This window comes from Undibacterium sp. TJN25 (assembly GCF_049339885.1).
Lineage (GTDB): Bacteria > Pseudomonadota > Gammaproteobacteria > Burkholderiales > Burkholderiaceae_D > Undibacterium.
This window is the reverse complement of record NZ_JBMPPM010000005.1, coordinates 284468-341336: the sequence shown is the minus strand read 5'-3', so window position 1 is coordinate 341336 and position 56869 is coordinate 284468. Positions and strand designations below refer to the sequence as shown.

The 56869-nt window shown below is 58.5% G+C and carries 53 protein-coding genes (2 of these 53 cut by a window edge); 17 read left to right on the top strand and 36 right to left on the bottom strand.

Annotated features, from left to right (window positions below; all coding sequences use genetic code 11):
• Positions 1 to 202, top strand: the 3' end of a protein-coding gene (gene cynS / locus ACO0LO_RS14915) for a cyanase (protein ID WP_422965019.1). The gene continues 242 nt to the left of window position 1, outside the view; the window shows 202 of its 444 coding nt (coding positions 243-444); the start codon falls outside the window, past its left edge; it ends in the stop codon at positions 200 to 202.
• A 73-nt stretch (positions 203 to 275) separates the two neighbouring features.
• Here cynS and ACO0LO_RS14910 read toward each other — a convergent pair whose 3' ends face one another.
• Both ACO0LO_RS14910 and ACO0LO_RS14905 read right to left on the bottom strand, forming a co-directional pair.
• On the bottom strand, positions 276 to 956 hold the full coding sequence (locus tag ACO0LO_RS14910) for a Fe2+-dependent dioxygenase (RefSeq protein ID WP_422965018.1): 681 nt from the start codon (positions 954 to 956) through the stop codon (positions 276 to 278).
• Positions 957 to 1292: 336 nt separating this feature from the next.
• Complete coding sequence (locus tag ACO0LO_RS14905; protein ID WP_422965017.1) at positions 1293 to 3623, bottom strand: catecholate siderophore receptor Fiu; 2331 nt, start codon at positions 3621 to 3623, stop codon at positions 1293 to 1295.
• A 298-nt stretch (positions 3624 to 3921) separates the two neighbouring features.
• Between ACO0LO_RS14905 and ACO0LO_RS14900 the strand changes: the two genes are divergently transcribed.
• Positions 3922 to 4143, top strand: coding sequence for a hypothetical protein (locus ACO0LO_RS14900; protein ID WP_422965016.1), 222 nt, complete (start codon positions 3922 to 3924; stop codon positions 4141 to 4143).
• Positions 4144 to 4164: 21 nt separating this feature from the next.
• Here the strand turns inward: ACO0LO_RS14900 and ACO0LO_RS14895 are convergent, their stop codons facing one another.
• The 9 genes from ACO0LO_RS14895 to ACO0LO_RS14855 all read right to left on the bottom strand — a co-directional run bounded on the left by ACO0LO_RS14895 (position 4165) and on the right by ACO0LO_RS14855 (position 13184).
• Positions 4165 to 4791 carry a PqiC family protein gene (locus tag ACO0LO_RS14895; RefSeq protein WP_422965015.1) on the bottom strand — a complete coding sequence of 209 codons (627 nt, stop codon included), beginning with the start codon at positions 4789 to 4791 and terminating at the stop codon, positions 4165 to 4167.
• Positions 4788 to 6476 (bottom strand): intermembrane transport protein PqiB, encoded by a 1689-nt coding sequence (locus ACO0LO_RS14890; protein WP_422965014.1) that lies wholly within the window; start codon positions 6474 to 6476, stop codon positions 4788 to 4790. Before ACO0LO_RS14890 ends, ACO0LO_RS14895 begins: the two co-directional genes overlap by 4 nt.
• Positions 6469 to 7092, bottom strand: a complete 624-nt coding sequence (locus ACO0LO_RS14885; protein ID WP_422965165.1) for a paraquat-inducible protein A — start codon at positions 7090 to 7092, stop codon at positions 6469 to 6471. The genes ACO0LO_RS14890 and ACO0LO_RS14885 overlap by 8 nt, the downstream gene beginning before the upstream one ends.
• A gap of 28 nt (positions 7093 to 7120) precedes the next feature.
• On the bottom strand, positions 7121 to 7777 hold the full coding sequence (locus tag ACO0LO_RS14880; protein WP_422965013.1) for a paraquat-inducible protein A: 657 nt from the start codon (positions 7775 to 7777) through the stop codon (positions 7121 to 7123).
• A 411-nt stretch (positions 7778 to 8188) separates the two neighbouring features.
• Entirely contained in the window at positions 8189 to 8608 is a 420-nt protein-coding gene (locus ACO0LO_RS14875) for a DUF883 family protein (protein ID WP_422965012.1), read from the bottom strand.
• 255 nt (positions 8609 to 8863) lie between these two features.
• On the bottom strand, positions 8864 to 9928 hold the full coding sequence (locus ACO0LO_RS14870) for a porin (RefSeq protein WP_422965011.1): 1065 nt from the start codon (positions 9926 to 9928) through the stop codon (positions 8864 to 8866).
• Positions 9929 to 10078: 150 nt separating this feature from the next.
• Complete coding sequence (locus ACO0LO_RS14865; protein ID WP_422965010.1) at positions 10079 to 11338, bottom strand: MFS transporter; 1260 nt, start codon at positions 11336 to 11338, stop codon at positions 10079 to 10081.
• Between the two features lie 90 nt (positions 11339 to 11428).
• Positions 11429 to 12265 carry a polysaccharide deacetylase family protein gene (locus tag ACO0LO_RS14860; protein ID WP_422965009.1) on the bottom strand — a complete coding sequence of 279 codons (837 nt, stop codon included), beginning with the start codon at positions 12263 to 12265 and terminating at the stop codon, positions 11429 to 11431.
• Positions 12258 to 13184 (bottom strand): fumarylacetoacetate hydrolase family protein, encoded by a 927-nt coding sequence (locus ACO0LO_RS14855; protein ID WP_422965008.1) that lies wholly within the window; start codon positions 13182 to 13184, stop codon positions 12258 to 12260. Before ACO0LO_RS14855 ends, ACO0LO_RS14860 begins: the two co-directional genes overlap by 8 nt.
• Before the next feature lie 96 nt (positions 13185 to 13280).
• Here ACO0LO_RS14855 and ACO0LO_RS14850 point away from each other — a divergent pair, with 96 nt between their 5' ends.
• A complete protein-coding gene (locus ACO0LO_RS14850) occupies positions 13281 to 14003 on the top strand; it encodes a GntR family transcriptional regulator (protein WP_422965007.1) in 723 nt (240 codons plus the stop codon).
• Positions 14004 to 14145: 142 nt separating this feature from the next.
• Here ACO0LO_RS14850 and ACO0LO_RS14845 read toward each other — a convergent pair whose 3' ends face one another.
• Positions 14146 to 15057 (bottom strand): LysR substrate-binding domain-containing protein, encoded by a 912-nt coding sequence (locus ACO0LO_RS14845; protein ID WP_422965006.1) that lies wholly within the window; start codon positions 15055 to 15057, stop codon positions 14146 to 14148.
• A gap of 126 nt (positions 15058 to 15183) precedes the next feature.
• On the opposite strand from ACO0LO_RS14845, the gene ACO0LO_RS14840 reads away from it, so the two are divergent.
• Entirely contained in the window at positions 15184 to 16404 is a 1221-nt protein-coding gene (locus ACO0LO_RS14840; protein ID WP_422965005.1) for an MFS transporter, read from the top strand.
• A gap of 314 nt (positions 16405 to 16718) precedes the next feature.
• A complete protein-coding gene (locus ACO0LO_RS14835; RefSeq protein WP_422965004.1) occupies positions 16719 to 17234 on the top strand; it encodes a disulfide bond formation protein B in 516 nt (171 codons plus the stop codon).
• 73 nt (positions 17235 to 17307) lie between these two features.
• On the opposite strand, the gene ACO0LO_RS14830 is transcribed toward ACO0LO_RS14835, so the two are convergent.
• From ACO0LO_RS14830 to ACO0LO_RS14790, 9 genes are all read right to left on the bottom strand, one after another.
• Entirely contained in the window at positions 17308 to 18342 is a 1035-nt protein-coding gene (locus ACO0LO_RS14830; protein ID WP_422965003.1) for a porin, read from the bottom strand.
• Positions 18343 to 18761: 419 nt separating this feature from the next.
• Complete coding sequence (locus tag ACO0LO_RS14825; RefSeq protein WP_422965002.1) at positions 18762 to 19706, bottom strand: sugar kinase; 945 nt, start codon at positions 19704 to 19706, stop codon at positions 18762 to 18764.
• A complete protein-coding gene (locus tag ACO0LO_RS14820; RefSeq protein ID WP_422965001.1) occupies positions 19696 to 21195 on the bottom strand; it encodes a mannitol dehydrogenase family protein in 1500 nt (499 codons plus the stop codon). The genes ACO0LO_RS14825 and ACO0LO_RS14820 overlap by 11 nt, the downstream gene beginning before the upstream one ends.
• A 29-nt stretch (positions 21196 to 21224) precedes the next feature.
• Positions 21225 to 22013, bottom strand: coding sequence for an ABC transporter permease (locus tag ACO0LO_RS14815; protein ID WP_422965164.1), 789 nt, complete (start codon positions 22011 to 22013; stop codon positions 21225 to 21227).
• Between the two features lie 137 nt (positions 22014 to 22150).
• Entirely contained in the window at positions 22151 to 23035 is an 885-nt protein-coding gene (locus ACO0LO_RS14810; RefSeq protein WP_422965000.1) for an ABC transporter permease, read from the bottom strand.
• A complete protein-coding gene (locus ACO0LO_RS14805; RefSeq protein ID WP_422964999.1) occupies positions 23032 to 24132 on the bottom strand; it encodes an ABC transporter ATP-binding protein in 1101 nt (366 codons plus the stop codon). The genes ACO0LO_RS14810 and ACO0LO_RS14805 overlap by 4 nt, the downstream gene beginning before the upstream one ends.
• A 106-nt stretch (positions 24133 to 24238) precedes the next feature.
• Positions 24239 to 25411: an extracellular solute-binding protein gene (locus ACO0LO_RS14800; RefSeq protein WP_422964998.1), complete on the bottom strand. Its 1173-nt coding sequence runs from the start codon at positions 25409 to 25411 to the stop codon at positions 24239 to 24241.
• A 228-nt stretch (positions 25412 to 25639) separates the two neighbouring features.
• Positions 25640 to 27061: a glucuronate isomerase gene (uxaC, locus tag ACO0LO_RS14795; RefSeq protein WP_422964997.1), complete on the bottom strand. Its 1422-nt coding sequence runs from the start codon at positions 27059 to 27061 to the stop codon at positions 25640 to 25642.
• A 73-nt stretch (positions 27062 to 27134) separates the two neighbouring features.
• Complete coding sequence (locus ACO0LO_RS14790) at positions 27135 to 27896, bottom strand: FadR/GntR family transcriptional regulator (RefSeq protein ID WP_422964996.1); 762 nt, start codon at positions 27894 to 27896, stop codon at positions 27135 to 27137.
• Between the two features lie 231 nt (positions 27897 to 28127).
• Between ACO0LO_RS14790 and manD the strand changes: the two genes are divergently transcribed.
• Together manD and ACO0LO_RS14780 are read left to right on the top strand one after the other, a co-directional pair.
• Positions 28128 to 29339 carry a D-mannonate dehydratase ManD gene (manD, locus tag ACO0LO_RS14785; RefSeq protein ID WP_422964995.1) on the top strand — a complete coding sequence of 404 codons (1212 nt, stop codon included), beginning with the start codon at positions 28128 to 28130 and terminating at the stop codon, positions 29337 to 29339.
• A 49-nt stretch (positions 29340 to 29388) separates the two neighbouring features.
• Positions 29389 to 30945: a UxaA family hydrolase gene (locus tag ACO0LO_RS14780; RefSeq protein WP_422964994.1), complete on the top strand. Its 1557-nt coding sequence runs from the start codon at positions 29389 to 29391 to the stop codon at positions 30943 to 30945.
• 51 nt (positions 30946 to 30996) lie between these two features.
• Here ACO0LO_RS14780 and wrbA read toward each other — a convergent pair whose 3' ends face one another.
• The 3 genes from wrbA to ACO0LO_RS14765 form a co-directional block, all read right to left on the bottom strand.
• Entirely contained in the window at positions 30997 to 31596 is a 600-nt protein-coding gene (gene wrbA, locus ACO0LO_RS14775) for an NAD(P)H:quinone oxidoreductase (RefSeq protein WP_422964993.1), read from the bottom strand.
• Between the two features lie 203 nt (positions 31597 to 31799).
• Positions 31800 to 32651, bottom strand: a complete 852-nt coding sequence (locus ACO0LO_RS14770; RefSeq protein WP_422964992.1) for an anti-sigma factor family protein — start codon at positions 32649 to 32651, stop codon at positions 31800 to 31802.
• Positions 32648 to 33214 (bottom strand): sigma-70 family RNA polymerase sigma factor, encoded by a 567-nt coding sequence (locus ACO0LO_RS14765; RefSeq protein WP_422964991.1) that lies wholly within the window; start codon positions 33212 to 33214, stop codon positions 32648 to 32650. Before ACO0LO_RS14765 ends, ACO0LO_RS14770 begins: the two co-directional genes overlap by 4 nt.
• Before the next feature lie 203 nt (positions 33215 to 33417).
• Between ACO0LO_RS14765 and ACO0LO_RS14760 the strand changes: the two genes are divergently transcribed.
• Both ACO0LO_RS14760 and ACO0LO_RS14755 read left to right on the top strand, forming a co-directional pair.
• Positions 33418 to 34308 carry a metallophosphoesterase family protein gene (locus ACO0LO_RS14760; protein WP_422964990.1) on the top strand — a complete coding sequence of 297 codons (891 nt, stop codon included), beginning with the start codon at positions 33418 to 33420 and terminating at the stop codon, positions 34306 to 34308.
• Positions 34309 to 34321: 13 nt separating this feature from the next.
• Positions 34322 to 34702, top strand: a complete 381-nt coding sequence (locus ACO0LO_RS14755; protein ID WP_422964989.1) for a cupredoxin domain-containing protein — start codon at positions 34322 to 34324, stop codon at positions 34700 to 34702.
• Between the two features lie 39 nt (positions 34703 to 34741).
• On the opposite strand, the gene ACO0LO_RS14750 is transcribed toward ACO0LO_RS14755, so the two are convergent.
• Both ACO0LO_RS14750 and ACO0LO_RS14745 read right to left on the bottom strand, forming a co-directional pair.
• On the bottom strand, positions 34742 to 35755 hold the full coding sequence (locus ACO0LO_RS14750; RefSeq protein WP_422964988.1) for a DUF2804 domain-containing protein: 1014 nt from the start codon (positions 35753 to 35755) through the stop codon (positions 34742 to 34744).
• Positions 35756 to 36053: 298 nt separating this feature from the next.
• Entirely contained in the window at positions 36054 to 36854 is an 801-nt protein-coding gene (locus ACO0LO_RS14745) for an SDR family NAD(P)-dependent oxidoreductase (RefSeq protein ID WP_422964987.1), read from the bottom strand.
• Between the two features lie 157 nt (positions 36855 to 37011).
• Here ACO0LO_RS14745 and ACO0LO_RS14740 point away from each other — a divergent pair, with 157 nt between their 5' ends.
• Positions 37012 to 37956 carry a GlxA family transcriptional regulator gene (locus ACO0LO_RS14740; protein ID WP_422964986.1) on the top strand — a complete coding sequence of 315 codons (945 nt, stop codon included), beginning with the start codon at positions 37012 to 37014 and terminating at the stop codon, positions 37954 to 37956.
• 35 nt (positions 37957 to 37991) lie between these two features.
• On the opposite strand, the gene ACO0LO_RS14735 is transcribed toward ACO0LO_RS14740, so the two are convergent.
• Both ACO0LO_RS14735 and ACO0LO_RS14730 read right to left on the bottom strand, forming a co-directional pair.
• Positions 37992 to 39212 carry an aminotransferase class I/II-fold pyridoxal phosphate-dependent enzyme gene (locus ACO0LO_RS14735; RefSeq protein ID WP_422964985.1) on the bottom strand — a complete coding sequence of 407 codons (1221 nt, stop codon included), beginning with the start codon at positions 39210 to 39212 and terminating at the stop codon, positions 37992 to 37994.
• 92 nt (positions 39213 to 39304) lie between these two features.
• Complete coding sequence (locus ACO0LO_RS14730) at positions 39305 to 40210, bottom strand: LysR family transcriptional regulator (RefSeq protein WP_422964984.1); 906 nt, start codon at positions 40208 to 40210, stop codon at positions 39305 to 39307.
• A gap of 225 nt (positions 40211 to 40435) precedes the next feature.
• Here ACO0LO_RS14730 and ACO0LO_RS14725 point away from each other — a divergent pair, with 225 nt between their 5' ends.
• The 4 genes from ACO0LO_RS14725 (at position 40436) to ACO0LO_RS14710 (ending at position 44796) form a co-directional block, all read left to right on the top strand.
• The gene (locus ACO0LO_RS14725) at positions 40436 to 41434 is read left to right on the top strand and encodes a zinc-dependent alcohol dehydrogenase family protein (RefSeq protein ID WP_422964983.1); all 999 of its coding nucleotides are present in this window, start codon (positions 40436 to 40438) and stop codon (positions 41432 to 41434) included.
• Between the two features lie 166 nt (positions 41435 to 41600).
• On the top strand, positions 41601 to 41987 hold the full coding sequence (locus ACO0LO_RS14720) for a BlaI/MecI/CopY family transcriptional regulator (RefSeq protein WP_422964982.1): 387 nt from the start codon (positions 41601 to 41603) through the stop codon (positions 41985 to 41987).
• A gap of 39 nt (positions 41988 to 42026) precedes the next feature.
• Positions 42027 to 43628 (top strand): M56 family metallopeptidase, encoded by a 1602-nt coding sequence (locus tag ACO0LO_RS14715; RefSeq protein WP_422964981.1) that lies wholly within the window; start codon positions 42027 to 42029, stop codon positions 43626 to 43628.
• A gap of 76 nt (positions 43629 to 43704) precedes the next feature.
• The gene (locus ACO0LO_RS14710; RefSeq protein ID WP_422964980.1) at positions 43705 to 44796 is read left to right on the top strand and encodes a S41 family peptidase; all 1092 of its coding nucleotides are present in this window, start codon (positions 43705 to 43707) and stop codon (positions 44794 to 44796) included.
• 60 nt (positions 44797 to 44856) lie between these two features.
• On the opposite strand, the gene ACO0LO_RS14705 is transcribed toward ACO0LO_RS14710, so the two are convergent.
• Positions 44857 to 45294 (bottom strand): MarR family winged helix-turn-helix transcriptional regulator, encoded by a 438-nt coding sequence (locus tag ACO0LO_RS14705; protein ID WP_422964979.1) that lies wholly within the window; start codon positions 45292 to 45294, stop codon positions 44857 to 44859.
• Between the two features lie 47 nt (positions 45295 to 45341).
• The gene (locus ACO0LO_RS14700; RefSeq protein ID WP_422964978.1) at positions 45342 to 45995 is read right to left on the bottom strand and encodes a cysteine hydrolase family protein; all 654 of its coding nucleotides are present in this window, start codon (positions 45993 to 45995) and stop codon (positions 45342 to 45344) included.
• Between the two features lie 97 nt (positions 45996 to 46092).
• On the opposite strand from ACO0LO_RS14700, the gene ACO0LO_RS14695 reads away from it, so the two are divergent.
• Positions 46093 to 47112, top strand: a complete 1020-nt coding sequence (locus tag ACO0LO_RS14695; RefSeq protein WP_422964977.1) for a GlxA family transcriptional regulator — start codon at positions 46093 to 46095, stop codon at positions 47110 to 47112.
• Positions 47113 to 47120: 8 nt separating this feature from the next.
• On the opposite strand, the gene ACO0LO_RS14690 is transcribed toward ACO0LO_RS14695, so the two are convergent.
• From ACO0LO_RS14690 to ACO0LO_RS14675, 4 genes are all read right to left on the bottom strand, one after another.
• A complete protein-coding gene (locus tag ACO0LO_RS14690; RefSeq protein WP_422964976.1) occupies positions 47121 to 50132 on the bottom strand; it encodes an FAD-binding and (Fe-S)-binding domain-containing protein in 3012 nt (1003 codons plus the stop codon).
• A gap of 54 nt (positions 50133 to 50186) precedes the next feature.
• Positions 50187 to 50963, bottom strand: a complete 777-nt coding sequence (locus tag ACO0LO_RS14685) for a 2-keto-4-pentenoate hydratase (protein WP_422964975.1) — start codon at positions 50961 to 50963, stop codon at positions 50187 to 50189.
• 75 nt (positions 50964 to 51038) lie between these two features.
• Positions 51039 to 52328: an MFS transporter gene (locus ACO0LO_RS14680; RefSeq protein WP_422964974.1), complete on the bottom strand. Its 1290-nt coding sequence runs from the start codon at positions 52326 to 52328 to the stop codon at positions 51039 to 51041.
• A gap of 118 nt (positions 52329 to 52446) precedes the next feature.
• Positions 52447 to 53652 (bottom strand): pyridoxal-phosphate-dependent aminotransferase family protein, encoded by a 1206-nt coding sequence (locus ACO0LO_RS14675; RefSeq protein ID WP_422964973.1) that lies wholly within the window; start codon positions 53650 to 53652, stop codon positions 52447 to 52449.
• Between the two features lie 292 nt (positions 53653 to 53944).
• Here ACO0LO_RS14675 and ACO0LO_RS14670 point away from each other — a divergent pair, with 292 nt between their 5' ends.
• On the top strand, positions 53945 to 54661 hold the full coding sequence (locus ACO0LO_RS14670; RefSeq protein ID WP_422964972.1) for a GntR family transcriptional regulator: 717 nt from the start codon (positions 53945 to 53947) through the stop codon (positions 54659 to 54661).
• Between the two features lie 177 nt (positions 54662 to 54838).
• Here the strand turns inward: ACO0LO_RS14670 and ACO0LO_RS14665 are convergent, their stop codons facing one another.
• Complete coding sequence (locus ACO0LO_RS14665) at positions 54839 to 55609, bottom strand: alpha/beta fold hydrolase (protein ID WP_422964971.1); 771 nt, start codon at positions 55607 to 55609, stop codon at positions 54839 to 54841.
• 247 nt (positions 55610 to 55856) lie between these two features.
• A complete protein-coding gene (locus ACO0LO_RS14660; protein WP_422964970.1) occupies positions 55857 to 56294 on the bottom strand; it encodes a MarR family winged helix-turn-helix transcriptional regulator in 438 nt (145 codons plus the stop codon).
• Between the two features lie 244 nt (positions 56295 to 56538).
• Here ACO0LO_RS14660 and ACO0LO_RS14655 point away from each other — a divergent pair, with 244 nt between their 5' ends.
• Positions 56539 to 56869, top strand: partial view of a MarR family winged helix-turn-helix transcriptional regulator gene (locus ACO0LO_RS14655; RefSeq protein ID WP_422964969.1) — the 5' portion only. Its footprint extends 131 nt past the window's final position; the window shows 331 of its 462 coding nt (coding positions 1-331); its start codon is at positions 56539 to 56541; the stop codon falls past the right edge of the window.

Sequence of the window (56869 nt, the reverse complement as noted above, 5' to 3'; positions counted from 1 at the left end):
TACCGATCCGCTGATCTACCGCTGGTATGAGATGGTCAACGTCTACGGCACAACAATCAAGGAACTGATCCACGAAGAATTCGGCGACGGCATCATGAGCGCCATCGATTTTTCTATGGACATCCAGCGCCAGGCTGATCCTAAGGGCGACCGCGTCAATGTGGTATTGAGCGGCAAGTTCCTGCCGTACAAACAGTACTAGGCAAGGCGAGTATTGCCGCTATCGTGCATATTGCGCATATTGCGCATATTGCGCAGGGTACGCTCGCCCAGGCTTAAACGTCGGCCCATTGCCGCAGCAGATTGTGATAATGCCCGGTCAGGCCGACCACTTCTTCACAGTCGCCGACGCGCGCGCGCAGCTTCTGGATGTTCTGGTCCAGTTCAAACAGCATGCTGCGGCGCCAGTCGTCGCGCACCATGCTCTGGGTCCAGAAGAAGGAACAAACGCGCACGCCGCGCGTCACCGGCTCCACCCGGTGCAGGCTGGTGGATGGGTACAGGATCAGGTCGCCGGCCGGCAGTTTGACCTCATGCGTACCGTAGGTATCCACCACGACCAGCTCGCCGCCGTCATAGTCTTCCGGATCGCATAAAAACAGCGTGGACGATATGTCGGTACGCAGGCTCAGCGCGCTGCCCGGCACGCTGCGCACGGAACCGTCCACATGCAAACCGTAGTGCTCGCCGCCGGCATAGCTGTTGAACAGGGGCGGCATGGTCCGCGCCGGCAAGGCGGCAGCAAAGAACAAAGGGGTTGCGGCCAGTCTGGCAAGGATGATCCTGCCCAGCTCCAGGCCAACATCGGAAGTCTCCGGCAACTGCCGGTTCTGTTTGACCTGCGCGCCCTGCGCACCGACGGTGGCCCGCCCGTCCACCCAGCCGGTCTGCTCCAGCCTGCGGCGGAAATCCGCCACCTGTTCGCGGCTTAATACTTCGGGTATGTGCAGCATCATGATGCCTTCCTTCTTTTCTTCCTGATATTGTCCGGCATGCCAATATTATTTCACAAAGTGCCGGCCTTTAACGACATTGCCCCATCACTACGACTCCCCCAAGTATCAAGGCAGGCCGCAGTGACAGGGCATGAGACAAAAAATATTCACCAGGCTATTGCGCCGCGGGTTAAATCCTTGAATGGAAGAACATTACTGAGTTGCATCCACTGTTTTTTCTATGCCCATCTGTAAAGCTTCTACATTGATGCAACGCCTCTCACCCTGCCCTCTCCCGCACGCGGGAGAGGGTGGCCTCTTTGCAGCGATCAGCTGCAGGTCTGCGACGACCTGTCCTCAGAACTTGATATTCGCAGTCAAGGAACCATAACGCGGCGTTCCCGGCGTGTAGCGATAACCGCTCTTGTTGATCGCGGATACATACCGTTTGTCTGCCAGGTTATACAGATTCAGCTGCAAGTCCACGTTCTTCGTAATGGAGTACGCCGCCATTGCATCATAGACCCAGTAAGAGTTGGTGTAGGCAGGCGTACCAACCGCGCCATCCGTGCCACGCAGCAGCGAATCGACAAAACGCGCGCCGCCGCCCAGTTTCAGGCCGAACGGCAGCGTGTAGGAAGTCCACGCGGTGAATGCCTGTTTCGGCGTGTAGCTCAGGTTGTTGATGCCACTGGCGGTCTGTACCTTACCGGCGGTGACGCTGGTGTTCATGCGGGTGTAGCCCGCACTGACCAGCCAGTTGCGCATTACTTCGCCAGTCAGGCCGATTTCCACGCCCTGTACGCGTTTCTTGCCGGTCTGGTAGTACAGCAGATCTACCGGGTCCTGTTCAACTTCATTCTTCACTTCAGTACGGTATACAGCGGCGGTGAACGACAATTTCTGTTTCAGGAAATCCCATTTGGTGCCGACTTCGGTCGTCGTGGTTTCCTGCGGATCAAACTTCGGATTGGCGGCGCTGCTGGCCGAGGTGCTCAGCGCGAAGTTGGAGCCTCCTGGCGGCTGCTTGGACGTGGCGTACAAGGCATAGATGCTGCTGTCCTCGGTAGGCTTGAACAAGGCGGCGATCTTGCCGTTGAACAGCGTGTCGGACAGGTCCAGGTTGGTCGGCACCAGCGTGCCTACAGGCAGCGTTGGGTTGGCCGTAGCGGTAGACAGTGCGGTGGCATTGTAAGTAGTACTGTAACGGTCAAAGCGCACGCCACCATTGATCTGCCATTGTTCATTCAGTTTCAGGGTATCGAACAGGTAGGCACTTTGCGTATTGGTGCTGCCATCAGAACGCACGCCGTTGCGTACCAGCTTCAGGCCTGTAACCGGATCATGCGGGTTAGGGTTATATAGGTTGGCTGCGGGCAAAGTGCCGGTGCCGCCATAGCCGTAGGTAGTCTGCTTTTCGTTGGTCAGTTCCAGGCCTGCCACTACAGTGTGCTTGATGGCGCCGGTTTCAAATTCGGCGGTCACCGTGCTCTGGTTGGTCAGGATGTCATTTTCCTGATCCTTGATGGTGCGGGTGTTGCGGGCCAGCGTCCATGTTGCCGGGTTCGAGATAACCGGCGTCAGCAGGTTGGCAGTCGTGCCCATGAAGGCTGTCAGCAGGTAATTCTGCTTGGTCTTGCCGTAGCGCGTGGTATTGAGCAGTTTTACCTTGGAATTGAAGTCGTGCTCGATGCGGGCCGTGAACATGTCGGCGGTCACGTTGTCGAAGTCCGATGTCGAACCGTAGAAATTCTTGGGGTTCACGGGCGCTACGCCAGCCAGGAAAGGGCGGCCGTTATTCAGGTCTGGGCTGGTATAGCCGGGCAGTCCAACGGTCGGCACGCCGCCGTCAGGCACATTTTCTTGCCGCACATGCAGGTAGTCCAGGTAGAAACGGGTCGGTGTTTTCAGGCCAAAGGCAAAGGTCGGCGCGACGCCCCAGCGCTTGTTCTTCACTTCGTTGCGGCCTGGATTGCCGGAATCCTGGTCAACCACGTTCAGCCTGAACGCGGTGCCGTTGTCGGCGCTGATGACCTTGTTCCAGTCTGCGGTGACACGCTTTTGCTCGCCGCCGCCGACGGTGATGGACGAATACAGCGCATCTTCCAGCGTGGGCTGCTTGGATGTCAGGTTGATGGAGCCGGTAGGCGATGCACGGCCGTTGTCGGTGCCGGCAGGCCCTTTCAGCACGTCGATCTGTTCAATATTGAATACGTCGCGCGAGATGGAGCCCAGGTCGCGCACGCCGTCCACATAGATGCTGCTGGAAGAATCGAAGCCGCGCATATAGATCGCATCGCCGGTACTGGTGCTGCCGTTTTCACCGAGGAAGAAGGTGCCGACACCCGGCGTATTGCGCAATGCTTCCGTCAGCGTGACGGCGCCCTGCTGCTCTATCAATTCTTTCTTGATGACGGTGATGCTTTGCGGCGTGTTGACCAGGGCCTCAGTATATTTTGGCGATGCGGCCTTGTCGGCCTTGAAGTCGTTTTCCTTGCTGCCGACGACTTTCACTTCCTGCAGGGTCTGGCCGCCGGCGGCAGCCGTTGCCGTAGCAGACATGGTTGCTGTAGCGGCTGCCTGGTCGGCTGCGTGTGCGGCGACCGGCAGCAGCATCACCGCAAGAGCGGTGCTGACGTGTTGATTGAATCGGGAATGCGTGTGTTTGCGGCTTTTAATCAGCGCCATGAGCGTCTCTCAGTTAAAGTCAATTGGAGTGGCTGGCTGCTGGAAACCGCGCTCAAGGCGCGACGTGCGAGTGGCTGGCTGATAGGAAATTAGTGTCAGGGATTGTAACGAACTATAACAACACTGTAAATGATAATGATTATCATTATTGGAAATTGTTGCTTTTTTACCCCTACTGTTTTTGACTTTTACTCTCAAGAAAAGATATTTTAGGCATTGCGGCCACGATAGAATGCATCAACAGATATCGACACGTCGTCTGAAAATGTAAAAAACGGCGAACTAGGGAATTATTATTGTGACAAAACTGGATGACATTGTAGGCAGGCAAAAACCGGGTGCGCAATTTGTATTGTCCGCACCTATGCTGGGAATGAAGATTGACGAATTTGATCAGGCCGCTACCCAATGGGCGCAGCACGGAGGGCCTGGCTTCAAGGCAGTGGGCGTGCCCTTCCGCAAGGTGATAGACGGGGTCTTCCTGATCCAGAGAATTACCGTCGTCAGACTGCCGGACTAAGCTCCGCCAACTCGGCCGCAACTACAAGGCGCCGGCCGCCTGCACGCTTTTTGCCAGCGCAGCAGACAACTGCTGTACCGCTTCCGACACAGCGGGAGCAATCGGGTCGTAGCCGGGACCACGCAACGGAACAACAATGACCGTGCGTTCGCGTTTCAGCATCTTGTGGCTGCCGTCCTGCACGATCCAGCCGGCTTCCAGCGTCACCCTCTCCCCGCTTTGTATCAGCAATTGCTCCACCTGTACTTTCAGATGGTAGCGTGGCAAACCAGGCGCCGGTACTGCACTCACAGTGGCGCTGCTCGCCAGCCAGGCGCCGGGCAAACGGCTGCGCAAGCCGGCAAGCACGGCGAGTGCGATCTGCTCATCCAGCGGCGCCACCCAGCGCTGGTCATCCGAGACCAGCGCTTCGGTGTCGGATTTTTGCACCACCAGCTGCGCTCTGTTGATGGCCTCGGGAATCTGCACGCTGCCGACGATCAGTTCATACCGGATGGCCGGAGATGTTGTCTCGGTGCCTGCGCCGCCCACCATGCCACCCAGCGGGTAAGCCAAACGGTAATAGCGCTCCGATGCGGGCGTGGCGCAGCCCGCCAGCAGCAGCGCCGCCAACACCGGCAATCCAATGAAAATTGCGGCTCTTGTCATGGTTGTACCTTTTGTTTTCCGAAGACCAGCGCTTCGGGATGGCGTTCCAGCATATCGGCCAGGTTGGCCAGCGCGCGGGCGGACTTTGCAACCTGCTTCAGCGATTCCCGCACATCCTGCTGAAGCGGCGCGTCTTCTGCCAGCACCGCATTGGCATTGGCCAGCGTGCTGCGCGCCTCTTTCAGCGTGGATGCCAGCTCTGGCGTGACATCGGTATCCACGCGGCGCACCAGCTTCTCGGTAGTATCCAGCGTGGTATTGAGTTTATGGAGCGCCTGCAGCAGTTCCTGAGATATCTGGTCAAACGGCAGCTTGTCTATTTTTTTGGCGATCCTGCCTACCGTATCCTGGATTTCACCCAGCCCGCCGCCCACCGTGGGCAAGACCGGGAAATCGCTGCTCCAGTCCATCTTGGCCTTGGGCGCATCCGGGAAGAAATCCAGCGCAATGTAAAGCTGCCCGGTAATCAGGCTGCCGCTGCGCAGCTGGGCCCGCAAGCCGCGCCCCAGCAAGTGATCCAGCAGCAAATGTTCCTTGGCTTCGGTATCGTCGTCCGGCAAACGGGTGCCGGAGCGGACGCGGGACCTCAGCCGGTCCGGATAAAGGCTGACTTCGACCGGGAAGCGCGGCACGCGGCCATTCTCGGTAAATTCAACGCCCAGCGACTTCACTTCGCCGATGACAATACCGCGCAAATCCACCGGCGCACCCTTGGAAAGGCCGCGCAGCGATTCCGGGAAGTACATCAGGAAGCTGCGCACCTTGGTGTCCGGTGCGCGCATTGCATGCTCGCGGTCGTCAAACAGCGGAAATACCGTGCCTTCAAATGCCGGTTTACCGCCGGGCAGCGCATCGTCATGGTCCTGGAAAGCCAGGCCGCCTTCGATCAGCGAGGTCAGCGATTCGGTCGTCACGCGCAGGCCGTTGGCGTCCAGCTGCATGTCCACACCGCTGGCATGCCAGAAACGCGTATCGGGCGTCACGTACTGGTCGTAAGGTGCATCGATGAACACGCGGATCGTGACGCCCTTGCCGTCCTGGTCCAGCGCGAACTTGGTGACGTGGCCGGCATTGATATGCCGGAAAAAAATAGGTGAACCGTAGTTGACCGAACCGGTCTGCGCGCCGTGCAGTACAAACTCCCGCCCCGGAGAATCGCGGGTGACCAGCGGCGGCTCTTCCAGGCCGACAAATTCATCCGTCGTGGTCTCCGCGGTACCGATATCCACACTGATGAAATTGCCGGACAACAGGGTATTCAGTCCCGACACCGAGCCGCCGGAAATGCGCGGCTTGACGACAAAGAAACGGGTATCGGTCGCCAGAATGTCGGAGGCGCTCTTGATCAGCTGCGCGGTTACCAGCACCCGCTTGCGGTCCGGAGACAGGGTAATGGCCTTGACGTGGCCGACATCCACATCCTTGTAGCGGATGCGGGTCTTGCCGGCCTCCAGCCCCTCGGCCGACTTGAAACTGATCGTGATCACCGGTCCCTGGCTGGTAATGCTGTGAACTACCAGCCATATTCCTATCAGCGCGGCAATGATGGGCACGGCCCATACAAACGAAGGCAGGCGCCGGCGCTTGCGCACCGCGACGGACGGCACCGCGCCGGCGCTTTCCGGCACAGGTAGCACAGGCACTGAAGAGCCGGCGCCGGCATTTTCTGAAGTGGGGTCATTCATGAGGAGTTTCTATCGCAGCCCAGATTAAACGGGAATCAAAATTTTGCGCAGACAGCATCGTCAGCACCACCACCGCGCCGAAAGCAAGCGCGCCGCCGCCGGGATGCACCGACGCCAGCGACTGGAATTGCACCAGCGCCACCAGCACCGTCACCACATAGACATCCAGCATGGACCAGCGCCCTACTGCCTCCACAATACGGAACAACTGCGTACGCGGCAGCGGATTGCGCGTGGATTTGCGCCAGCAGGTGACCAGCAGCATGGTGATCGACAGCAGTTTCAGCAAGGGCACCACGATACTGGCAAAGAACACCAGCAGCGCCAGCGGCCACGAGCCGGTTTCCAGCAGCACCAGCACGCCGCTCATGATGGTATCGTCTTGCGCACCGAAAATGGTGTCGGTATGCATGACCGGCAACAGGTTGGCCGGGATATACAGGATGGCGGCAGCAATCAGGAAGGCGGCAGACCTGGCCAGGCTGTCGCTGCGCCTCACATGCAGTGAAGCGTTGCAGCATGGGCAATGCGTTGCAGACTCATCCCTCGTTGAACACAGGGTTTCGCAGATATCGCAGGTGACAAGATCCGCATCTGCGCCGTTTGCACCGACGATGCCGATATTGCTAGCCGGTACCCGACGCTCAGACACGCGTCGCCCCCGCCGTATCGATCAGTGTCTGTTGCTGATGCGCCCATACCCAGACATTGCGCGGCGTCAGGATGGACGCCAGCGCGGCGGATACGCAGATCATGCCGGCGCAAGACCACAATGCAGGTCCAATAACGATATCGGCCAGGTTTTGCAGCTTGACCAGGGATACCAGCAAGCCCAGCATGAAGACCTCCACCATGCTCCAAGGCCTTATTTTTTGCAGGAAGCGCATGGGTGCGCCGAGCGCCCTCGCAGTTTCGCCGAACTTCAGCGCGCACAGCACATAGAGCGCGATACCGATCTGCAGCGCAGGCGCCAGCATCGTTGTCAGGATCACCAGCAGCGAAATGGCATGCATGCCGTCGTCCCACATGGAGAGCGCCGCATGAAACAGCGTGGTATCGCGGCTGACCTGCTGCACCTTTAGTGCCAGCAAGGGAAAAGCGTTCAGTATCACCAGCAGGATGGCGGCAGTGGCCGCGACTGCCAGCGCCTGGTCAAGCGTCGCGCGGCTGTTACGATAAAGCGTGGCATTGCAGCGCGGGCAACTGGCTGTTTCACCAGCAGCCACATCTGCAGCATGGCAGACCAGGTCGCATTCGTGGCAGACGATCAATTTGTTGGCGGACACGGTGGAATTGCTCATTTTCCTCGATATTAATCCGCATGCAATGCGGTATTTTCCTCAGCAGAGGAGTTTACCATTCGTCAAGATAGCAAATACTATACCGGATGATATTCAAAGTTTGGCATTTTTATGCTGAAAGAATTCGGGCTGGCGATACCCGCGGCAAAAATTGAACCCGGACACTGTCAGCAAAATATTGACCGAGCAATCGTGCGATCGAAGGACTTAAACGCTTGGTAAGCATTTAGCACCGTGTATCAGCGTTCATGCTTGACTAAAAAAAACAGCAGCCGATTGCACACACCCCGTCGCTGACGGAAATGCACAATCGGCCGCAATAAGGACGGTCTTGCTGGATTTATCTGATACGGATTGCAGGTGGCTGCCGCAGGAAAATTCCTGCGCCGCCCTCTCTGATGCTATTCGAGCTTAATGCCGGCCAATCAGCATGCCGATCAGGATGCCCACGCCCGCAGTAATCGCAACTGTTTTAAGCGGGCTTTCCTTCACATAATCACTCGCGGCACCGACACCCTGCTTGAGACTGGCCGTCACTCCCGAAGCCGCTTCATCGACCGACTGCCTTGCCAGGCTCATTTTCTGCAATAGCTGCTCTTTCGCGGCAGCCAATTCTTCGCCGGCCATGGAAGATGAGCGCGCAACGAGCTTGTCCAGGTCGGCCTTCAAATCGCTCATGGTGTCCGAAGCAATCGTGCCGAGTTGCGAGCCGGTATTCTTGATCGAGTCGACGAATTGAGTCACCGATTCCTTTGCATCGTTGGCGGAATCGCCAGCCACTGCGCCTTTATCCTCGGGCAACTTTGTGATGCCGGGTGATGTTATATCCATGTTGTACTCCTCATTAAGATTGGCCTTCCAATATAGGGGTAAGACACCCCGTCAGACTCCAACCCAGAGTACGGCGGCTGTTTTCGCTGATCTGTGCGGTAGGCCACGTCTATCGCCGTTGGCTTCAAGGTTTGCGTGAATTCCCTTGTGCAATATCGCGTACAGCAGCATGCAAACGGGTTGCGCTGTACCTGCGCCAGAGGTGGCAAAAACGCCGCCGTCATGCGGCGGCGCTGCTTGACAAGGAACCCAGTGTCAGAAGAAATGCACTATGCCTACCTGCACGCCGTTGACCGTGCCGCCCGGCGTGGAGGTGATTTTCGCAGCGGGCTCCACCACAGCGGCGCCTATCAGGCTGAAGCTGTTCCGATTGCCCTGCTGTGCCAGATGGGAATAACCGGTATAGACGGATGTTCTCCGGGAGAACGTGTAGCGATAGAGAATGCCCGGATTGGTGGCGCTGCCATGTCCCTTGCCGGTGGCATGGTCGCGTGTTGTCGCATAGCCGAAAGCAAGCGACGAACTCGCGTCAAAATTATACAGGGCGGACACAGAATACAAATTCGTGTCTATGCTGTAGTTCGAAGCGGCTTCCCGGTCGGCGGCAACAAACACCTTCCATTGGTCGCTGAACCGATAGGAGACAGCGCCAGCGGTGCGCCTCATTTTATAGGCCAGCGCGGTATTGTGGATATCCTCATAGTTGATGCCGACATAGAGGCGTTCTTTTTCATACTCGGCTGCCAGATGTATATTGTCGTTTCCGCCTTCTTCCGGCAATAGCGCTGCCCCGTTGACAGCACCCCTGGCGAACAAGGCCTGCAACTTGAGGCCATTCATATCCGGTGAAAAAATGCCGATCGCATTGTCCACGCGAAAGGTGGCGCCGAACATATTGTTCCAGCCCGAAGCCTGCGTTGCCCCGCTGAAGGCATCAAACTTGCCGAGCATGGTAAATTGCGGCGTGTTTTGCCTTCCCAGACGAAACTCCCCCCAGCTATTCGACAAACCAACCCAGGATTGCCGATTGAAAAAGCGGTTTGCATCGGCCTGTGTGCCATCTTCGACATTGATGCCGCTTTCCAGCACGAAGTTGCTCTTCAGGCCGTCGCCCATGTCTTCCGTTCCCCTGAAGCCGATACGGCTGGCATAGAACCCGCTGGAATCCATTCGCGTTACCGATGGCGTGCCCGTCGCACGGATGTTGGTGACGAAGGTATCCGCCACGCCGTAGATGGTGATATTGCTTTGCGCTACTGCGGCATTTGCCATGCCAAAACCGATTAATGATGCAATGAGTCCGAGTTTCCTGTTTTTCATAATGATCTCCTCCGTTAAAAATCTGTTCTTTTATTTACTGCTGCACTCTTCTCCCGGCAAGACGGCCCCCTGGCAGGCGCCTGAAAGCGCCGCCATATAAGCTGCTGATGTGTGTGGGATGCCGGGGCCGGGTTGGCTGGGCCTGCCGCTTTAGTCTGCCGGACTGGCCGGTATCTCGACGGTCAGCGCCCTACCCTTGGTCTCCGGCAATAGCAGGAGCGCCAACAGGGGCAGGCAGTAACCGCCCAGGGAAAATATGCCGATGGCTTTTTCCAAAGGCATGAAGTCGCTGAGCCAGCCGACGAGCAGAACGAACAGGGATCCAAAACAGCGCCCGAAGCTATAGGCAAAGGCTTGTCCGGTCGCGCGTACATGGGTCGGAAAAAGCTCAGAGAAATAGGGGCCTAGCGCAGCGTATATGCCCTGGCTGAAAAACCCTAAAAAGTAGCCCAGTATCAGAACACTGGCATTGCTGTCCGCCAGCATCATGTAGGAGAAGTCGATTACCCAGCAGCCGACCGCAAAGATCTGAAAGTTTCGCCGGCGTCCCACCTTGTCGCTCAGATGCGCGCTGGCGATATAACCGCAGAAGGCGCCGAGGGTGACAACGCCGACATAGGCGCCGATGCCGCCGACGGACAGATGGCGCACAGTTTTGAGATAGGTCGGCAGCCAGGTGATGATAGCGTAGCTGCTGCCTTGTATTCCCAGCGCAAGAAGCGAGGTCAGGATGGTAATGCGCAGCATCCCCGGCTGGAAGATCGTCAGGATGGAAATGCGGGCTCCGGTTTGCTTGCGGATCCGGAGCGATTCCTTGAACACCTCGGAGTCGTCAAGATAGCGCCGGATGAAGATGACGATGAGCGCGGGAAGCAGGCCCGACCAGAACACGGCGCGCCAGGCCCAGTCGGGCGGAAGGAAGGCCAGGAAGACACTGGATACGGTTGCCGCCAGGGCCCAGCCGAGGGCGTAGGCACTCTGCACATAGCCGCCCGCCTTGCCGCGGAATTCCGGACGGATCACTTCCGCCATCAATACCGCGCCGGCGGCCCACTCTCCGCCGAAACCCAGACCCTGAAGCGCGCGAACGATCATCAACTGATCAAAAGAGGTGGTAAACCCGCTCATGAAATTAAACACGGAGAACCACAGCACCGAAATCTGCAGCATCCGCACCCGTCCGTAACGGTCGGCCAGGAAACCTGTGGCCCAGCCGCCGATTGCCGAGGCGATCAGGGCGATGGTGCCGAGCAGGCCGGCCTGGCCTTTGCTGATGCTCCAGGTCGCAATCAGCGCCGGTATCAGGAAGCTGTATATTTGCACGTCAAAGGCGTCAAGACACCAGCCGCTGAAACACGCCCCAAGGGTGCGCTTCTCTTTTTTATTTAATTGAGTAATCCAGATTGCCACTTTAAAAGTCTCCTGCCTCGTTATTTTGTTTTTTGGGATGTCGTTCTGACTATCGTTCCGATGCCTGGCCGTTTTTATCGCTGGCTATCGTCACGCACCCTCCAGACTGTCGCGCGCCAGTTGGGCATGGTCCGTCAGCCAGGCCCAGTCGCTGCAGCGGCGGACAATTTCCAGGGACTTGGCCAACTCGATCGCGCCGGCCGGACGCCCGAAAATATGGGCATGGACCGTGATATCCATGCAGGCCGTGCTCGCCGGCAAGGTCGGCCATTGCGTGACGGTGCGTTCCAGGATTTGCATAAATGCTTCCGGCGCGTTGCCGTAGCGAATAGTCAAAGGCAGATCGTTGACCTCCATGGAAAACGGCATGGCGACGATCCGGCCTTTTGCGGTCTCAATCACGCGCGGAAGATCGGCATCAAAAAAATCGCCGTGCCAGGTAAAGCCTGAATCGGCCAGCAGTTCCGTGGTGCTGGCGCTGGGCGTGCAGCGCGGACTGATCCATCCGAGCAGGGGTTTGCCTGTTGCCTGGGTCGTTGCGGAGATGCAGCGCTGCAAATCGGCTGCCTCGTCTTCCCTGGATTGTGTTGCAGGCACGATGTCCTGCGACCAGGAGTGTCCCGCCACTTCGTGGCCGGCTTCTACAATCGCCTTCAGCAAGGCAGGTTCACGCTCTGCGATAATGCCGCTGACATAGAAAACCGCCCTTACCTTGGCCGCTGCAAGCACGTCCAGCAAACGCCATGTGCCGGTACGCGGTCCATATGCGGCCCATGAACGTGCTTGCAGATCCAGCACGCCGGCTTTCAGCGGATTGCCCATCGGTCCGATGCCCGGGGCAACGCCGTCTCCCCAGGCTTCCAGCATGACGCTGACGGTGACGGCAAGCGATCGGCCTTCCGGCCAGTTGCGAGGTAGCTTATGCATTTGTGCCTCCTGCCGTTACGATAGGCGTTACCAGTTGTCCGATTTGTGTGATGTTGCAGGCCACCACGTCGCCGGCAGCAAGCAGGCGCGGCGGGTCCATCGCATAGCCGACGCCGGACGGCGTGCCTGTGGCGATGATGTCGCCCGGTTCCAGCGCCATGCCCAGGGACAGCGATGCAATGATTTCGGGGATGTGGAAAATCATCTGGCTGACCTTGGCGCGCTGCCGCATCTCGCCGTTGACAGTCAGCGACAGCTCCAGCTCGCCGGGTTCAGTAATTTCGTCGGCAGTGACGATGACCGGCCCCATAGGGCAGGAACGGTCCAGCGATTTGCCCTTGAACCATTGTTCGTGGCTACGTTGCAGATCCCTTGCCGTCAGATCGTTGATGATGGTGTAGCCGAATACGTGCTGCATGGCGTTTTCGGGCTTGATGTCGCTGCCGCGCTTGCCGATGATGATGCCGAGCTCTACCTCATAGTCGAAACGCTGCGTGACCCGGGTATCCAGGTAGAACGCTGCATCCGGGCCGATCACGGTTGCCGGCGATTTGGTGAAGAATTGCGGCACCAGCGGCAGCTTTATTTCCTCTCCCCGCGACTTATATCCCTCCGCAACATGCTCCTTGTAGTTACGGCCCACACAGAAAACATTGCGGGAAGGATGCGGGATAGGCGCTATGTAACGTACCGCGGCATCCGATAAATGCGCCGCGTCGTATTTGCCTGCTTCACAAGCGGCGGCAAGACCGCGAGCAATCTGCAGCCCGGACTCGCCGGCGGCAATCAGGGAAAGCAGGTCGGATGGCAGGCCGGAGACGCCCGCCTCTTGCGCTGCGAGCAACAGATCAAAAACGCCGGTTGGCGTCTTGAGGCCGTAGCAGACTTTGTCATCGTGGACGTATGTTGCAAATTTCATCAAAATCTCCTGGATAATATGAGGGTGCTAAAATGAACAAAATCAATAATTTCCAGAAGATTAGCATAAAATCGATTTTATAAAAGGAAATATAAAATGATCGATATAAATGATCAAAATGACAAACCGAACGAAACACTGGCTTCAACGGCCTTTTTAAAGCTCAGAAATGAAATCATTGCCGGGGCCGTCGACCCCGATTCCAAGCTGCTGATCCGCCCACTGGCGGAGCGCTATGGCATGGGGCTGAGCCCGATCCGGGAGGCATTGAGCCGGCTGGCGGTAGAAGGATGGTTGCGTCAAACGGACCAGCGCGGCTTTACCGTCACGCCGTTATCGCTGGAAGATCTACGGGACCTGACTGCGACCAGGTGCCTGCTGAATGAAAGCGCCTTGGCAGCATCGATCGCACAGGGCGATACGCTTTGGGAAGAGTCAGTAGTATTGGCCCGCCACCGCCTGCTGCGCACGCCGCGCCAGACGAATGAAGCTGCCGGCATCCGCAGCCCCCAGTGGGAAAATGCGCATAAGGCTTTCCATGCCTCGCTGATCAGCGCCTGCGGATCGCAGCGGATTTGCGCGCAAGACGCTCAGCTATTCGATGCTTTCGAACGCTACCGTATCATCGCGCGCGTGGCAGTTGCGCACGGACGCTCCGACACGGACGAGCACGACGCCATTGCCGACGCCGTTCTCAAGCGCGACGCGAAACAGGCTGTAACGCTGCTCAACTCGCATATTCGCCTGACTGAAATGCTGGTGCGCGAGGCTTTGTGGCATGCCGGGCCTCCGGCGGAGGTGAGCGGGCTACGCGCTTAGCAATCGCCCTTTGCCGTCAAGGGTGCGCGATCGGGTGGGCGTTCCGTACGGGAGATAAAAACGGCATCCCTCACATGTCGGCGCCACTTGCATGAAATGAGTGCGACTAGAACTCGTCTCATTCCTATTGATGAAATGAGTTCTAGGCTTGCAAGTCCGCATTTTTGCTGATCAGGTTGCTGATCCAGTCGGTAAACATCTTCAGTTTGGGAGAAATGGTTTTACTGCGGGGATACAGCAAGGAAACAGGCATGGGGCTAGGAGGCCACTGCTGAAGCACTTCCACCAGGCTTCCATTGTGCAAATGGCCTCTCACCTGATAGGCCGCAGCATGCACCAGGCCAAGGCCCTGAAGCCCGCAGCAGATATTGCCGTCTGCATCATTGACAGAGACGCTGCCGCCGATTTCCACTTTGACGACCTTGCCGTCCACCACAAAATCCCAGTCAAACGCGCGCCCGGTACGGCCGGAAAAATGCACTATCCGCTGGTGCTGCCGCAGATCGTCAATGGTGAGCGGCGTTCCATGCTGTTGCAGATAGGCCGGAGACGCGCAGGTAACGAAACGCATGTTTCCTATCTGCCTGCCGATCAGCGATGAGTCCTGCAGGCTGCCGACGCGCAAGGCGCAATCCACGCCTTCCTGCGTCAGGTCGATATAGCGGTCCGTCAGGCTGATGATCAGCTCCACGTTCGGATAGGCCGCGCGAAATGTGGAGATATGCGGCAGCACGACATTCCTGCCTACCGCGCCGGGCAGGTCTATCCTCAGCTTGCCCTTGAATTTACCCGCATCCGGGCTGCGGAACGAGGCTTCCGCTTCATCGACAGCGCCGAGTATTTCCACGCACTTCTGATAATACTCGGCCCCTTCGGGCGTCAGCGACAGGCGCCGCGTCGTGCGCTGCAGTAACTGCGCCCCCAGCAGCGCTTCCAGGTTCTGCATCGTCGTTGTCAGCGATGCACGGGGCAAATCCAGCGTTTCCGCAGCTTTGGAAAAGCTATTGGCATCCACAATCCGCACAAAGGTTTGCATCGCTTTCAGACGGTCCACTCGATCTCCCTAAGGATTGTTCATATAAAACGAATTGTGCAGGGTGCTCTAGCCCTAATTATCTTTGCAAAGTTTTTACCTACAATTCCCGCAGTGCACAGAATTTTAACTTTAAAAGGAATTATCATGAGCAAAACAACCGATACCGGGCCGGATATTTCACCCGCCATGGTATGGCTGCTGGCGATCGCCTCCGGCCTTATTGTCGCAAATCTGTACTATGCGCAAACACTGGTCGGGCCTATCAGTGCCGCTACCGGCCTTTCCCTTGAAGCGGCGGGCCTGATTGTTACTTTCACGCAGATCGGCTATACGGTCGGGCTGCTATTTATCGTACCGCTGGGCGACCTGCTAGAAAACCGCCGCCTTATCTCCGGCGCCCTGTTTTTTACCGCCACGGCGCTGGCGATTGCCGCAATGGCGACCAGTGCCTGGCTGTTTCTGGCGGCGGCGCTTGCCATCGGTCTGGGTTCAGTCGCCGCGCAGATTCTGGTGCCGTTTGCCGCCCATCTGTCCAAGGAAGCGACACGCGGCCAGACAGTCGGCAAGGTTGTCAGTGGCCTGTTGCTGGGCATCATGCTGGCCCGCCCCGCTGCCAGCCTGGTGGCAGACCATCTGAGCTGGCGCGTGGTATTCGGCGGCGCTGCGGCGATCATCCTTGGCCTGGCCGTGCTACTGCGCATGAGCTTGCCGGTGCGCAGGCCGCATTCTGCAATGTCCTATCCAAAACTGATGATGTCCTTGTGGCACCTGTTTCTTGGCACGCCGGTATTGCGCCGCCGCGCTGCGTATCATGCCGGCCTGTTCGGATCATTCAGCCTGTTCTGGACCGTCGTTCCGCTGGAGCTTGCCGGTCCGCAGTTTCATCTGTCGCTGACAGGCATTGCGATATTCGCACTGGTCGGCATGGCAGGCGCGATCGCTTCGCCCATCGCCGGCAAACTCGCTGACAAAGGCCATACTTTGCTGGCAACGGGCGCTGCGCTGACATTGGGCGTCATAGGATTTGCGTTGCCGATGATTGCACCTCAATCGCGCAATATTGCGTTGGCACTGCTGGTGATCGCATCCATCGTGCTGGACATGGGTGTAGCAGGCAACCTGGTCCTTGGCCAGCGCGCCATCTTCAGCCTGGGAGCGGAAGTGCGCAGCCGCCTGAACGGCCTGTATTTCGCCTTTTTCTTTGCCGGCGGAGCCTTGGGTTCTGCATTAGGCGGCTGGGTGTACGCGTCGTACGGTTGGCACGCTGCATTGCTTGCAGGCATGGTTTTCCCGCTGGCAGCCGGCCTCTACTGGCTGAGCGAATATGTGGAAAACACCCGCATCGCGAAAAGCAGCCACGCTTAAGCGTTCACTTTTATCCGGACCACAGGCCATCGGATTATTTCCATGGCCTTTTTATTGAATACGTGCAAACGTGCATCAAATTACCTGCGGCCATGAAATTGGCGGAAAAAAAATGAATACGCTATTTTGCGGCCAAAGGGCAGCTAATTGCTGAAGTGGAAGAAACTGCTGCCACGTCAAAAAACGTGTAAAACAAGCCGAAAAGCATCAAATAAGCGGAGAATTTGTAGATAAATGGCCAAGATGTGTAAATTGCCACTATATTGCCCTGCATCAGGTTACACTAATGCAACAAAAATAAACTAGTGTTGACGATGACCATCAAGTCCAAACATATCCACCTGTTCATTGCCTCCGGCAGTATCGCAGCGCTGGCAGTCAACATCATCTATGTGCAGGATTACCTTGGCCTGCGTCCTTGCTCCCTATGCGTACTGCAAAGGCTTGCCTACATGCTGATTGCGGTAACCGCGCTGATGGCGCTGTCCCATGATCCTCGCCGCAAGCGACCTGCACTCGCGAATTCGCTGCTGCTGGCGTGGTCGGCCGTAGGCATCGTACTGGCCGGTGGACAGATCTGGCTTGGCAACCGCCCGGCGCTTGCGGACTGCCACCTCGGCGTAGCGGAAAAATTCCTTGCGATACTGCCGCTGGCCCAATGGTGGCCGGCAATGTTTGAATCACATGGCGATTGCGCCGCTACCCAATGGACGCTGCTGCAGCTGTCGATAGCGGATATTTCCATGGCTGTTTTTGTGCTGATAGCCGTGCTGAGTATTGCAGGCGCCAGGAAGAAGCGGCGGGAATCCGCCAGGATGATGTTCAGCTAATCGTACGATAAAAAAAAGGGCCGCGGCGGACTACTGCCGCCGGCAGGCAATCCGCAGCAGCCCCTGCTACACTTTAGAACCTGTGCTGCATGCCTACCGTCACGGCATTAGTGCCGGTACCCGTATCCACCGAATAGTTGACGGCATACAGCAGTGTATGGTCATTGCTGACATGGCCATAGTCTATGTAAAACCGGGTGCGCTTGGAGAAGTCATACTGGTAGCCGATGGCGTACATCTTGGCGCCATTGTCGGCCGCGGTCTTGTCGTTTTTCCATGTGACGTTAGCCAGGAAGCTGCCCTGCCCCAGCGGCACGGTAATGCCCAGCATCGCATCCGCGCTGTCCAGCGTAGTTGCGCCGCCCGCTTCATCCTTGTTGACGCCATAAGCAGCGGCTGCCTTGACTACGCCGAAATCATAGGTTGCGGCCAGCACGGTATTTTTGACCGAGCTGGTTGCCGGGGTGCCATTGAGCTTGCTGTATGCCAGACGGGTCCAGAACGGGCCGTTGACATAAGCGGCAGACAGGCCGATATAACGCCCCGCTGAATTGTCGCCTGCCACTTCGCCGAAGCCGTAGCTCGCGTAGCCGGTAAAGCCGCTGAGGTTCGGCGTGATGTATTGCAGCACGTTATTCAGGCGGGCAGTATAGCCGCCCGTGTTTTTAGGGCCATTGCCGAACAGGCTGGCGGTGCGGCCTGCAAAGCCGTTGCCGAAAGGATCCACCTGGCCCAGCGTATCGTCGATGGGATTATATTGGCGACCCATCTGTATCTGGCCCGCGCTGCCCTTCACACCGACAAAGATCTGGCGGCCGAATGCCAGGCCGCCCTGCGTCGATGCGCCGGTATCGACGGCCATGCCCATCTCCATCGTAAAGTAGGCGGACATGCCGTCGCCAAGGTCTTCCGTGCCCTTAAAGCCCAGGCGCGAACCGTTGCCCATGCCGCTGCTGAGTTTGACGACGTTGCCGGCCGCGCCACCGCGCTCGATAGCCAGACCGGCATCCAGCAGGCCGTAAATGGTGACGTTGGATTGTGCAAAAGCGCTGCCGGACATAAGGCCGCATGCGGACAATACCGCCAGCGCAAGGTTTGATTTCTTCATGAACATGTCTCCTGATGATGGTTTGATTTTTTATAAACTCACTTCTGCAAAGCGGGTTTAGGAGACTTGAAGACCTGCTTTTCAAGTACCGAAGCCCTTGAAACGTCTTTGCCGAAGCATACGGAACCGCCGCCTGTACCGCGCAGCTCCCTGCATCGCGATACGCCGCATCCGGCTTCATAAAGAGCAGCCATGCTTGTTACAAAGGCATACTGGTCTTTATGAAAGGGATACGGCTGACAACGGTAGCGCGCGGACGGGGTAAGCCGTCTCACGACGTTTCAGAGCACCTCGCGTACTCTGTGCCGATCTCGGAGGCCGGCTGCGATGGTTTGCAACCCGGCGTGCGACGGTCGGTCAAAAATCTGAAAATCTGTTTTCCTGCGTTGCCGGAAAGACACTTCTTTGTGGACGTTTTACTATTCCAGCAGCGTTTCTACTATATGTATCAATACCTTGCCCTGGTCCGGCACCGGCGCCACCGCGCCGTAGCCGGTGGTGGAAATCGCCGCCGCCACATTGGCATAACGCGTCGCGTCCAGCAGGTTGTCGCCGGCGGCCAGCCTGGCGACCAGCGCGCCATCAAAACAATCGCCCGCGCCGGTGGCGTCCACCGGTTCTACCTTGAATGCCGCTACATGGCGCGCTTTTTCCTGTCCCTGCTCCCACACCCACGCTCCCTGCGCGCCGCATTTCAGCACGACCTTTTTGGCGCCATGCTGCGCGCACCAGGCGATAACAGAAGGGATATCGTCTTCACCGGATAAAGTCTGCGCCTCATCCAGGCTGGGTAAAAACACATCAGCCAGCGCAATGGTCTTTTGTATGGTGTCCCTGGCCTGTTCCAGCGGCCACAGCCGCAGGCGCAGATTGGGATCATAAGTAATCGTGACACCTGCCGCCCTGGCAATAGCAATTGCCGCCGACACCGTGTCGCTTGCCGTCGCGCTGATGGCCTGGCTGATGCCGGACACATGCAGGTAGCGCGCATGCTGCAGCAAGCCTGCATCCAGAAAATCCGGCGTCATGCGGCTGGCAGCCGAGCCGGCGCGCAGATAGTCGAAATAGTGGCCCTGTTCGTCATGGCTGACAAAATACACGCCGGTATGTGCGTGCGCATCAATACGGACGGCGGAAGTATCCACCCCTTCCTGTGCCCACAGCTGCAGGAACATGCGGCCGAACCTGTCGTCGCCCAGCCGCGTACAATAGGCGACGTTCGCTCCCTGCCGTGCCGCGGCCACGGCAAAGTTTGCAGTATCGCCGCCATATCCCTGCCGGTACTGCGCAGGCGCCGTTTCATTGAACTCCACCATGGGTTCGCCGAGAGCGACGATGTCAAAATGCGGGCGTTTATCCGGCATGCTGCTGCTCCATGACATCCAGCTCGGCCGTCAACTCCTGCAAGGCCATCGCAGTGCCGATTTCCGCCATCTGGTGGTAGTGCATCCGGATCTGTGCGACGAAGCGCGGGTCCGCCGGCAGGTCAGTGCCGAAGACTGCGCTTATTTTCAGCAATGCCAGCACCGGATCGGAAACATCGGCAGCAGCCGCCTGCAAACTGGCCGCCAGAGGGTCGGACAGCGCATAGCTGTCGCCGGCATCCGTGCTGCAGGCAAGGTAGCGCAGCCAGCCCGCCACGGCGAAGCACAGGCGCTGGATTTCCAGCCCTGCATCCAGGCGAGCGCGTATCGTGCCCAGCAGACGCTGCGGCAGCTTTTGCGAACCGTCCATTGCAATCTGGTGCAACTGGTGTTTCAGCGCAGGGTTGCGGAAGCGCTGCAGCAACTCGGCCCGGTATTGGTCCAGGCCCGGGCGCGACAGCGTAGGCGCAATCTCAACTTCCATCATGTCGGAAATAAATTGCGGCAGATTGTCGTCGCGCATCGCCTGGTCCACCGTGGTATGCCCCATCAGTATGCCCAGGTAGGCGAGCGAAGAATGGCTACCGTTCAACATCCGCAGCTTGGCATGCTCATACGGCTGCGCATCGCTGACGATAGTGACGCCGGCCTGTTCCCATGCGGGGCGGGGGCCGGCAAACTTGTCTTCGACTACCCATTGCGTAAAAGCCTCGGTCATCACCGGCCATGCGTCCTGCATGCCGAAGACGGCAGCGACGCGCGCGCGGTCCTCTTCAGTTGTCTTCGGTACTATCCTGTCCACCATCGCATTCGGGAAAGCGCCGTGCTGCGCGATCCAGGCTGCCAGGCCGGCATCTACTTTTTCGGCAAAAGCCAGCACCAGGCCCCTGGTCGTGACGCCATTTGCCGGCAGATTGTCGCAGGACAGCACTGTGAAAGGCGGCAGATTCTTTTGGCGGCGCATCGCCAGCGCACGGACGATATAGCCGATTGCGGAACGGGGTGCAGCCGGATTTGCCAGATCATGCGCGATGTCGGGATGATCCAGCATCAGGCTGCGGCTGGCAGGGTCGTAGCAATATCCTTTTTCAGTCACCGTCAGGCTGACGATATGGCAGCGCGCGTCGGCCATTGCCTCCAGCACCGCAAGCGGGCTCTCCGGTGCGACCAGGGACTTGCTCAATGCGCCGATAATTTGCAGGCGCTCTCCCTGCTCGCTACGAATCGCCAGCGTGTACAGATTGTCTTGCGGCGCGAGCGCATCGCGGGTATCGGCTTGTCGCAGCGATACGCCGACTATGCCCCAGCGCAGGTCGCCGGCGGCCAGCGCCGCCTCGGTATAGGCAGCCTGATGCGCGCGGTGAAAAGCGCCCAGCCCAAGGTGCACGATGCCGGGAGCAACCAGGCTGCGGTCATAGCAGGGAATGGAAGCATGGGCCACCAGCGGCTGCAGCTTGCCGTTGTTGATGAACTGGCTGGATGTATTCATGATCTCGTATTCATTGTCTGTCGCTCTTCCTAAGCCGGTTGCGGATGCTCGCGCACTCGCGACACCAGTTGCGTAGGACTGACGAAGCGCATGGCAATCAGCAGCCACAGCAAGGTAACGACCATGTACACCATCGCCATCGCATCAATGGATTGCGGCGCCCGGACCCCGGCGGCAAATACCGCGTAGTACAGCGCGACAACCAGCGTCTGCGTATCGGAACCGGCAGTCATGAAGGTCAGTTCAAACATGGCGATCGTGCGCACCAGCACCAGCAGCGAAGCAGCCAGGATGCCGGGGGCCAGCAAAGGCACCAGTACATAACGGAACATCTTGCCGGTAGAAGCGCCGAACACGCGCGCCGCGGACTCCAGGTTAGGGTCTATCTGCTCGATGAAAGGTGTCATCACCAGAATCACGAAAGGCAGCGCGGGCAGCAGGTTGGCAATGATCACGCCTGCCAGTGTGCCTGCCAGGTGCAGCTGATACATCAGCGTCGCCAGCGGTATGCCGTAAGTAATGGGAGGCACCATCAGCGGCAGCAGGAACAGCCCGGTCAGCAGGCGCTTGCCCCGGAACTCGCGCCTGGCCAGTGCATAGGCCGCGGGCACGCCAATGACCAGCGCTAGCACGACAACGGCCAGCACCACTTCTATGGTGACCAGCAGCACATCGCCCAGCTGGAATTCTTTCCAGGCGGCGGCATACCATTCCCAGGTCGCGCCTTCCGGCAGCAGCGTGCCGAACCAGCGGGTGGCAACGGAATTGGTCGCTACCGACGCGATCATCAGCCCCACATTGAGCAGGAAGAAAGTCATGAAACCAATGACGACGCTGCTCCATACTTTGCTTGCCCAGTTGATCTGGCGTTTGGGCCTGGAAGTCGCTGTAGAAATGGAGTCAGGCATGGCGGATACGTTCGGTGAAATTGTTTGCATAATGGACCTTAGAAACCTTAACCTTTGCCGCCGGTAACAGGGCCGCGATACAGCAGGCCGCGCGCACCCAGCACCGCTGCGACAACCGCCAGCTGCACCAGGCCCATGATCATTGCTACGGTGGACGCCATGGAATAATCGTAATTTTCAAAAGCGGCTTCGTACGCGGCAATCGAGATGACCCTGGTCGGACCGGCCGGGGAACCCAGCAGCACCGCAGATGGGAATACCGAAAACGCTTGCACGAAGGACAGGCAGAAGGCCATGGCCAGCCCCGGCAGCAGCAGGGGCAGGATGATGTGCCTGAACTGCTTGAACGGCGTCGCGCCCAGGGTTGCCGCCGCGCGAGTCAGCACCGGGTCTATGCCGGTGATGTACGACAGGATCAGCAGGAAGGCAAAAGGAAAACCCGAAATCACCAGCGAGATCAGCACGCCCCAGTAGTTATGCGTCAGCCGCATGCCGCTGAACAGGTGCAGCACCTGCAATGCCTGGGTAAACCAGCCCTTGGGGCCGAAATAGGTCAACATGCCTTCGGCGATCAGCACGGTACCCAGCGTGATCGGTATCACCAGTATCGTGGTGGCGATTTTCTGGTAGCGGCTCTTGCGGCGCAGATGGTAGGCAATAGGCAGCGCTATGCCGACGTTGATGAGGGTGGCAGGCAGCGCCAGTTTCAGCGTCGTGCCTATCGTCATCCACAGGTTGTCGGTATTGAAAAACTTGATGTAGTTGGCGAATGCGCCGCCTTCGCTGGGGTCCAGCGGCTTGAACGACAGCAGCAGGCCATGGCCGAACGGGTATACGAATACCAGTAGCATGAATAGCACCGCCGGCACCAGCATCCACATGACGGGGTCGAGCCAGCGCGAACCGGCTGCCTGTGCTTTGCCGTGCATCATGCTACCTGCTCCGACGGATAGGCCAGCACGCGGTCACGCGGCACCGACACTGTCATATTGTCGCCGGGCTTGGCATTGCCGACAGCACGTACATACAGGCGTGAACGATCCTGCGTGCGCAGCATGAACAGCGATTCGCAGCCGTAATATTCCACCGATTCCACGTTGGCGGTAATGCTGTTGCCGGATTGCTCGCCGGCGGCGCAGATGGTGAATTCTTCCGGGCGGATCGATACCGCGGCGCGTTTGCCGAGTGCCGATTTCGGAATGCCGGTCAGCGAAATGCCAGGACCGGTCAGGTGCGCGCCCTGCCCGTCCTGCGCTGCCACATCCAGCACCAGCTCATTGCGGTAACCCATGAAACGGGCGACGTGCAGATTGGATGGCTGGCCGTACACTTCCTGCGGCGTGCCTATCTGCTGCACCAGGCCGTCCTTCATGACGACGATACGATCGGCCAGCGACAGCGCCTCATCCTGGTCATGCGTGACATAGATGGTGGTGCGGCCCAGCTCGCCGTGGATGCGGCGGATTTCGGAGCGCATTTCCAGGCGCAGCTTGGCATCCAGGTTGGACAGAGGCTCGTCCATCAAAATCAGAGGCGGCTCGATGACAATGGCGCGCGCAATCGCGACCCGTTGCTGCTGGCCGCCGGATAACTGTCCCGGCAATTTGTCCGCATGCTGCGCCAGTTGCACCAGGTCCAGCGCACGCTTGACCTTGACGGCAATGTCGGCGGCAGCCGCGCCACGCATCAGCAGGCCGAAACCGACGTTCTTGGAAACTGTCATGTGCGGGAACAATGCGTAATTCTGGAACACCATGCCGAAGCCGCGCTGTTCCGGCGGCAAGGTATCAATGCGGAAGTCATCCAGGTAGATGCCGCCATCCGACAGCGCCAGCAAGCCGGCAAGGCAATTCAGCGCAGTGGATTTTCCGCAGCCGGAAGGGCCGAGCAGCGCAACGAATTCGCCCCGCGCAATGTTCATGCTGAGGCCGCCAAGCGCGGCAACCGGCGCATCGCCTTTGCCAGCATTGGGGCCGTCGAAACGGCGTGTCACTTTGTCCAGGCGCAGGGTCTTAAAATCGTGTTTCATGATGATTGATCCGGTAACAATTTTTTGCTGACACTTGAGAAAATATTTCACCCCAGGTGCTTGTTGAAGGTCTGCGCAGCAGCGCAGACCTTCGCTGGCTAATAAACTATTTAGCTTTCTGTGTGCCGATTTCCTGATCCCAGATGCGGAAAGCCTTGACCATTTCCTGCGCGTCCAGAGGCTGCACGTGCGGGTTCTTGGTCAGCAGTTCTGCGTATTCAGGACGACCGAATTCCTTGATCACATCCTGGCTGGATTGCGGCGCCATGCTGAGCGGCACGTTCTTCACCGCAGGGCCGGGGTAGAAATAGCCCTTGTCGTAGGTCAGCGCCTGTTGTTCGGGTTTCAGCAGGTAGGCCATGACGTCCAGCACGATTTTGGATTTTTCTGCAGACAGGCCTTTTGGCATCATCATGTACTGGGTGTCGTTGACCCAGGTCATGTTCTTGAAAGCGCCCATCTTAAAATTCTTGGGTACGACACCCAGCGCACGCGGATTGATGTCCCAGCCGGTGACGGTCACCGTCATGTCGCGCGAGCCTTCGCCGAGTTCCTTCATCACCGCGCCGGTACCGCCTGGATAATATTCTATGCAGGTGTTCAGTTCTTTCAGGTAGGCCCAGGTCTTGGCCCAGCCGTTAACAGGGTCCTTGGGGTTCTTGTCGCCCAGCAGGTAAGGCAGCCCCATCAGGAAGGTGCGGCCGGGGCCGGAGTTGGCCGGGCGCGCATAGATCAGGCGGTTAGGATTGGCCTTGCACCATGCCAGCAGTTCCTGTGGGCTGGTAGGAACCTGCTTCACCTTGTCGGGATTGTATTCGAGCAGCGGGCCGGCAGGCATGAACACGACGGCCAGCGCCTGGTCGTGCGCCAGTTCCTGCATCTTGCGCACTTCCGGCAGGTAGTTGTCCAGCACATTAGGGAATTTGGCAGCCTGGTCAGGCAGCACCCTGACCCACAGTTTTTGCTCTATACCAGCAGCCAGGATGTCGGTGCCGCCCAACACCAGGTCGATGTCGCTGCGGTCGGCAGCCTGCATGGCGCGCAGTTTGCTCGGCAGCTCTGGCGCAGGCGCCTTGGTGAACGTAAATTTAACGTTGGGGTTCTTGACCTTGTAGCTTTCTATCGCGTCCTGCAGCAAGGCCAGCGACCCTGCCACGTCCACCACGTTGATGGTGACTTGTTGCGCCAGTGCCGGCAGGCTGCCGGCTGAAAAAATGACGGCGAAAGCGCCAGCGATTGCTTTAAACGCCAGGCGTTTGGGAAATGCGGGATGATTCATGTTTTGTCTCCAATTATTAGAATCTGTCGTCTGGTTCCGGCGCCTTATGATTTTCATGGCGCTCTTATTGCGTATCGTGGAAATTGATATAAATTCGTAGAAATTTCCTGCGCTACGTGAACAAACTTGTTGCGTACTGCCCTGCTGCCGCGCATGCATTGCCTTTATCCAAGGCCACGCGCCGTGCTTCCAACCTGTGCTGTGCTTGTCTTCCTATATCCTGGCTTTCTATAACTTGTATGCCTTCTTCGCGAGCCTGTAGGCCAGGTCTTGCGCGAGTTCATACGCTTCGTTTTCCGTAATCCTGTGTTCGGCCACCAGGCGCGCCAGGTAGCTGCAATCAACGCGACGGGCTACATCATGGCGCGCCGGTATCGACAGAAAGGCGCGCGTATCGTCGTTAAATCCGACGGTATTGGCAAACCCGGCGGTTTCCGTTGTCAGTTCGCGGAAACGGCGCATGCCTTCCGGCGCATCGAAGAACCACCATGCCGGCCCCAGTTTCAGGCAGGGATAGACACCGGCCAGCGGCGCCAGCTCGCGCGAATACGAGGTCTCGTCCAGCGTAAATACAATGATGGACAGGCGCGGGTCCAGGCCCAGCTTGTCCAGCAGCGGCTTCAGCGCAGATGTGTATTCAGTTGCGCGTGGAATGTCGAACCCCTTGTCGCGGCCAAAGCGCGCCAGCATCGCATCGCTATGGTTGCGCCACGATCCCGGATGGATCTGCATGACGAGGCCGTCTTCTATGCTCATCTTGGCCATCTCGGTCAGCATCTGCGCGCGGAACAGTTCTGCGTCAGCCGCAGTCGCCTTGCCGGAAGAAACGACGGCAAACAGCGCCTGGATTTCGGCATCGCCCAGATCCGCAGTCCTGGCGCTAGGGTGGCCATGGTCAGTCGAGGTAGCACCGAGTTGCTTGAAGAAGGCGCGGCGTATGCGGTGCGCCTGCAGATAGCCGCTCCAGTTGAAAGTATCTTCGCCGGTCATTTCACCGAACTTTTCCAGGTTGCTTATGAAGCCGTCGAATTCAGGATCAACTACCGGGTCGGGCCGGTAAGCCGTGACTACCCGCTTGTTGCCGGCTGCCGTCTGCCATGGGTCCGTCGCCAGCTTGCTATGGTGCTGCAGGCTGTCGATAGGCGATTCGGTGGTGGCGATCACTTCTATATTGAAACGCTCGAACAGCGCGCGCGGCAAGAATTCCGGCGTTTGCAGCTTGGCGGCGATATGGTCATAGATCGCATCGGCGCTGGCGGTATTCAATACTTCGTTTATGCCGAAGACTTCAGCAAACACATGGTCCAGCCACATGCGAGAAGGCGTGCCGCGAAACAGCATCCAGTTCTTTGCCAGCACATGCCAGATGCGGCGCGGATCGTCTTCCACCGCCGTGCCGTCGCGGGTTTTGACCCCGACATCTTCCAGGCGGATGCCCTGGCTGAACAGCATGCGGAAGACATAATGGTCAGGCTGTATCAGCAGGGCCGACGGATTGGGAAACGCCTCATTGTCCGCAAACCAGCGCGGGTCGGTGTGCCCATGCGGGCTGACGATGGGCAGGTTCTTTACGCCGTCATACAGGCTCTGCGTAATGGCGCGCGTGACCGTATCGGCGGGAAACAGGCGTTGCGGGTGCAGCAAGGACATTCTTGACTCCTGATCTATTCTTCGACCCTCCTGCTTGCAGTCGGGCCTGTTCGTTATTGCTGATAACTAGTTTCTACTGACCGGCCTTGTCGTCCGGCTTGGCAGGTAGCCGGGCAAGGCCATCCTTTACCCCCCAGCCGCGGGAAAATTCTCGCGTCACTCGTTCCAGGTGGGCGCGCATCGCCTTGCGTGCCGCAGCAGGATCGCGCGCAACGATCGCCTCCAGAATGCGGCGATGGTCCGTCAGCGTTGCCTGGCGCAGTTCCTCGGTCTGGAAATGCTCTTCCATCTTGCTCCACAGCCGGCCGCGCTGGTTCCACAGGTTTTCCAGCACCTCCACCAGCGCGGTATTGCCTGTCGCGCGGGCGATGGCGACGTGAAAGGCGCGGTCGGCGCGATGGTTGGCGGCGATGTCGTCGTAAAACCTTTCCATGTCCTGCATGGCTTTCAGGATGGCGTCTATGGCCGAATCAGTCGCCATGCGGGCCGCCATAGCTGCGACTTCGCTTTCTATCAGCCGGCGCGCAGACAGGACTTCAAACGGCCCGGAGCCGACTTCATGCATGCCGGACGCAGCCTCGCCCTTTTCACTGACGTAAATACCGGAGCCGCCGCGCACTTCAATAATGCCGGTCAGTTCCAGCGCAATCAGCGCCTCGCGCACCGAAGCGCGGCTGACATTAAGGTTGGCCGCCAGATCGCGTTCGGACGGCAGGCGCGAACCGGCCTCTATCTTTTCTTCCTTGATCAGCGCCTGGATGCGGTCTGCCACCACGCGATACAGGCGGGTTTCACTGACATTGGCTTCTGTTGCAACCGACGGATTTTTTGTCATGATCGTATTTATAGGTGTTTCGGAACCGCAAGTTTATCTTCTTTTCAGCGACAAACCTCGCCAACCGGTCAGGCCATTCTAAAGTGGTCAGACCAAAAATGCAATAAGGTCTAGCCAATTTAATTTTAAAATGGCATACTGGTCGTACCAATGTTGCTTTTTGACCTGACCACATACGGGTTAAAACACATTAACCACCAGCCCCTACCGCCTAACACTTGTGAGGAATTCGTGAAGATCACAGACGCCAAAGTCATCATTTGTTCACCCGGACGTAATTTCGTCACATTAAAGATCTACACGGACGAGGGCTTGACCGGCATAGGCGACGCAACGCTGAACGGGCGCGAGCTGTCTGTAGCCTCTTACCTGACCGACCACGTGATTCCCTGCCTGATAGGCCGCGACGCGCACCAGATAGAAGACATCTGGCAATACCTGTACCGCGGCGCCTACTGGCGGCGCGGCCCGGTGACAATGAGTGCAATTGCCGCCGTGGATACCGCGCTGTGGGACATCAAGGCCAAGGCCGCCAACATGCCGCTGTACCAGTTGCTGGGCGGCCGGAGCCGGCACGGCGTCATGGTGTATGGCCATGCCAACGGCAGCGACATAGAACATACAGTCGACGAAGCCCTGCGCTATGCCGAGATGGGTTACCTGGCGATACGGGCGCAGGCCGGCGTGCCGGGCCTGAAAAAAGTGTATGGCGTTTCCAAGGACCAGCTGTTTTACGAGCCGGCCGACGCCAGCCTGCCATCCGAGCACGACTGGTCCACCGAAAAATACCTGGACCACACGCCCAAGCTGTTTGAGAAACTGCGCGACAAGCTGGGTTGGGAACCGCATCTGCTGCATGACGCCCACCACAGGCTGACGCCGATAGAAGCGGGCCGCCTCGGCAAGTCGCTGGAACCCTACCGCCTGTTCTGGCTGGAAGACGCCACGCCGGCAGAAAACCAGGATGCATTCAGGCTGATCAGGCAGCACACGGTCACGCCGCTGGCAGTAGGCGAAGTATTCAACACGATCTGGGATTGCAAGGACCTGATACAGAACCAGCTGATCGACTACATCCGCTCCACCGTCGTGCATGCCGGCGGTATTACCCACCTGCGCCGCATTGCCGACCTCGCCGCGATGTACCAGGTGCGCACCGGCTGCCATGGCGCCACCGACCTGTCGCCGGTGTGCATGGGCGCGGCACTGCATTTCGATACCTGGGTGCCGAATTTCGGCATACAGGAATATATGCGGCATACAGAGGAAACCGATGCCGTCTTCCCACACGACTATCATTTCGACAAGGGCTTCCTGCATGCAGGCGAAACCCCGGGCCATGGGGTGGACATCGACGAGAAACTGGCCGCCAAGTATCCGTATAGCCGCGCCTACCTGCCGGTGAACCGGCTCGCGCACGATGGCACGCTGACGAACTGGTAGCGTGGTGCGGAAAGAAATGCAGATGCCGACAGTAAACCGGGAGTAATACGTGGTCAAACCAAACGCCACCCTCAACAAGAGCGCGCTGAGCATCCGGCTGCATGCGTCGGACAATGTCGTCATCGCGCGCCAGCAGCTGATAGGCGGAACGCTGCTGGAAACAGAGCAGGTGCAAGTGCAAGGCCTGGTTCCGGCCGGCCACAAGCTTGCCACCGCCGGTATCGCACAGGGGCAGGCAGTGATCCGCTACGGCCAGATCATCGGCTTTGCGTCGCAGCCGATACAGCCCGGCCAGCATGTGCACACACACAACCTGGCAATGGGCGAGTTCGAACGCGAACACAGCATAGGCGCGGATGCAAAACCGACCGATTTCATCGCCGAAGCGGATGCGCCAAGCTGGCAAGGCATCGTCCGCGCAGACGGCCAGGTCGCCACCCGTAACTACCTGGGCGTGCTGACCTCGGTCAATTGCTCCGCCACAGCGGCGCGCGCGATTGCCGACCATTTCCGGCGCGACACCAACCCGCAGGCGCTGGCCGATTTCCCCAACGTGGATGGCGTGATTGCGCTGACGCACGGCATCGGCTGCGGCGTCGATCCCGACGGCGAAGCGCTGGCCATATTGCGTCGCACCTTGTCAGGCTATGCGCGCCACCCCAATTTTGCGGCCGTGCTGTTTGTCGGCCTGGGCTGTGAAACCAACCAGATAGGCGAGCTGTTTGCGCAAAACGGCCTGCACGAAAGCGCGCGCCTGCGCAGCTTCACGATACAGGACAGCGGCGGCACGCGCAAAACCGTGGAACGCGGCATTGCCATGATCAAGGAGATGCTGCCGGCTGCCAATACAGTACAGCGCCAACCGCTGCCGATCAGGCATATTACTGTCGGCCTGCAATGCGGCGGTTCCGACGGCTATTCCGGCATTACGGCAAATCCGGCGCTGGGCGCGGCGATGGATATCCTGGTACGGCACGGCGGCAGCGCCATCCTGTCGGAAACGCCGGAAATCTACGGCGCAGAACATCTGCTGACACGGCGCGCCAGCCCGCAGGTTGCCGAGAAGCTGTTGGCCCGCGTGCACTGGTGGGAAGCCTATTGCAAGCGCATGGGGGCGGAAATGAACAACAATCCGTCTTCCGGCAACAAGGCCGGCGGCCTGACGACGATACTGGAAAAATCCCTGGGCGCAGTGGCGAAGGCCGGCAGCACGAACCTGGTGGACGTGCTTGAATATGCAGAGCCGGTAAAGGAAAAAGGCCTGATGTTCATGGACACGCCCGGCTACGATCCGGTATCCGCCACCGGCCAAGTCGCAGGCGGCGCCAATGTGATCTGCTTCACGACGGGACGCGGTTCCGCTTACGGCTGCGCGCCCTCGCCTTCGCTGAAGCTGGCCAGCAACACCGCGCTGTGGAAAAGGCAGGAAGAAGATATCGACATCAATTGCGGCGATATCGCGGACGGCCTGGCCAGCGTCGAACAGGTAGGGCAGCAAATATTCAGCATGATCCTCGACGTGGCATCGGGAACAAAGACCAAGAGCGAGCTGCACGGCTACGGCCAAAATGAATTCGTGCCCTGGCAAATCGGCGCGACGATGTAAATGACAAAGGGGCGCGCTGCGCCCCTTCTGCGTTTATACGATCAACGCGGTCTAGCCGTGCAGCTTCTTGGCTGTCTCGGCGATTTGCTTGCCCTGGTAGCGCGCGCCATCCAGCTCATTTGCCGAAGGCATGCGGGAACCATCGCTGCCGGTGATCGTCGTGGCGCCATAGGGTGAGCCGCCGGTGATTTCCGTCAGCCCCATCTGGCCGGCAAAACCATAATTGAGGCCAACGATCGTCATGCCGAAATGCAGCAGGTTGGTGATGATGGAAAACAGCGTCGTTTCCTGGCCACCGTGCTGCGTCGCCGTCGATGAGAATGCGCCGCCTACCTTGCCGTGCAGCGCGCCTTTGGCCCACAGGCCGCCGGCCTGGTCCAGAAAATTGGCCATCTGTGAAGACATGCGGCCAAAGCGCGTGCCGGTGCCGACGATGATTGCATCGTAGTTCTCCAGTTCGGCAATCGTGGCGACCGGTGCAGGCTGGTCCAGCTTGTAATGGGAAGCCTTGGCCACATCCGGTGGCACCAGTTCCGGCACACGCTTGATATCAACGATAGCGCCCGCGGAACGAGCCCCTTCCGCAACGGCATTTGCCATTGCTTCTATATGTCCATACGCAGAGTAATACAACACCAGAACTTTAGCCATGTGACTTCTCCTAATGATGATGATGGGGATTTTTTCGTGCTGGGAGGGCGGAACGCCCGTATTTCCGACTGGCAAATTGGCAATCGCGTGTAAGCGGCACACACCACCACATACTAGAATCTAAAGCGTCATCCGTAAAGGAATACCGGCCATACCTCTTGAAGACTGGCATGGAGTTGAACCAGAGCAATTTCTACGCGGCGTCAGCGCTGCTCCCCGCCATCCTTGCCATCCTTTTGCAGCTGCGACGCCAGCAGCGTCTGGAACCGGTCCAGATCCGCCGCAGCCATATCCGATACCAGCCAGTACTGCATGCCGGCCTGCGTCCAGTGCAGCAACTGGTAACCCTGCCTGGCCAGATGTTTCGGGGCCGCAGCCTGTGCCACGGAGGGCCAGATATACAGGTTCAGCACATGGCGCTTGTGCCGGTAGATCAGCGCTGCCACGGTACGTTGCGCCACGTAGTCCAGCCGGCCGCCTGTCAGCGGATATTCCTGCTGCGCAAAATCAAAAACCGGGGGTGCAAAATCCAGCTTCCCGGTAAACCACGGCTTGACCGTATGCTGGTCTGATGACGCCACGTCGGCCAGATGGTCCGCCAGCAGCGAACGGAAATGGCTGTCCGTGATTTCCTGCGCCAGCCTGTCATCGCCCAGGCCCACGGACGGTGGCAATACCAGCACAAGGGCCAGCGCCGCCGCGCAGGCCGTGGCCAGGCCGAAATTGATCCAGGCCCAGGGCCAGCCTCCCCGCGGTTGCGGCCGGGCCCGCCGAGGTGGGCTTGCGGCCGCCTGCGCAGCCGTTTGTGCAGCCGCTTGCGCAACCTCTCCGGCCGCCCCGCGGACTGCAAGCTGTATGCGACGGCGCAGGTATTCCGGCGCGACATGCTGTTCCGCCTGCGTCCGGACGGCGCGGCGCAGGCTTTGCAATTGTTTCAGTTCTGCGCTGCATGCGGCACAGCCGATTAGATGCTCGTCCACCATCTGCATATCTTGCGGCGCCAGCTGCTGATCGGCATAGGCTTGCAGCAGCCTGCGGCTTTCCTGGCAATTCATACTGCTCCTCCTTCGCCGGCAGACTTCAGATGCTCCAGCAACAGCTTGCGGCCGCGCGCCAGGCGCGACATGACAGTGCCTAGCGGGATGCCGACTATTTCCGCAATTTCTTTATACGACAAATCCTCAAGCTCCTTCAGCACCACGATTTCCCTGAAGCTGCGCGGCAGCTGTTCCAGCGCCCGGTTGACGATATTTTTGGCGTCCCGCCTGGCGGCAATGATTTCCGGATTCACGCTGGCGTCATACGACGACACAACGTGCTCATCTTCTGCCACGTGATCCGCCTCGTCGTAGGCGACATCGTGCTGTTCGTGCTTATGGTCGCGTAGCGATGAATAATAAGTGTGCCGCACGATGGTCAGCAGCCAGGCGCGCGCATCCCCGCCCTGGAAACCGGGAAAAAACCGGTAAGCGCGCACATAGGCCATCTGGGCCAGGTCTTCGGCGTCGGGCGTATTCAGCGTCAGCCATCTGGCCAGGCTATAGGCAGCATCCAGGTGAGGCAGCACCAGGGCCTCAAATTGGCGAACCAGTTGTTCTTCATCCAAATGCGTATCCATCGTCCCCTGTTGTCCTGATGATGAAGACCCGGCTGCACGGCATTTTATTCCCGAAAAAAAGAATATTTTTATTTCGGGAATATTTTCGCCTGCACAGAGTTATACGGGATGTGGGCAGGCGCGCCGCTTTGCCGTCCCGCCTTGCTGCCGTGGCCCCTAGCGTGGCAGCAGCACACTTAATACCTACTCAACGGGAGCATATCATGCAACAAAAGCTAGCAAGACGCGAATTCCTGAAACTGGCCGGCATAGGCGGCGCGGTATTCGCCTCCGGCCTCGGCAGCGCATCGAGCGCGCTGGCAGCCTACCAGCCGGACTTTTATTTTGTACAGCTGTCCGATACCCACTGGGGTTTTGAGGGCGCGCCCAACCCGGACGCCAGGGGCACGCTGCCCAAAGCCGTCGCCGCCGTCAACAGCCTGGCGGAACAGCCGGATTTCATCGTCTTTACCGGCGACCTGACCCATACCACCGATGATCCGGCAGAACGCAGGAAACGCATGCAGGAATTCCGCGAGCAGGTGTCGCTGCTGAAAGTAAAGCAAATCTATTTCATGCCCGGCGAACATGATGCCTCGCTGGACAATGGCGCGGCCTTCCAGGAATTTTTCGGCAAGACGCACTACCGTTTTGCGCACAAGGGGGTGAACTTCATCGTCATCGACAATGTATCCGACCCTACCGCCTCCATAGGCGAAGCGCAGCTGCAATGGCTGAAAGACGAACTGGCCATGCTGGATAAAAAAGACAAGCTGGTCGTATTTACGCACCGCCCGCTGTTCGACCTGGCGCCGCAATGGGACTGGGCTACCAGGGATGGCGCCAAGGCGGTGGAACTGCTGATGCCCTTCCAGAATGTGACGGTGTTCTATGGACACATCCACCAGGAGCATCACCACATGACCGCGCATATTCCACACCATGCAGCAAAGTCGCTGATATTTCCATTGCCCGCACCCGGCTCCGCACCCAAGCGCACGCCGCTGGCCTGGGACCCCGGCCATCCTTATCAGGGCCTGGGTTTCCGGGATGTGGAAGCCGAAGCATCAAAGCCGGCGCTGCAGATTACCGAACTGCCGGTGCTGAAAGCCTAAACAGGAACATATCATGACAAAACCACCTTCATTTTTATCAAAACGCAGGACCATGCTGATGGCCGCCGTTGCGGCTCCGCTGGCAGTCGCAGGCCTGGGGCGCGCAGCCGCCGGCCCGGCGCCAAAAACCATCCGCATCAGTGCCAAGAAATTCCAGTTCATTCCAGCGGAGGTCAAGCTGAAGCGCGGCGAAGAAGTCATCCTCGAACTCAGCACGCAAGATGTGCTGATGGGGTTCAGCCTGCCGGACTTTAAAACCCGCGCCGACCTGGTGCCGGGCAAAACGCAGACGCTGCGCATTACTCCCGACAAGACGGGTGAATTCGTGTTCCTGTGCGACGTGTTTTGCGGCTCCGGGCATGAGGACATGTCAGGCAAGCTGATCGTGACCTGAGCGGCTACAACAGAAAACCGCCAGCCCGGCAGGCCGGTCTCACCAGCGGGAGAAATGATCCTCGGTGACGCCGGCCAGCTTATGCACGGCACGCGGGCTCGCATCCGGGCCGGATTTGACCCAGCCGCTGAACATGCCTATGGGCTGCACATAGCGGCTGGCGGCAACCAGCAGGTTTTTATCTTCCCTGCGCAAGCCTTCGGGCTGGAACTGCAGGTCCAGCAAGCCGTCGCTGGTGGTGATATGCCACGGCGACATGGGATGGGCGGGATCAAAGTCAAACTGCGCGGCACCGAGGCCGAACAGTTCGCCATCCAGCCACAAGGCGTTTTCCTGCTCGCCGAAATACCCTGCCTGCAGGTTGAAACCGACGTCCCGCCCATGCGCAGAAGCCCAGCACCACGAGGTCTCCCGGCCCAGGAAGCCGCTGGAATAATCAACGCTTGCAATACCAGCGTCCAGCGCATATTGCTTGCCGGAAGCACGTACCTCGCCGCGCACCGCCATGCCGCTGGATTTTTGTGTCGCATGCACCGTGCCGCCCCGTACCGGCCCGATTGCCAGCAGGAAAGGCGCGGCTGCATTGGCGTCGATGTCGGCGTCTATCTCGAACTGTCCATCGCGCAGTCGCAACTGGTAACAGTTCGCAGTGGCGTCATGCCGATAGCTGATCCGCTTGCCAAGGAAACTGAAACTGCTGTCAGCGCCTGCCGCCGGCCGCATGCCGATGCTCGCAGTCAGCCCCGGAATGCCATCCTGCGAAAAGCTGCCGACTTCCCTGCCCTGCCTGCGGTCGAACGCATAGGCGAAGGCAGTATTGATCCAGCCCAGGTCCACGATTGCGATGCCGCAAAATAGATCGTCCGTCGCCAGCGCCACATATTGCCAGCGCTTGTGATGAAAATAGCGCCACAGCGCACCGCGCTTATGCGGCGCGGCCAGCCCGCGCCAGTCCAGCGACTCCATTTTTCCTGCGAATTTACCGCATTGCGGCTGACCTTGTTCATCCAGCAGTTTTCCGGGGACGCCGGCCAATGGTTGAGCAGCAAGCATGGATACCTTTTATTGTATGAACACTTCCGCTCCGGAGCGCCCGCATGGCGATGCAAAAAAGGGCAGGATACCGGTTGCGGGATAGGGTGCGAATATTGGAGAGGCAAAAGGCAAGATACACGAAGCCGGCGCGGAAGGCTATACAAGGGAGGCGCGAACCTGGCTGCGGCTTCCGAACAATTCCTGCATTTCTGATAAAGCAAAAGTCCTGACAGTTTCACTGTCCGGACTTTTGCGCTTGTACTGCGTGGCACTTGAACTGCTTGACGCCTGCGCAGCGTAAGCAGCCTATGCCTGCTTACGCTGCCTTATAACGTTCTGCTGCATGCTTGCGCGACAGGTTGGGCCCCAGGTGTTTGCGAGCCGCATCGTAGGCGTCCCAGTCGGCAGCGTTCGGCAGCGACGGGATAGTGATCAGTTCGCGTTGATCCAGGCCGACCAGCGCCGCGTCCACCATTTCTTTAGCGGTCATGACTATTTCACTCGGCAGATGCTGCACGGCGACGCCCGCCTTGTCCCAGAAGTCAGTGCTGGTGGCGCCCGGCAATACAGCCTGCACCTGGATGCCCTTGGCAGCCAGTTCATGGTGCATGGATTGTGTGAAGTTCACGACAAAGGCCTTGCTGCCGCTATAGGTGCCGTTCAGCACTTCCGGCGCTATGGCAACGATGGAGGCGATGTTGATGACAATGCCGCTGCCACGCTGGGAGAAGCTGGCCGCCGCGCCGCCGGACAGGCGGATCAGCGCGGTGACGTTCAGCTGTATCATTTCTTCCATTTTATCCAGGTCGGAATCCACCAGCTTGGCGGTTGCGCCGACGCCGGCGTTATTCAGCAGCAAAGTGATTGCGCTGTCACTGCGCAGGCGCTGTTCCAGTTTCAGCAAATCGGCTTTCTTGGTCAGGTCGGCGGCGATGGTTTCGACCTTGCGGCCAGTTTCCGTACCCAGCTTGTCTGCGAGCGCGGCCAAGCGCTTCTGGTCGCGGGCAACCAGGATCAGGTCGTAGCCGCGGCGGGCAAGGCGATCGGCGTAGACGGCGCCTATGCCTGAAGATGCGCCAGTGATCAGTGCCGTGCCCTTGTTGGTGTGTGCGTTCATGTGAATTTCCTTTTTTACAATTTAATTAAAAGATGGCTGATTGGTATCAGGAGCCGGAGCATCGCTCGGTGAGGCTGAAGTCCGCATTGACAGGAATAGTGTATGGGCTTACCCTAATGACTTAAATGACATAGATACCTCTTTTTAGGACATCCCCATGAAGCGCATCGGTTTTATCGTTTTTCCCGGCTTCCAGATACTGGATACCGTGGCCGTGGCGGTGTTTGAACTGGCAAACATGCTGGCGCCGCAGCCTGTCTACCAGATAGACACCCTGTCCGAGCATGGCGGCACCGTCATCAGTTCTTCCGGCATGAAGGTCGATACGGAGCCTTTCGGCGATGCTGCTTTTGATACCGCCATGGTCGCAGGCGGCATGACGCTGGAACCTCAATCAAAGGGGTTGCATGATTTCCTGAACCGCGCGCTGCTGGTATCGCGCCGCACCGCCAGCATCTGCACCGGTGCCTTCGTCCTGGCCGAGGCCGGCATACTTGACGGCCGCCGCGCAACGACACACTGGTACCACGCGCGCGAACTGCAAAAACGTTTCCCCAAAGTCAAGGTGGACGAAGACCGCATCTTTATCGTGGACGGTTCGGTCTGGACTTCCGCCGGCATGACCGCCTGCATAGACCTGTGCCTGGCCATGGTGGAAGAAGACCTGGGTGTGGAGATGTCGCGCAGCGTGGCGAAAAAGATGGTTGTCTACCACCGCCGCAGCGGCGGGCAATCGCAGTATTCGGCACTGCTGGAGCTGAGCCCAAAGTCGGACCGCATCCAGACATCGCTGGTCTATGCCAAGGAAAATCTGCGCAAGGGGCTGTCGGTAGAAGAACTGGCGGAAGTGGCACACCTGAGCCCGCGCCAGTTCAGCCGCGCATTTGCCGAGGAAACCGGCCAGACGCCGGCCAAGGCGATAGAAAATCTGAGGGTGGAAGCAGCCCGCAACATGATAGAAGAAGGCCGCCATACGATAGATGTGGTGGCGACCGAGACGGGCTTTGGCGACCCTGAACGCATGCGCCGCGCGTTCCTGCGCGCTTTCGGCCAGCCGCCGCAATCGATCAAGCGGGCGGCGAGAAGCCTTGCCGCCGCCTGACAGCCGTAGAGAAGAGAATCAACGCCCTTTGTGTGCTACCCACCGGCTGCCGCCAGCCGCAGCGACAGCGCAACACCTTCCGCTGCCAGCGTGATTTCCGGCAGTGAAGGAAAGCTGGGCGCAATACGGATATGCCTGTCCTGCGGGTCTATGCCATAAGGGAAGGCTGCGCCGACTACTGTCAGCACGATGCCCAGGCCCTTGGCCAGTTCCGCAGTGCGTTTTGCCAGCCCCGGCGGCGTTTGCAGGTCGATGAAGTAGCCGCCTTGCGGACGGCTCCAGCTGACCTGCGCCATGCCTTCCAGTTGCCGCGTGAACTGCGCGTGCACGGCATCGAACTTCGGTTTCAGCAATTGCCGGTGCTGCTCCATCAGCACCTCTACGGTGGCCCGGTTCTTCAGGAATTTTACATGGCGTAGCTGGTTGACCTTGTCCGGCCCTATGCTGCGCACGCCCGCGTGTTTTAGCCACCATGCGAGGTTGGCAGGGGAAGACGCCATCGCCGCCAGGCCGGAGCCGGCGAATGTGACCTTGGATGTGGAGGCAAAGACATAGGCGCGGTCCGGATTGCCCGCCTTGGCGCATTCCTCCAGCATATTGGGGATGGTAATTTTTTCTTCGCCGAGATGGTGGAAGCGGTAAGCGTCGTCCCATAGCAGGCGAAAATCCGGCGCTGCAACCGGCATTGCTGCCAGCCGGCGCACCACAGCATCCGAATACACGGTGCCGGACGGGTTGGCATATTTGGGCACGCACCACATGCCTTTGATGCCGGCGTCTTTGGCCACCAGCGACTCGACCAGATCCATGTCGGGACCGTCTTCCTTCATCGGGATGCTGACCATCTTGATGCCCAGTGCCTCGCAGACGGCGAAATGCCGGTCGTAGCCGGGCACGGGACACAGGAAGCTGACAGGCTCCTGCGATATCCAGCGCAGGCTGCCCGCCGCGCCGTACAGCAGGTGGAAACTGATCAGGTCGTGCATCAGCGACAGGCTTTTGCTGCCATCGACAATTACTTGCGACGGCGGCAGATCCAGCAGCTCGCCGAACAGCGCGCGCGCCTCGGGCAGGCCGGTTGCACCGCCGTAATTACGGGTGTCGGTGCCGTCTGCCGCCAGATACGTCTCCATCGCGCCCAGCAACGCATTGGACAGGTCCAGCTGTTCCGGCGACGGTTTGCCGCGCGACATATCCAGTTTCAGGCCTTTTTGCTGGAATGCCTGGTACTGCTGTTGAATTTCCGATGCACTCATGCGTTTTCTCCGAATAGTCGTTGCTCCATCATCCGCCGCCGCAAGGCGCATGAACAGATATAGATTTAGACAATAAAGACCATAACAGCCACTCAAACACCCGCTGAAGCCCTGGCAAACAAGGCTTCTGCAAACTCCACAAATGCCCTGATCTTGGCCGCGCGATGATGCTGTTGCTGGAACAGCACCGACACATCCGGCCCCGGCGAGGACCATTCTTTCAGGATGGGCACCAGCAAGCCGGCGCGCAGAGGTTCCGCCACCGACACGGACATGTGCTGGACGATGCCGGCGCCCGCCTTGGCCGCCTCTATCATCGACTCCACGTGGTCTATCGCCAGCAGCGTCTGCGGCACATGCTGCAATTTTTCGCCGTCTTTTTCAAATACCCAGGGCCGCAACTGGCGTGAGTTGGGTTTTAAAAAACTCAGGCAGGGGAACTGCGCCAGCTCTTCCGGATGGGAGGGCACGCCGTGCTTTTCCAGGAAGGCCGGCGAGGCGCAGCAGATATAGCTGGTTTTGCAGATACTCTTTGCAACCAGGTTGGAACTGGGCAGCTCGCCTATGCGGATCAGCACATCCACGCCCTCTTCCACCATGTCGATGTTGCGGTCGCCTACCGTTATCTTCAGCGTGATGTCAGGGTAGGCCGCCATGAAGCGCGGCAAGGCCGGCGCTACATACAGGCGGCTGATGATACTGGGCATGTCTACGCGCAGGCTGCCGCCGGGCTTCTGGCCGGATTGCATCAGGCTGCTTTCCAACTCATCCATGTCTTCCAGCAGCCGTAGCGCCTGTTCATAGCATTTGCGGCCCTCTTCGGTCAGCGACATGCTGCGCGTGGTGCGATTGAGCAGCTTGGCGTTGAAATGCTTTTCCAGGGCGGCAATGTGGTTGGTGATCGACGAGGTGGACATGCCCAGCTTGTCGGCCGCCCGGCTGAAGCCGCCGAACTCCACCACGCGGCAAAACACTTTCAATGCTTCCAGACGGTCCATGGCTCTTCCTGCTTCCGCACATTGTTGTTCACGAATTCATTGTAGCACCGGCAATTTCCAGCGGGATTATCCCGCTTTCCTGAAAACTGCATTGCGCCCCGCCCCGTTTTTCTCTGCCGCGCCTCCGCGTAGACTGTGTTCATCGGTGAGCCACACAAGAAATCGCCGGCTGAATGAATCAATTAAGCAATGAACCCTTACACAACACCATTTAGGAGCACCATCATGTCCCACTCATCCATGCAAGCCCTGGTACTGGAAACCTACGGCACCCCTTTTGTTGCCCGCGAATTGCCGGTGCCTGTGCCGACGCAAGGCGAAGTGCTGGTGCGCATCCATGCCAGCGGCGTTAATCCCCTTGATACCAAGATACGCGGCGGCAATGCGGCGCATGCAAAAACCGTATTGCCGGCCATTCTCGGCATAGACCTGGCGGGTGTCGTGGAAGCAGTCGGTCCCGGCGTCAGCGGCTTCAAGCCCGGCGACGAGGTCTATGGCATGACAGGCGGCATCGCCGGCGTACAAGGCTCTCTGGCCCAGTATGCGGCAGTTGATGCAAGCCTGCTGGCGCATAAGCCTGCAGCTCTCGGTATGCGTGAAGCAGCAGCCTTGCCGCTAATCTTCATCACCGCATGGGAAGGCCTGGTTGACCGGGCCAAAGTACAGCCAGGGCAAAAAGTACTGGTGCATGGCGGCGCCGGCGGCGTCGGCCATATCGTCGTGCAACTGGCACGGGCGCTGGGTGCGGACGTCTATGCCACCGGCTCGGCAGAGCAGAAAGCGATCATCGAAGGCTATGGCGCAACCGCCATCGACTATAAAACCAGCAGCGTTGCCGACTATGTCAACGCCTATACCGGCGGCGAAGGCTTTGACATCGTGTACGACACCGTAGGCGGCGCTACGCTGGACGCATCGTTTGAAGCGGCACGCACCTACGGCGGCCATGTCGTCAGCTGCCTGGGCTGGGGCACGCACAAGCTGGCGCCGCTGTCTTTCCGCGCAGCCACCTATTCCGGCGTATTTACGCTGCTTCCGTTAATTACCGGCAAAGGCCGCGCCCACCACGGCGACATCATGCGCGAAGCCACCGCACTGGCGCAGGCCGGCAAGCTGAAACCCCTGATGGATGCGCGCCGGTTCAACATGGAAACCGTAATGGACGCACATACGCTGGTGGAAACCCGCGCTGCCCGCGGCAAGATCGTGATTGATATTTTGTAAGCCTGCCGTTCCTCGCCTCCGAGATGAAAGCCGGCCATGGCCGGCTTTTTCTTATCCATAAAAAATGAATGCAAGTGACGAAAATGATGCAAATTCTATTGACTCTTTAAAATACTAATCATATAGTACTATCCGATTAGTAAATAACTTTACCCGAGAGCCTCCCATGAACGACCCGCATCCGACCGAAGGCGAGCTTGCCATTCTGCGCATCTTGTGGAGCCGCAAGGCTCCCGCGACGGTGCGCGAAGTGCATGACGAGCTTTTGCGCAGCAAAGACACCGCCTACACCACGGTATTGAAGATGCTGACGATCATGAGTGAAAAGAAACTGGTGCAGCGTGACGAAACCGAACGCAGCCATCGTTACCTTGCGCTGTATTCAGAGCCGGTGGTGCAATCGTCGATGCTGAAGAGCTTTGTACAGAATGCTTTTGCCGGGTCTGCCGTCAAGCTTGTGCAGCGCGCACTGGATGACGATACGGCCAGCGCCGAGGAACTGGATGCGATGGCCCGCATGATTGCTGAAGCAAAAAAACGGCGCGGCAGCTAAACCGCCCGCAGCCAAATCGCCGCATACACGGAGCCTCCCATGAACGCATTTTTCCAGTTTGCCTCTGCCCTTGCCCAGGTACTGCTGCATTCGCTATGGCAGCTGGCGCTGCTGGGTTTGATGGCGGCGCTGAGCATGGCCCTGCTGAGGAAAAGTAGCGCCATGCTGCGCCACGCGGCAGGCATGCTGTGGCTGCTGGCAATGCTGTTGGCGCCGCTACTGACATTTGCATGGCTATGGCAGGCCTTACCTGTATTACCGGCCGGTGCGCCGGATATCTACATTGCAAGCGGCAGCGGCTATGTCGCGGCAGGCGTGGCCAATCCCTTGGCAGACTGGATGCTGACAGGCGCATCCGTGCTATGGGTATGCGGCGTGCTATGCATGCTGGTCTTGCAGGCTGGCGGCTGGCACATGATACGCCGGCTGGAACAACAGCCCTTCCTGGAACTCCCTGCCGAATGGCAGCGCCGCACCGAGGCTTTACGCGCAGCATTCGGTATTTCCCGCGCGGTGGCAGTACGCCTGGCCGGCAACCTGCCTTCCCCGTTCACCGCCCGCCTGTGGCGCCCTGTCATCTGGTTGCCGGTCACCTTGCTGACGCAACTTCCGGCAGAACAGATCGAGGCTCTGCTGGCGCATGAACTGGCGCATATACGCCGGCTGGACTGGCTGTGGAACGGGCTGCAATGCGCGATTGAGTCCCTGCTGTTTTTTCACCCGGCCATGTGGTGGCTGAGCAAGCGCATCCGCCAGGAGCGCGAACATGCCTGCGACGATCTTGCAGTGAAGGTGTGCGGCGACCCTGTCGTGCTGGCAGAGGCGCTGACCGGACTGCATCGCCACGGATCTGCCGCGCCGCGCTTTGCGCTGGCCGCTGGCGGAGGATCGTTGATGAAACGCATCAGCCACCTTTTGTCCGGCCGTCCGGCTCGCCAGAACTGGGGCGCACCGCTTGCGCTTGCCATATTGCTGTGTTCGGGCGTCCTGCTAGCAAGCCAGGTTGAACCGCCCCGGCATCTGCTGACCAATCTGAAAATCAATTCTTCATCGAGCGGAGCGCTCACAGCGGGAAATTTTCGCGAATTCACGGCCAGCTATCTTCTCGACAAGCAGCGCTACTACCGCATCAGCATGGACCAGCACGGCGCCGTTACTGAAACCTATACCGAAGATGGCCACAAGCTGCCGGTGGACGACAAAGTGCGCGCATGGCTGAAAGAACTGGAGCCCATGGGCGCTCTGCCAACCTTAGCTGCGATGCCAACGCTGCCGGCTTTGCCTGCACTGCCTACGCTGCCTGCAACGCCTGTTCTCCCTGCGTTGCCGACGAAGACCGGGCCCAGTGATTCAGCCGAGCTCACTGCCTTGTTCAGGCAGCTACAGGGCGACGGCAGGCTGGCTGCGGCCCTCGGCCAGCCGGTAAGCATGGACCGCAGCTCCTTCCATGGAAACGTCCATACCTGGGGCAGGTGGGATTTCCACCTGTGGGGCATGGATGAGCCGGAAGGCGGCAAGGCGAAGTTTACGGTGGTCTTTGCCGGCCCCAAAGGCAGGGCCAGCGTTGGCTACGACGGGGCGACACGGAACGGCGTGTGGCAAATCGCCACACTGGACATCCGTCGGTTGCCGTCGCCATAAAGAGTAGAAGTCCCTTTTTTTAACCCAATCTACTAATCAATTAGTAGATTCATGAATGAAAATTACAGGAGCATTTATGTACAACAATCGAAGCATGTCCATCGCACTGTTGATAAGCGCGGCATTTTCCGTCAACGCTTTCGCACAGCCGGCAGATGCCCGCCTGTCCGCAGCAGAACGCAAGGAAATCCTGCAAACGCTGGACGCCAAGCTGCAAGCCAATTATGTGTTTCCCGCAGTGGCAGCGCGTTTAGGCAAGGAGCTGACAAGCAAAGCCGCAAAAGATGCTTACGCCGGCGCAGATACGGCCGCGGCGCTGGCAGCACAATTATCAAAAGACTTGCGCGAAAAAAGCGATGACCGGCATTTCATGGTTTTCTATGATCCCGGCTACCATGTGGAAGAAAATCCGGACGCGGTGCCCAGCCCGGAAGAAATGGACAGGCAACGCATGGACGCCACCCGCATGGGCTACGGCATAGAAAAGCTGCAACGCCTGCCCGGCAATGTGGGTTACCTGGAGTTACGCGGGTTCGGCCCTACTGAGGTAGTGGCTGCCGCCTATACATCTGCACTATCGCTGCTGGCAGGTACGGACGCGCTGATCCTGGACCTGCGCCGCAACGGTGGCGGCAGTCCCAATAGCGTGGCCTACCTGATGAGCCATTTCTTTGCAAAAGGCGACGAGCGCCACCTGAACGATATTTATACACGGCCGCAGGACAAGACCCAGCAATACTGGACCAATACCGGCGTGGGCGAACGCTATACCAAGCCGGTGTACGTACTGACCTCCGCGCGTACCTTCTCCGGCGGTGAAGAATGTGCCTACGACTTCCAGACGCAGAAACGTGCGGTACTGGTAGGCGAAGTTACCGGCGGCGGCGCCAATTCCGGCGACAGGTTTTCCCTTGGGCATGGTCTCGTCATCAACATCCCGACAGGCCGCGCCATCAATCCAGTAACCCGTACCAACTGGGAGCACGTAGGTGTGAAGCCGGAGATAGCCGTGCCGGCGGCACAGGCGCAGCAAACAGCCTATGTCGCGATCCTGCGCACACTGCTTGCCAAAACCACGGACGCGGAACAGCGTGAGGAACTGGAAAAAATCCTGCCCATGGCAGAGAAAGGCGAAAGCATGGTGCCGAACTATGCGCCGCGGCGCTGAGGCTTCTGTTCGAATTTTCTCACAGTTTTTTTGATGAGTACTGACGGCAACTGCCTGCCGTCAGCCTTTGAAACGCATCGCCGTATCGGCAAGCTTGCGTACCAGCCGCGTCAGTTCGGTCCGATCCTTGGCACTCCAGTCAGCGAGCACTTCGTCAATCATGCGGTTACGCGCTTCGCTGATCTGCTCCACCATCAGCCGCCCCGCTTCCGTCACCTCGGCCTCTCGCACCCGCTGGTCCGTCTTGCCGGGAGTGCGGGTGATAAGCCCCATCTCTTCCAGCTTGGCGACCTGGCGGCTGACCGTGGAATGATCGCGGCCCGCCAGCTCGGCCAGTTCCACGACCCCTATCGGCCCGCGCATGCCTATCCGTACAAGCAGGGGGAACAATGCGCGGTCGAGCGATACATTGGCACGCCTTAGCAGATACTGATCGGGCTGGGGCCGGTTGAAGAAACCGACCAAGTCTATCAGCGCTTCATGGAGAGGATTTTTCATCGGGTGCATTATGCGCCCTCTTGTTGAGAAATCCAATATGGGCAGCACTAGGCCCGGGAAGAATTCCGCGCAGCCTTGTTCGATGCAAGCACGTTGTCCTTGGCAAGCGCTTCGCCTGCATTGACCGCCGCTATCCACCCGGCAGTACTCGTTACCGCCGCAAAATTGGAGTGGAAGATGACGCTCAGCACACGGTGGATTTCTTCTGCTGTTGCGCTGCCGGCGGTATTCGCATACGGCACGGCGCCGGTGGCGTCGCTCAGCATCTCCACCTTGTAGCCGTCATGCATGGCCTGATAGATGGTGCTGGCATTGCAGTTCTGCGTCATGTAGCCAACGATGCTCAATGTATCGATACCTTTCTGTTTCAGCCAGGCGGCGGCATCGGTGCCGGCAAAAATGCTGGGCATGGTTTTTTCCACACGATAGTCGTGCTGACGGTTCTTGACGGCATCGTGCAGCTCCCATGCCGGCTCGCCCTTCTGGAACACCGGAGCACCCGCTGGCGACGTATGCTGGATAACCAGCACAGGCACGCCGGCGGCGCGCGCCGCATCCATGGCGAGACCGATGTTGTTGATGGAATGCTGCGGATCGGGGTATTCAATCAGCAGTTGGCCGCTGAAATATTCGTTTTGCGCATCTATCACCACCAGTGCGCGCTTCGGCGCTGTGGCTTTGCTTGCATCGTTTGCAGACATCAGGTATCTCCGTTTGTGTATTCAATGAAACGGATTATCGGCCAAGCCCGGAAAAGGCGAAAGTGACCCGATTGCCATTAAGCGATACAATCGGGCCATGCCCAAGATATCCCCTTCCCACAGGATTACCGTCGCCGTCATCGCGTTTGACGGCATCAGTCCTTTCCATCTGTCGGTGCCCTGCATGGTCTTCGGCGAATTCCTGGGAGCAGCGGGCCTGCCGGAATTCGATGTCTGCGTCTGCTCTGCGGAAGCTGCCAGGGGATCGCAGCGAATTACCACCAGCGCAGGCTTCAGCATCAATACCGAATACGATTTATCGGTGCTGGCGCGTGCGGATATGATCGTGGCGCCGTCTTGGCGGTCCGATCTGCAAACGCCTTCGGACAAGCTCTTGCAGGCTTTGCGCAAGGCGCACAAGCGCGGCGCGCGCATTGTCGGCCTGTGCCTGGGCGCCTTCGTGCTGGCGGAAGCTGGCCTGCTGGACGGGCGCACGGCCACCACACACTGGGCGCTGGCGGATGAATTTGCACGGCGCTATCCGCAAGTTGGCCTGGACCCGAATGTATTGTATGTGGATCATGGCGATGTCACCACGTCGGCAGGCACCGCCGCAGGCATAGACTGCTGCCTGCATCTTCTACGCTCTCAATACGGATCAGATGCTGCTGCTCAGGTAGCCCGGCGGCTGGTGGTGGCACCGCACCGCCAGGGCGGGCAGGCACAATATATAGACCAGCCACTGCCCGTGCTAGCCAGCGACGACAGGCTGTCCAAAGTGCTGGAATGGATGCTGCTTCACCTGTCAGAGGCGCAAAGCCTGGATCAGTTGGCGCAGCGCGCACTGATGAGCCGGCGCAGCTTTACCCGGCACTTCCAGAAGCTGACGGGGACTACGGTCGGCCAGTGGCTGCTGAACCAGCGGCTGGCGCAGGCACAGCGCCAGCTGGAGTCCACCAGGAGATCGATAGACGATATCGCCGGCGATACCGGCTTTGGATCGGCGATGGTGTTGCGCCGGCATTTCGCCAGCGCCTTCCGCATCTCGCCTTCCGCTTACCGGCGAGAGTTCCAGGGAAGCGGCGCCAATGAAGCATTTCAAATCAAGCTCCTTTAAGCCTCCCTCTAAGCCCCCAGCTTGAGCGACCGCGCCAGCACCCTTGCCACATGGATGGCCTGCTGCTGTGCGCCGTCGTGGATCTGGTGCCGACAACTGGTGCCGTCGGCGACAACGATGGTGCTGCCATCCGCTTCCATCGCTTTCCTGACGGCCGGCAGTAAGGACAATTCGCCCATCGCCTTCGATGCTTCGTAATGTTCGTCTTCATAACCGAAACTGCCTGCCATGCCGCAGCATGAAGATTCCACGACAGACAATTCCAGCTGCGGCACCCATTTCAAGACCGTTTGCACCGGCGTAAAGGCATCAAAGGCTTTTTGATGGCAATGGCCATGCACCAGCACCTGGTTACTGTCCAGCGCTTGCAGGTTCAGGTCCAGGCGCCCTGCCTTTTTTTCCCTCACCAGAAATTCCTCGAACAGGAAAGCGGAGGCGGACAGTTTTTCCGCTTCGGCGCCATAGCCATAGTGCAGGAATTCATCGCGCAAGGTCAGCAGGCACGAAGGCTCCAGGCCGACGACGGCGATGCCCCGGTTCACGAAAGGCAGCAGCGCATCCAGCGAACGGCGCGCTTCGGCCTTGGCCTCCGTTACCAGGCCTGCGGACAGGTAAGTGCGTCCGCAGCACAGCGGCCGCTGTCCGGGCACGGCGCTGAAATGCACAAGGTAGCCTGCCGCTTCCAGTACCTGCTGCGCAGCCCTGGCGTTTTCCGGCTCCATATAGTTATTAAACGTGTCCACGAACAGCAGCACTTCCTTGCCGCCCGCTGCGGCCGGACTGGTTTTCGCGGTTGACAGGAAAGAGGTTTTGAACTTTGGCGAAGAACGCTGCGTCGCCAACCCTATGCTTTTCTTGACCCAGGAAGACACCACCGGCACTTTCTCGGCCAGTGCGATCAGCCCGCCGAAACGGCTGGCGTACGGCGCATATGCGGGCATATACGCCACCAGCTTGTCACGCAATCGCAGGCCATGCTTCTGCGTCCATGCGGCCTTGGTTTCAATCTTGATTTTCGCCATGTCCACGCCGGTAGGACAGTCGCGCTTGCAGCCCTTGCAGGAAACGCACAGGTCCAGCGTCTCCTTGACTTCCCGGCTGGCCAGCCCCTCCTGCCCCAGCTGGCCGGAGATCGCCAGCCGCAGCGTATTGGCGCGGCCGCGGGTCACGTGTTTTTCATCCTTGGTGATGCGATAGCTGGGGCACATGGTGCCGGCATCGAACTTGCGGCAATGGCCGTTGTTATTGCACATTTCCACCAGCTTGGCCAGGCCGCCGGTCTTGTCCGGGCCGCTGCCGGGCACGGTTTCTTCGCCGGTCAGCGGATTGCGCAATACATTCCATTGCGACCAGTCCAGCTGCGGCGTATGCGCCAGTTCCTGATAGCCCGGCGCGAAGCGGAAATTGCGGGTGTCGTCCATCTTTGGCGGATTGACGATACGGTCCGGGCTGAAACGGTTGTCGGGATCGAACAGCTGCTTGATCTGCTGAAATGCATGGTTGATCCTGGGACCATACTGCCATGCAACCCATTCACCGCGGCACAAGCCGTCGCCATGCTCGCCGGAATAGGCGCCCTTGTATTTGCGCACCAGTGCAGACGCTGCCTCGGCGATTTCCCGCATGTCCTTGGCGCCGCCGCGGCGCATGTCCAGTATGGGCCGGACATGCAGCGTGCCGACGCTGGCGTGTGCGTACCAGGTGCCTTCGGTGCCGTACTGGTGGAACACCTCGGTCAGCTGGCTTGTATATTCGGCCAGGTGTTCCAGCGGCACCGCGCAATCCTCAATAAAGGATACCGGCTTGCCGTCGCCCTTCATGCTCATCATGATGTTGAGGCCGGCCTTGCGCACTTCCCACAAGGCTTTTTGCTCATTCATGTCCGGCATTTCAACAACCGAACCCGGCAAGCCCAGGTCGGCCATCAGTTCCACCAACTGCGCCAGGTTCTGCAACTGTTCGGCATGGGTCTGGCCGGCAAACTCCACCAGCAGGATGGCCTGGGGATTACCGGTCAGTGCTTTTTTTATGACCGGCCTGAATGCAGGATTGCTGATCGCCAGGTCTATCATCGTGCGGTCCACCAGTTCCACCGCGGTCGGCCCCAGCTTGACGATGTGCTGCGTCATGTCCATCGCCTGGTAGAAGCTGTCAAAATTCACGACGCCCAGTGTTTTGTGGTTGGGCAGCGGCACCAGCTTTAGCGTCAGCTGGCGGCTGTAGGCCAGCGTACCCTCTGAACCGACCAGGATATGCGACAGGTTGGCAACGCCGTCATCGGTATAGGCCTTGGGGTTCTGGCAATCGAAAATATCGATGTTATAACCGGCGACGCGGCGCAATACGCGCGGCATCTGCTCCCTGATTTCTTCTTTTTCACGCAACGCAATCTGGCGTATGCCTTCCACGATCGCATCCAGCCGGGGGCTGGACTGCATCTTGCCCAATGCGCCGAACTGCGCCTGGCTGCCGTCTGCCAACACGGCATCGATCGCCAGCACATTGTGCACCATGTTGCCGTACTCAATGGAACGCGAACCGCAGGAATTGTTTCCGGCCATGCCGCCTATCGTGCACTGCGCAGCGGTCGATACATCGACCGGAAACCACAGGCCGTGCGGCTTCAGCCAGGCATTCAGGTGGTCCAGCACCAGGCCGGGCTCGACGGTCACCGTCATTGCCTCCGGATCGAAATCCAGCACCTTGTTCAGCCATTTACTGTTGTCTATCACCAGCGCTTCGCCGACTGTCTGGCCACACTGGCTGGTGCCGGCGCCGCGCGCCAGCACAGGCGCATGATGCTGGCGCGCGATGTCCAGCGCCAGCAACAGATCGTCCTGGTTGCGCGGCACGACGATGCCCAGCGGCATGATCTGATAGATGGAGGCATCGGTCGAATAGCGGCCGCGGTCCGCCGCACTGAACAGTACGTCGCCTTGCATCTCCTGCTGCAGCTGCCGCACCATGGGCGTCGCAGCCCGCCCGCCGGGAGGGACCAGGTGTATGGGTTTTACTAGCATGTCATTTATCCTGTGAAAAAAGCCGGCAGAGGCGCGCCGCGACAGCGCGCTGCATCATGCCAGCTGGAATTGAATCGGCGGAAGCCCCTGCACCTCGCCGCAGACGGCACCGGCCTCCAGTGGAAAATGCACGCCGGTATAAGAGCCTGTGGTAATTGTATTGCCGGCCGCCAGAGTCAGGCCCTGCGCGGCGCAATGGCGCACCAGCCACGGCAGCAGGCGGCGTGGATCACCCGCCGGATTGCTGCCCTTGCCATTGAAAATTTCGGTATCTGCAACCCGCAGGCTGACGCGCGGATTGATAAACGGAAAACCGCTGTCGTAGGCCACCTGCTCGCCAGTGACCAGCGCTCCGTGATTTTGCAGGTCTGCCAGCTGCAGCAGTTTGCCAACCTGCGGCCAGCCCGCCAGCCGGCTGGACACCAGCTCCACCGAGGCTTGCATGGTATGCAGGTAGTGCATGATTTCAGAGTCTGACAAAGCCGCATCTGCCGGAGTAAATTCACGCGAGAAGGAAAATGCGATCTCCAGCTCCAGCCCCAGCACGGGGAAATGCCGCTTGTTCAGTACGGCATGGTTTTGGTAAATGCCATCCAGCGGCAATGGAGAGCCCTGTATCGGGCCATCGGCGGACTTGGCGCCTATTTTCCAGCCACCGGTATGGATGCTGACGCGATTCAGAAAACTGCGCTGTACCGCGTAGGCCTGGTCTGCATCGGCAACAGCCAGTGCGGCGGGCACGGCAACTATGCTCTGGGTCTGGTAGGCGCCGCTAAGCAGTTCGGCAAGGCCGGTTGCTGCCTGCGGGAGAGTATGAGGAGTGGACAACATCCTTATCCTTCAGTGACAAATCAATGACAATGACGGGATATCGGCAGGCGGCACGGGCCGCCTGCACCTGTATCCTTAGGGGTTGACCGGATGCGCGTTGCCTGCGTTATCCGTGCCTGTCGCTGCCAGCTGGAACTTGCTTTCAGGCTGCATACGGAAGGCCAACACCACGCCGAAGCCCATCAGTATCATGCTGCCGACGAAGGGTAGTTCCCAGTTGCCGAAACGGTCTATCAGGTAGCCGGACAATACCGGCGAGATGATCGCGGCCAGTGCCGAACCGGTATTCATCATGCCGCTGGCGGTACCGGAATATTCCGGTGCGATATCCATGGGTATCGCCCACATCGGACCTATCGTCATTTCAGCAAAGAAGAAGCCAGCGCTGAGGCTGATGATGGACACTGTCAGATTATGCGTAAACAACAATGGCAGCAGCGACAGCAGGGTTAGGAACATGCAGATCGACACCATATAGCTGCGCGCCCATTTGATGTTGCGGGTACGGATCAGTATGCGGTCGCTGACAATGCCGCCCAGCGTGTCGCCGACGACACCGGCAAAGAAAACGCTGGAGGCGAACAAGGCGGATTTTTTCAGGTCCAGGTCATAGCTATGCAGGAAGTATTGCGGTATCCAGCTCAGGAACAGCCATAGTGTCCAGCCGTAGCAGAAATAGACTATCGTCACCGGCGCCATGCGTTTGGCCAGAGGGCCCCATGGTATCTTCACGTTTTTCTTTTTGACTACCGGCAGGCCGGCCAGTTCTTCCGGCGATACGCCGGGGTGATCTGCAGGATCTTCGGTAAACACGAACATCCACACGATGACCCAGATCAAACTCAGTACGCCGCAGACGTAGAAAGACATGCGCCATCCGTATGCCGCCATGACGAAAACAATTGCTGCCGGCGCCACTGCATTGCCGATGCGCGCAAACGCGTGCGTGATGCCTTGCGCAAAACCGCGATTTTCTTTCTTGACCCAGCGCGCCATTGCCGATGTCGCGGCAGGGAATGTAGCACCCTCGCCCAGGCCGAGCAGCAAACGCGCCAGCAGCAACGAGATGAGCCCGCCGGCAAAGCCGGTCAGTATCGTGGCCAGCGCCCACAGGACACCGCAGACGATTAGCGTGCGCTTGGCGCCGAATTTATCGCTGACCCAGCCGCCGATGATCTGGAACACCAGGTAGGGATAGGCAAATGCAGAAAACACCAGCCCGATTTCTGTCTTGTTGAGATTAAAGTCCTTGCCGAAACCTGCAGCGGCGGTACTGACATTGACGCGGTCGAGATAGGTGATGAAATACATCAAACACAGCATCAACAGCACAATACTTGTTGCACGAAAACCTGATCGTTTCATTCTTTGTCTCCATTAATTAAACTACGGCATGGTGCATTGAAGCATCCTGCGATGTCGCCCCGATGACCGTGTCTGTGCAAGGTTCATCGGGCCTGGTCGTGAACTCAGATGACTGGGTTCACAACTTCCTGGCAGGATTTGCCGTCAGGTACTGCATTGCTGCTGCCACGCCGCTGCCGGCCAGAGGCACGCCGGCCAGTTTCAGACCCATTTCACAGCCGGCCAGTGTCGCCATCAGCGTCAGGTCGTTGGCTTCGCCCAGATGGCCGATGCGGAACATGCGGCCCTTCAGCTTGCCCAGGCCTGTGCCGAGCGACATGTCGTAGTTTTCATAGATGGTCTTGCGGATGGCATCTGCATCGAAGCCTTCCGGCGTCATGACACCGGTCAGCACAGGAGAGTACACATCTGCATCCGTACATTGCACTTCCAGGCCCCAGGCCCGGACTGCATCGCGGCAGGCAGCCGCCAGACGCTGGTGGCGCGCGAACACGTTGTCCAGGCCTTCGCCCAGGATCATGTCCAGCGCTTCCGACAGGCCATACAGCAAGTTGGTATTGGGCGTGTACGGCCAGTAGCCGGTCTTGTTCATTTCTATGATTTCGGTCCAGTCCCAGAATGCGCGCGGCAGCTTGGCGGATTTGCTGGCCTGGATCGCTTTTGGAGACACTGCATTGAAGCTGATGCCGGGGGGCAGCATCAGGCCTTTCTGCGAGCCGGATACGGTAACGTCCACACCCCATTCATCATGGCGGTAATCGGCGGAAGCGAGGCCGGAGATGGTATCCACCAGCAACAGCGCCGGATGGCCGGCCGCATCGATCGCCTTGCGGACGGCGGCAATATTGGAAGTAACGCCGGTGGAAGTTTCATTGTGGACCACGCACACTGCCTTGATCACATGGTCTTTGTCGGCCTTCAGGCGTTCTTCTATCAGGTTCGCTTGGACGCCGCGGCGCCAGCCTTCTATGCCGGGCAAGCCGAGGAATTCCGGTTTCAGGCCCAGTGCTTCCGCCATTTTTTTCCACAAGGTGGCGAAATGGCCGGTTTCATACATCAATACCGTGTCGCCGGGGCTGAGGGTATTGGTCAGCGCCGCTTCCCAGGCGCCGGTGCCGGACGCCGGGTAGATGATGACCGGCTGCTCGGTCTTGAAAATCTTCTTGATGCCTTCCAGCACCTGCAAACCCAAAGCGCCAAATTCAGGGCCGCGGTGATCGATAGTCGGATAGCTCATTGCCCGCAGGATGCGGTCTGGCACAGGGCTGGGGCCTGGAATCTGCAAAAAATGGCGCCCTGCCGGATGGAAGTTAAGTTTCAACACTGACATCTCCTTTTAAATTGAATTTTGTATACAAAATACTTTAGCAGATGAATTTTGGAAGGTAAAGTGCTATTTTTAATATCCATGCGTGATGTCCCGACGCCACGATCCATCTGTCAATAGGTTCGGTCTTGCCGTTGAATTTACGCCGCCAGCTATGAAGAAGCCAGAAAAATCAATGGTAATTAGGTGTTAGTCTGTTAAAGAAGTTTTACAAAAACCCTGGCTGCCTGCTGTTTCAGTTAAAACACTTATGAGTTAAAATCATTTGGTAAGAAAAATAGGAAATTGCATGCAAAATACAATTATAGAAGCCGGAGCACCTCCAGCACCGCTGAATATGCGCCTGGAACGCCAACGCCTGCACGACACGGTGGTGGACCATCTGCGCAATCTGATTGTCGAAGGAACACTGGCTCCCGGCACCAAACTGAACGAACGCGAACTGTGCGAGACCCTGGGTATTTCCCGCACGCCGCTGCGCGAAGCGATGAAAGTGCTGAGCGCCGAAGGCCTGGTGGAAATTCTGCCGAACCGCGGCGCATCGGTATCGCGCATGACGGAAACCGAAGTCTGGGAAACCTTTGAACTGATGAGCGGGCTGGAAGCCTTATCGGGCGAGCTGGCATGCGAACGCATTACACCGGTGGAACTGGCCGAAATCAAGGCACTGCATTATGCGATGCTCTCCTGCAAGGCACAGAACGACTTACCGGGTTATTACAGCCGCAACCAGGCGATCCATAACAAGATCAATGAAGCAGCGCGCAATTCGGTGATGCGGCAGACGTATCTGACGATGAACCGGCGCCTGCAGGCACTGCGTTTCAAGTCCAACTTCAAGGCGGACAAATGGGACAGCGCGGTGCATGACCATGAAGAAATGATCAAGGCACTGGATGCGCGCGATGGCAAGCGGCTGGCTGCGGTGCTTCGCCAGCATCTGCTGGACAAACGCGATGCAGTCATGAGCGTTGTCAACCCGCCGGAAGAAAACAAGGAAACCTGATCCTTCACTGCCGCCTGTGCATTGCTCGCCGGCGGCGGATTTCCCTATCGCCGAACGATAGCCTATGTCCTCCCTTCCTCTTTCCGCCTTTCCCGCCCTTCAGTACCTGTACCGTTACGCAAACAACAAAGCCCGGCTTCGCAGCCGGGCTTTGCTACTACCTGACTTGCTATGTGCTTATTTTGCAGCAGCGGCAAGAATTACGGCAGCGACTTCAGCCGGTTTGGACAACATGGGCACGTGGCTGGTGTTCAGCGTGGTTGTCGTCGCGCCGATTTTCTTCGCCATTGCCGCTTCCAGGCCGGGGGCGATCATGTGGTCTTGCGAGGACACGATATAGTAGGATGGCTTGGTCTTCCATGCAGCAACAGTCACAGGTTCGCCGAAAGCCTTGCTATTGATAGGACCCTGGCTGACAGCCATCAGCTTTGTCTGCGCTGCCGGCAAGTCTTGCGCAAAATCTTCAGCAACCGCCTTGGCTGGCAGACTCAGGAAACCGGACGCATCGGCCTGCAGTTTGGCAATACCGGGAGGCGTTGGAAATTCCTTGCCCAGCGAACCGACAGCCTCGCCTTCGGATGGTGCAAACGCTGCTACATACACGAGTGCGCTGACTTTGTCATCGGCGCCGGCCTGGGTGATGACAGTGCCACCCCAGGAGTGGCCTACCAGGATCACTTTACCAGTCTGCGCATCGATCGCGCGTTTTGTCGCGGCAACGTCGTCTGCCAGCGATGTCAGCGGGTTTTGCACGGAAACGACCTTATAGCCCTTGGCTTGCAGCAAAGGCACGACCTTGTCCCAGCTGGAGCCGTCTGCAAAGGCGCCATGCACCAGCACGATGGTTTTATCGGCATTGTCGGCCGGCGCTGCAATAGCTGCGCCGAAAGTGGATACCGCGGCCAATGCCAACAGGGATTTTTTCAAGATCAGGGACGATGTTTTCATGATGTTTCCTTAAAAGATGAATGGACGAAATATTTTTCCCGCATGAAGGGACTGAATTCTGCAGGCTGTTCATCAGCGAAGAATCAGCTAAAAGTCAGCGCGCAGTGACAATATAGCGCACTAAACATTAGTGCACAATGTATTTTTAAAGTTTTTTTATTTTCCAGTTTTATTTGCTTTTGAGAAAAGACAGAAAAAGTCCGCCGACCGCGGACGGCGGCAGGCAAGATTGCCTGCATAAAAAGTTTTACTCTTTGTCGAGCGTCTTTTGCAAGCCTGCCAGGCCCTTCATCAGGCTGAGGAAGCCTTTTTCATCCAGATTACAGGCAGATTGTATTGCCTGACTGACGTCATAGGCTTGCTTGCGCAAGGCCTCGCCCGCCGGGGTCAGCGTCAGCACCAAGCTGCGTTCGTCCTGGGGATCGCGCCGGCGCAGCAGATAACCCTCGGCTTCCAATCTTTTGACCAGCGGTGTAATGGAGCCTGAGTCCTGGTGCAACTTCTCCGCCAGATCCTTGAGCCCTATCCCCTGCTGCTCCCACAACACGACCATCACCAGGTATTGCGGGTAAGTCAGCTTCAGCTTCTCCAGCATAGGCTTATACAGCTGGGTCATTTTCAGCGACGTGGTGTAAAGCTGGAAGCAAAGATGCAGATCTATGCCGGGAGGTGTTTTCTTGGTCATGACAGGGAAATTGAAGCAGCAGTAATTGTTTAGTATAAATTAGTCCGGCGGGCCGGATAACATAATTGTTGATGCCATATATATGAGTACACCTCGAATGCATTCAAGCTGTCCCTGATTGTGCTATGCAGAACCACGGTCGCCCTCCCTCATCCTGTGCGTCTTTTACATGCGCTCTGAGAGTTCCCAATATTTTTTCAAAAATAGCTTGCAATCAAATAGCGCACTATCTATACTTCTTTCCATGGAAACGAAATCAGACAAAAGCGGCAAGGTTCCCCAGCTCGATGCACAGCTGTGTTTTGCGCTGTACTCCACGTCGCTGGCGATGAGCAAGCTCTACCGTAAGCTGCTGCGCAAACTGGGGATTACCTATTCGCAGTATCTGGTGATGATGGTGCTGTGGGAGCAGGATGAATTGACGGTGTCTGAAATAGGCACAAAACTTTTCCTGGATTCGGCTACGCTGACGCCCTTGCTGAAAAGGATGGAAGCGCAGGAACTGGTTACCCGTATTCGTGCGGCCAATGACGAACGGCAAGTGATCATCAGCCTTACCAAGGCTGGCGATGCAA

Excerpts from the sequence above, each read along its gene's own strand:
- ACO0LO_RS14910 (WP_422965018.1), bottom strand. The coding sequence starts at position 956 with ATGATGCTGCACATACCCGAAGTATTAAGCCGCGAACAGGTGGCGGAT.
- ACO0LO_RS14905 (WP_422965017.1), bottom strand. The coding sequence starts at position 3,623 with ATGGCGCTGATTAAAAGCCGCAAACACACGCATTCCCGATTCAATCAA.
- ACO0LO_RS14895 (WP_422965015.1), bottom strand. The coding sequence starts at position 4,791 with ATGACAAGAGCCGCAATTTTCATTGGATTGCCGGTGTTGGCGGCGCTG.
- ACO0LO_RS14890 (WP_422965014.1), bottom strand. The coding sequence starts at position 6,476 with ATGAATGACCCCACTTCAGAAAATGCCGGCGCCGGCTCTTCAGTGCCT.
- ACO0LO_RS14880 (WP_422965013.1), bottom strand. The coding sequence starts at position 7,777 with ATGAGCAATTCCACCGTGTCCGCCAACAAATTGATCGTCTGCCACGAA.
- ACO0LO_RS14875 (WP_422965012.1), bottom strand. The coding sequence starts at position 8,608 with ATGGATATAACATCACCCGGCATCACAAAGTTGCCCGAGGATAAAGGC.
- ACO0LO_RS14870 (WP_422965011.1), bottom strand. The coding sequence starts at position 9,928 with ATGAAAAACAGGAAACTCGGACTCATTGCATCATTAATCGGTTTTGGC.
- ACO0LO_RS14860 (WP_422965009.1), bottom strand. The coding sequence starts at position 12,265 with ATGCATAAGCTACCTCGCAACTGGCCGGAAGGCCGATCGCTTGCCGTC.
- ACO0LO_RS14855 (WP_422965008.1), bottom strand. The coding sequence starts at position 13,184 with ATGAAATTTGCAACATACGTCCACGATGACAAAGTCTGCTACGGCCTC.
- ACO0LO_RS14850 (WP_422965007.1), top strand. The coding sequence starts at position 13,281 with ATGATCGATATAAATGATCAAAATGACAAACCGAACGAAACACTGGCT.
- ACO0LO_RS14840 (WP_422965005.1), top strand. The coding sequence starts at position 15,184 with ATGAGCAAAACAACCGATACCGGGCCGGATATTTCACCCGCCATGGTA.
- ACO0LO_RS14835 (WP_422965004.1), top strand. The coding sequence starts at position 16,719 with ATGACCATCAAGTCCAAACATATCCACCTGTTCATTGCCTCCGGCAGT.
- ACO0LO_RS14830 (WP_422965003.1), bottom strand. The coding sequence starts at position 18,342 with ATGAAGAAATCAAACCTTGCGCTGGCGGTATTGTCCGCATGCGGCCTT.
- ACO0LO_RS14825 (WP_422965002.1), bottom strand. The coding sequence starts at position 19,706 with ATGCCGGATAAACGCCCGCATTTTGACATCGTCGCTCTCGGCGAACCC.
- ACO0LO_RS14820 (WP_422965001.1), bottom strand. The coding sequence starts at position 21,195 with ATGAATACATCCAGCCAGTTCATCAACAACGGCAAGCTGCAGCCGCTG.
- ACO0LO_RS14815 (WP_422965164.1), bottom strand. The coding sequence starts at position 22,013 with ATGACTTTCTTCCTGCTCAATGTGGGGCTGATGATCGCGTCGGTAGCG.
- ACO0LO_RS14810 (WP_422965000.1), bottom strand. The coding sequence starts at position 23,035 with ATGATGCACGGCAAAGCACAGGCAGCCGGTTCGCGCTGGCTCGACCCC.
- ACO0LO_RS14805 (WP_422964999.1), bottom strand. The coding sequence starts at position 24,132 with ATGAAACACGATTTTAAGACCCTGCGCCTGGACAAAGTGACACGCCGT.
- ACO0LO_RS14800 (WP_422964998.1), bottom strand. The coding sequence starts at position 25,411 with ATGAATCATCCCGCATTTCCCAAACGCCTGGCGTTTAAAGCAATCGCT.
- uxaC (WP_422964997.1), bottom strand. The coding sequence starts at position 27,061 with ATGTCCTTGCTGCACCCGCAACGCCTGTTTCCCGCCGATACGGTCACG.
- ACO0LO_RS14790 (WP_422964996.1), bottom strand. The coding sequence starts at position 27,896 with ATGACAAAAAATCCGTCGGTTGCAACAGAAGCCAATGTCAGTGAAACC.
- wrbA (WP_422964993.1), bottom strand. The coding sequence starts at position 31,596 with ATGGCTAAAGTTCTGGTGTTGTATTACTCTGCGTATGGACATATAGAA.
- ACO0LO_RS14770 (WP_422964992.1), bottom strand. The coding sequence starts at position 32,651 with ATGAATTGCCAGGAAAGCCGCAGGCTGCTGCAAGCCTATGCCGATCAG.
- ACO0LO_RS14765 (WP_422964991.1), bottom strand. The coding sequence starts at position 33,214 with ATGGATACGCATTTGGATGAAGAACAACTGGTTCGCCAATTTGAGGCC.
- ACO0LO_RS14760 (WP_422964990.1), top strand. The coding sequence starts at position 33,418 with ATGCAACAAAAGCTAGCAAGACGCGAATTCCTGAAACTGGCCGGCATA.
- ACO0LO_RS14755 (WP_422964989.1), top strand. The coding sequence starts at position 34,322 with ATGACAAAACCACCTTCATTTTTATCAAAACGCAGGACCATGCTGATG.
- ACO0LO_RS14750 (WP_422964988.1), bottom strand. The coding sequence starts at position 35,755 with ATGCTTGCTGCTCAACCATTGGCCGGCGTCCCCGGAAAACTGCTGGAT.
- ACO0LO_RS14745 (WP_422964987.1), bottom strand. The coding sequence starts at position 36,854 with ATGAACGCACACACCAACAAGGGCACGGCACTGATCACTGGCGCATCT.
- ACO0LO_RS14740 (WP_422964986.1), top strand. The coding sequence starts at position 37,012 with ATGAAGCGCATCGGTTTTATCGTTTTTCCCGGCTTCCAGATACTGGAT.
- ACO0LO_RS14735 (WP_422964985.1), bottom strand. The coding sequence starts at position 39,212 with ATGAGTGCATCGGAAATTCAACAGCAGTACCAGGCATTCCAGCAAAAA.
- ACO0LO_RS14730 (WP_422964984.1), bottom strand. The coding sequence starts at position 40,210 with ATGGACCGTCTGGAAGCATTGAAAGTGTTTTGCCGCGTGGTGGAGTTC.
- ACO0LO_RS14725 (WP_422964983.1), top strand. The coding sequence starts at position 40,436 with ATGTCCCACTCATCCATGCAAGCCCTGGTACTGGAAACCTACGGCACC.
- ACO0LO_RS14720 (WP_422964982.1), top strand. The coding sequence starts at position 41,601 with ATGAACGACCCGCATCCGACCGAAGGCGAGCTTGCCATTCTGCGCATC.
- ACO0LO_RS14715 (WP_422964981.1), top strand. The coding sequence starts at position 42,027 with ATGAACGCATTTTTCCAGTTTGCCTCTGCCCTTGCCCAGGTACTGCTG.
- ACO0LO_RS14710 (WP_422964980.1), top strand. The coding sequence starts at position 43,705 with ATGTACAACAATCGAAGCATGTCCATCGCACTGTTGATAAGCGCGGCA.
- ACO0LO_RS14705 (WP_422964979.1), bottom strand. The coding sequence starts at position 45,294 with ATGAAAAATCCTCTCCATGAAGCGCTGATAGACTTGGTCGGTTTCTTC.
- ACO0LO_RS14700 (WP_422964978.1), bottom strand. The coding sequence starts at position 45,995 with ATGTCTGCAAACGATGCAAGCAAAGCCACAGCGCCGAAGCGCGCACTG.
- ACO0LO_RS14695 (WP_422964977.1), top strand. The coding sequence starts at position 46,093 with ATGCCCAAGATATCCCCTTCCCACAGGATTACCGTCGCCGTCATCGCG.
- ACO0LO_RS14690 (WP_422964976.1), bottom strand. The coding sequence starts at position 50,132 with ATGCTAGTAAAACCCATACACCTGGTCCCTCCCGGCGGGCGGGCTGCG.
- ACO0LO_RS14685 (WP_422964975.1), bottom strand. The coding sequence starts at position 50,963 with ATGTTGTCCACTCCTCATACTCTCCCGCAGGCAGCAACCGGCCTTGCC.
- ACO0LO_RS14680 (WP_422964974.1), bottom strand. The coding sequence starts at position 52,328 with ATGAAACGATCAGGTTTTCGTGCAACAAGTATTGTGCTGTTGATGCTG.
- ACO0LO_RS14670 (WP_422964972.1), top strand. The coding sequence starts at position 53,945 with ATGCAAAATACAATTATAGAAGCCGGAGCACCTCCAGCACCGCTGAAT.
- ACO0LO_RS14665 (WP_422964971.1), bottom strand. The coding sequence starts at position 55,609 with ATGAAAACATCGTCCCTGATCTTGAAAAAATCCCTGTTGGCATTGGCC.
- ACO0LO_RS14660 (WP_422964970.1), bottom strand. The coding sequence starts at position 56,294 with ATGACCAAGAAAACACCTCCCGGCATAGATCTGCATCTTTGCTTCCAG.